The 56,239-nt window shown below is 58.9% G+C and carries 58 protein-coding genes (1 of these 58 cut by a window edge); 35 read left to right on the forward strand and 23 right to left on the reverse strand.

Going from position 1 to position 56,239, the window contains the following annotated elements; translation table 11 throughout:
- Positions 1–2: 2 nt before the first annotated feature.
- Positions 3–782, reverse strand: coding sequence for a peroxide stress protein YaaA (gene yaaA, locus KGA82_RS13925; protein WP_008025377.1), 780 nt, complete (start codon positions 780–782; stop codon positions 3–5).
- A gap of 252 nt (positions 783–1,034) precedes the next feature.
- On the opposite strand from yaaA, the gene KGA82_RS13930 reads away from it, so the two are divergent.
- The 13 genes from KGA82_RS13930 (at position 1,035) to KGA82_RS13990 (ending at position 13,816) form a co-directional block, all read left to right on the forward strand.
- Complete coding sequence (locus tag KGA82_RS13930) at positions 1,035–2,159, forward strand: polysaccharide deacetylase family protein (protein WP_223450791.1); 1,125 nt, start codon at positions 1,035–1,037, stop codon at positions 2,157–2,159.
- 336 nt (positions 2,160–2,495) lie between these two features.
- Positions 2,496–3,890: a PhoH family protein gene (locus KGA82_RS13935; RefSeq protein WP_008025381.1), complete on the forward strand. Its 1,395-nt coding sequence runs from the start codon at positions 2,496–2,498 to the stop codon at positions 3,888–3,890.
- A 269-nt stretch (positions 3,891–4,159) separates the two neighbouring features.
- A complete protein-coding gene (gene moaC, locus KGA82_RS13940; protein ID WP_008044525.1) occupies positions 4,160–4,633 on the forward strand; it encodes a cyclic pyranopterin monophosphate synthase MoaC in 474 nt (157 codons plus the stop codon).
- Positions 4,630–4,872, forward strand: a complete 243-nt coding sequence (gene moaD, locus KGA82_RS13945; RefSeq protein WP_008025385.1) for a molybdopterin converting factor subunit 1 — start codon at positions 4,630–4,632, stop codon at positions 4,870–4,872. Before moaC ends, moaD begins: the two co-directional genes overlap by 4 nt.
- 3 nt (positions 4,873–4,875) lie before the next feature.
- Complete coding sequence (gene moaE, locus KGA82_RS13950) at positions 4,876–5,328, forward strand: molybdopterin synthase catalytic subunit MoaE (RefSeq protein WP_008044526.1); 453 nt, start codon at positions 4,876–4,878, stop codon at positions 5,326–5,328.
- 309 nt (positions 5,329–5,637) lie between these two features.
- Positions 5,638–6,414 (forward strand): ABC transporter substrate-binding protein, encoded by a 777-nt coding sequence (locus tag KGA82_RS13955; RefSeq protein ID WP_008044528.1) that lies wholly within the window; start codon positions 5,638–5,640, stop codon positions 6,412–6,414.
- 235 nt (positions 6,415–6,649) lie between these two features.
- Positions 6,650–7,159, forward strand: coding sequence for a disulfide bond formation protein B (locus KGA82_RS13960; protein ID WP_032828589.1), 510 nt, complete (start codon positions 6,650–6,652; stop codon positions 7,157–7,159).
- Positions 7,160–7,987: 828 nt separating this feature from the next.
- Positions 7,988–8,932 carry a ubiquinol oxidase subunit II gene (gene cyoA / locus KGA82_RS13965; RefSeq protein WP_008025394.1) on the forward strand — a complete coding sequence of 315 codons (945 nt, stop codon included), beginning with the start codon at positions 7,988–7,990 and terminating at the stop codon, positions 8,930–8,932.
- Positions 8,933–8,935: 3 nt separating this feature from the next.
- Entirely contained in the window at positions 8,936–10,966 is a 2,031-nt protein-coding gene (cyoB, locus tag KGA82_RS13970; protein ID WP_008025397.1) for a cytochrome o ubiquinol oxidase subunit I, read from the forward strand.
- Between the two features lie 3 nt (positions 10,967–10,969).
- Positions 10,970–11,596: a cytochrome o ubiquinol oxidase subunit III gene (locus KGA82_RS13975; RefSeq protein WP_008044529.1), complete on the forward strand. Its 627-nt coding sequence runs from the start codon at positions 10,970–10,972 to the stop codon at positions 11,594–11,596.
- Positions 11,597–11,932: a cytochrome o ubiquinol oxidase subunit IV gene (cyoD, locus tag KGA82_RS13980; protein WP_008025399.1), complete on the forward strand. Its 336-nt coding sequence runs from the start codon at positions 11,597–11,599 to the stop codon at positions 11,930–11,932.
- Positions 11,933–11,943: 11 nt separating this feature from the next.
- Positions 11,944–12,831: a heme o synthase gene (gene cyoE / locus KGA82_RS13985; RefSeq protein WP_008025400.1), complete on the forward strand. Its 888-nt coding sequence runs from the start codon at positions 11,944–11,946 to the stop codon at positions 12,829–12,831.
- 346 nt (positions 12,832–13,177) lie between these two features.
- Positions 13,178–13,816, forward strand: coding sequence for a DUF6036 family nucleotidyltransferase (locus KGA82_RS13990; RefSeq protein WP_223450793.1), 639 nt, complete (start codon positions 13,178–13,180; stop codon positions 13,814–13,816).
- Positions 13,817–14,358: 542 nt separating this feature from the next.
- Here the strand turns inward: KGA82_RS13990 and KGA82_RS13995 are convergent.
- Positions 14,359–15,777 (reverse strand): PLP-dependent aminotransferase family protein, encoded by a 1,419-nt coding sequence (locus KGA82_RS13995; RefSeq protein WP_223450795.1) that lies wholly within the window; start codon positions 15,775–15,777, stop codon positions 14,359–14,361.
- A 148-nt stretch (positions 15,778–15,925) separates the two neighbouring features.
- Between KGA82_RS13995 and KGA82_RS14000 the strand changes: the two genes are divergently transcribed.
- The 10 genes from KGA82_RS14000 (at position 15,926) to KGA82_RS14045 (ending at position 25,187) form a co-directional block, all read left to right on the forward strand.
- Entirely contained in the window at positions 15,926–17,026 is a 1,101-nt protein-coding gene (locus KGA82_RS14000) for a hypothetical protein (RefSeq protein ID WP_008043746.1), read from the forward strand.
- Between the two features lie 42 nt (positions 17,027–17,068).
- Complete coding sequence (locus KGA82_RS14005) at positions 17,069–18,349, forward strand: biotin carboxylase (protein ID WP_223450797.1); 1,281 nt, start codon at positions 17,069–17,071, stop codon at positions 18,347–18,349.
- 49 nt (positions 18,350–18,398) lie between these two features.
- Positions 18,399–18,896, forward strand: a complete 498-nt coding sequence (locus KGA82_RS14010) for a RidA family protein (RefSeq protein ID WP_008025407.1) — start codon at positions 18,399–18,401, stop codon at positions 18,894–18,896.
- Positions 18,897–18,978: 82 nt separating this feature from the next.
- The gene (locus KGA82_RS14015; RefSeq protein ID WP_223450799.1) at positions 18,979–19,446 is read left to right on the forward strand and encodes a cupin domain-containing protein; all 468 of its coding nucleotides are present in this window, start codon (positions 18,979–18,981) and stop codon (positions 19,444–19,446) included.
- Between the two features lie 206 nt (positions 19,447–19,652).
- Entirely contained in the window at positions 19,653–20,297 is a 645-nt protein-coding gene (yfcF, locus tag KGA82_RS14020; RefSeq protein ID WP_223450888.1) for a glutathione transferase, read from the forward strand.
- Positions 20,298–20,328: 31 nt separating this feature from the next.
- A complete protein-coding gene (locus KGA82_RS14025; protein ID WP_223450801.1) occupies positions 20,329–21,669 on the forward strand; it encodes a KamA family radical SAM protein in 1,341 nt (446 codons plus the stop codon).
- Between the two features lie 24 nt (positions 21,670–21,693).
- Entirely contained in the window at positions 21,694–22,566 is an 873-nt protein-coding gene (locus KGA82_RS14030) for a branched-chain amino acid aminotransferase (RefSeq protein ID WP_223450803.1), read from the forward strand.
- 21 nt (positions 22,567–22,587) lie between these two features.
- The gene (locus KGA82_RS14035) at positions 22,588–23,346 is read left to right on the forward strand and encodes a TauD/TfdA family dioxygenase (RefSeq protein ID WP_223414580.1); all 759 of its coding nucleotides are present in this window, start codon (positions 22,588–22,590) and stop codon (positions 23,344–23,346) included.
- A 67-nt stretch (positions 23,347–23,413) separates the two neighbouring features.
- Complete coding sequence (locus KGA82_RS14040) at positions 23,414–24,373, forward strand: diiron oxygenase (protein WP_223450805.1); 960 nt, start codon at positions 23,414–23,416, stop codon at positions 24,371–24,373.
- A 13-nt stretch (positions 24,374–24,386) separates the two neighbouring features.
- The gene (locus KGA82_RS14045) at positions 24,387–25,187 is read left to right on the forward strand and encodes an N-acyl homoserine lactonase family protein (RefSeq protein WP_223450807.1); all 801 of its coding nucleotides are present in this window, start codon (positions 24,387–24,389) and stop codon (positions 25,185–25,187) included.
- Between the two features lie 125 nt (positions 25,188–25,312).
- On the opposite strand, the gene KGA82_RS14050 is transcribed toward KGA82_RS14045, so the two are convergent.
- Positions 25,313–26,743 carry a PLP-dependent aminotransferase family protein gene (locus KGA82_RS14050; RefSeq protein WP_223450809.1) on the reverse strand — a complete coding sequence of 477 codons (1,431 nt, stop codon included), beginning with the start codon at positions 26,741–26,743 and terminating at the stop codon, positions 25,313–25,315.
- 221 nt (positions 26,744–26,964) lie between these two features.
- On the reverse strand, positions 26,965–27,669 hold the full coding sequence (locus KGA82_RS14055; protein ID WP_008025424.1) for a hypothetical protein: 705 nt from the start codon (positions 27,667–27,669) through the stop codon (positions 26,965–26,967).
- Here KGA82_RS14055 and KGA82_RS14060 point away from each other — a divergent pair.
- A complete protein-coding gene (locus KGA82_RS14060; RefSeq protein ID WP_157214346.1) occupies positions 27,669–27,863 on the forward strand; it encodes a hypothetical protein in 195 nt (64 codons plus the stop codon). The genes KGA82_RS14055 and KGA82_RS14060 overlap by 1 nt on opposite strands.
- A gap of 28 nt (positions 27,864–27,891) precedes the next feature.
- Here the strand turns inward: KGA82_RS14060 and KGA82_RS14065 are convergent, their stop codons facing one another.
- The 3 genes from KGA82_RS14065 to KGA82_RS14075 are packed head-to-tail and all read right to left on the reverse strand — an operon-like array spanning position 27,892 to position 30,675.
- A complete protein-coding gene (locus KGA82_RS14065) occupies positions 27,892–28,392 on the reverse strand; it encodes a DUF6622 family protein (RefSeq protein WP_223450811.1) in 501 nt (166 codons plus the stop codon).
- A gap of 52 nt (positions 28,393–28,444) precedes the next feature.
- A complete protein-coding gene (locus tag KGA82_RS14070) occupies positions 28,445–29,962 on the reverse strand; it encodes a sensor histidine kinase (RefSeq protein WP_223450813.1) in 1,518 nt (505 codons plus the stop codon).
- Positions 29,959–30,675 carry a response regulator transcription factor gene (locus KGA82_RS14075; RefSeq protein ID WP_223450815.1) on the reverse strand — a complete coding sequence of 239 codons (717 nt, stop codon included), beginning with the start codon at positions 30,673–30,675 and terminating at the stop codon, positions 29,959–29,961. Before KGA82_RS14075 ends, KGA82_RS14070 begins: the two co-directional genes overlap by 4 nt.
- A 150-nt stretch (positions 30,676–30,825) precedes the next feature.
- Here KGA82_RS14075 and msrB point away from each other — a divergent pair, with 150 nt between their 5' ends.
- The 3 genes from msrB to msrA are packed head-to-tail and all read left to right on the forward strand — an operon-like array spanning position 30,826 to position 33,893.
- Entirely contained in the window at positions 30,826–31,344 is a 519-nt protein-coding gene (msrB, locus tag KGA82_RS14080; RefSeq protein WP_223450819.1) for a peptide-methionine (R)-S-oxide reductase MsrB, read from the forward strand.
- Positions 31,345–31,378: 34 nt separating this feature from the next.
- Positions 31,379–33,154: a cytochrome c biogenesis protein DipZ gene (locus KGA82_RS14085; protein WP_223450820.1), complete on the forward strand. Its 1,776-nt coding sequence runs from the start codon at positions 31,379–31,381 to the stop codon at positions 33,152–33,154.
- Positions 33,155–33,185: 31 nt separating this feature from the next.
- On the forward strand, positions 33,186–33,893 hold the full coding sequence (gene msrA, locus KGA82_RS14090) for a peptide-methionine (S)-S-oxide reductase MsrA (protein WP_223450822.1): 708 nt from the start codon (positions 33,186–33,188) through the stop codon (positions 33,891–33,893).
- Positions 33,894–33,905: 12 nt separating this feature from the next.
- On the opposite strand, the gene KGA82_RS14095 is transcribed toward msrA, so the two are convergent.
- The 4 genes from KGA82_RS14095 to KGA82_RS14110 form a co-directional block, all read right to left on the reverse strand.
- Positions 33,906–34,298: a GNAT family N-acetyltransferase gene (locus KGA82_RS14095; RefSeq protein WP_008025435.1), complete on the reverse strand. Its 393-nt coding sequence runs from the start codon at positions 34,296–34,298 to the stop codon at positions 33,906–33,908.
- A gap of 65 nt (positions 34,299–34,363) precedes the next feature.
- Positions 34,364–35,314 (reverse strand): phospholipase D family protein, encoded by a 951-nt coding sequence (locus tag KGA82_RS14100; protein WP_223450824.1) that lies wholly within the window; start codon positions 35,312–35,314, stop codon positions 34,364–34,366.
- 78 nt (positions 35,315–35,392) lie between these two features.
- Entirely contained in the window at positions 35,393–36,406 is a 1,014-nt protein-coding gene (locus tag KGA82_RS14105; RefSeq protein WP_223450829.1) for a sensor domain-containing diguanylate cyclase, read from the reverse strand.
- Between the two features lie 65 nt (positions 36,407–36,471).
- The gene (locus KGA82_RS14110; RefSeq protein ID WP_223450830.1) at positions 36,472–37,377 is read right to left on the reverse strand and encodes a LysR family transcriptional regulator; all 906 of its coding nucleotides are present in this window, start codon (positions 37,375–37,377) and stop codon (positions 36,472–36,474) included.
- Positions 37,378–37,479: 102 nt separating this feature from the next.
- Between KGA82_RS14110 and KGA82_RS14115 the strand changes: the two genes are divergently transcribed.
- Positions 37,480–38,655, forward strand: coding sequence for an aspartate aminotransferase family protein (locus KGA82_RS14115; RefSeq protein WP_223450831.1), 1,176 nt, complete (start codon positions 37,480–37,482; stop codon positions 38,653–38,655).
- Between the two features lie 87 nt (positions 38,656–38,742).
- On the opposite strand, the gene KGA82_RS14120 is transcribed toward KGA82_RS14115, so the two are convergent.
- The 4 genes from KGA82_RS14120 to KGA82_RS14135 form a co-directional block, all read right to left on the reverse strand.
- Entirely contained in the window at positions 38,743–39,258 is a 516-nt protein-coding gene (locus KGA82_RS14120; protein WP_223450832.1) for an adenylate kinase, read from the reverse strand.
- Positions 39,259–39,322: 64 nt separating this feature from the next.
- Complete coding sequence (locus KGA82_RS14125) at positions 39,323–41,245, reverse strand: alkaline phosphatase D family protein (RefSeq protein ID WP_223450833.1); 1,923 nt, start codon at positions 41,243–41,245, stop codon at positions 39,323–39,325.
- A gap of 83 nt (positions 41,246–41,328) precedes the next feature.
- Positions 41,329–41,712, reverse strand: a complete 384-nt coding sequence (locus tag KGA82_RS14130; RefSeq protein WP_223450834.1) for a hypothetical protein — start codon at positions 41,710–41,712, stop codon at positions 41,329–41,331.
- Between the two features lie 59 nt (positions 41,713–41,771).
- Positions 41,772–42,317: an NAD(P)H-dependent oxidoreductase gene (locus KGA82_RS14135; RefSeq protein WP_223450838.1), complete on the reverse strand. Its 546-nt coding sequence runs from the start codon at positions 42,315–42,317 to the stop codon at positions 41,772–41,774.
- Positions 42,318–42,409: 92 nt separating this feature from the next.
- Here KGA82_RS14135 and KGA82_RS14140 point away from each other — a divergent pair, with 92 nt between their 5' ends.
- Positions 42,410–43,309 (forward strand): LysR family transcriptional regulator, encoded by a 900-nt coding sequence (locus KGA82_RS14140; RefSeq protein WP_223450840.1) that lies wholly within the window; start codon positions 42,410–42,412, stop codon positions 43,307–43,309.
- Between the two features lie 215 nt (positions 43,310–43,524).
- Here KGA82_RS14140 and KGA82_RS14150 read toward each other — a convergent pair whose 3' ends face one another.
- Positions 43,525–44,316, reverse strand: a complete 792-nt coding sequence (locus KGA82_RS14150; protein WP_223450842.1) for a VacJ family lipoprotein — start codon at positions 44,314–44,316, stop codon at positions 43,525–43,527.
- Positions 44,317–44,482: 166 nt separating this feature from the next.
- On the opposite strand from KGA82_RS14150, the gene KGA82_RS14155 reads away from it, so the two are divergent.
- The 4 genes from KGA82_RS14155 (at position 44,483) to KGA82_RS14170 (ending at position 47,489) form a co-directional block, all read left to right on the forward strand.
- Entirely contained in the window at positions 44,483–45,193 is a 711-nt protein-coding gene (locus KGA82_RS14155) for a response regulator (RefSeq protein ID WP_008025454.1), read from the forward strand.
- Positions 45,190–46,548: an ATP-binding protein gene (locus tag KGA82_RS14160; protein WP_223450844.1), complete on the forward strand. Its 1,359-nt coding sequence runs from the start codon at positions 45,190–45,192 to the stop codon at positions 46,546–46,548. The genes KGA82_RS14155 and KGA82_RS14160 overlap by 4 nt, the downstream gene beginning before the upstream one ends.
- Positions 46,549–46,603: 55 nt before the next feature.
- Positions 46,604–47,056 (forward strand): hypothetical protein, encoded by a 453-nt coding sequence (locus KGA82_RS14165; RefSeq protein WP_192227809.1) that lies wholly within the window; start codon positions 46,604–46,606, stop codon positions 47,054–47,056.
- Positions 47,057–47,147: 91 nt separating this feature from the next.
- Positions 47,148–47,489: a potassium channel family protein gene (locus KGA82_RS14170; protein WP_008025459.1), complete on the forward strand. Its 342-nt coding sequence runs from the start codon at positions 47,148–47,150 to the stop codon at positions 47,487–47,489.
- Between the two features lie 128 nt (positions 47,490–47,617).
- Here KGA82_RS14170 and KGA82_RS14175 read toward each other — a convergent pair whose 3' ends face one another.
- Genes KGA82_RS14175 through KGA82_RS14190 form a run of 4 tightly spaced genes read right to left on the reverse strand, consistent with a single transcriptional unit; the run spans position 47,618 to position 52,747 of the window.
- Positions 47,618–47,839: a formate dehydrogenase subunit delta gene (locus tag KGA82_RS14175; RefSeq protein WP_008025460.1), complete on the reverse strand. Its 222-nt coding sequence runs from the start codon at positions 47,837–47,839 to the stop codon at positions 47,618–47,620.
- Entirely contained in the window at positions 47,836–50,718 is a 2,883-nt protein-coding gene (fdhF, locus tag KGA82_RS14180) for a formate dehydrogenase subunit alpha (RefSeq protein ID WP_223450851.1), read from the reverse strand. Before fdhF ends, KGA82_RS14175 begins: the two co-directional genes overlap by 4 nt.
- The gene (locus KGA82_RS14185) at positions 50,715–52,271 is read right to left on the reverse strand and encodes a formate dehydrogenase beta subunit (RefSeq protein WP_223450853.1); all 1,557 of its coding nucleotides are present in this window, start codon (positions 52,269–52,271) and stop codon (positions 50,715–50,717) included. The genes fdhF and KGA82_RS14185 overlap by 4 nt, the downstream gene beginning before the upstream one ends.
- Positions 52,271–52,747 carry a formate dehydrogenase subunit gamma gene (locus KGA82_RS14190; protein WP_008025466.1) on the reverse strand — a complete coding sequence of 159 codons (477 nt, stop codon included), beginning with the start codon at positions 52,745–52,747 and terminating at the stop codon, positions 52,271–52,273. Before KGA82_RS14190 ends, KGA82_RS14185 begins: the two co-directional genes overlap by 1 nt.
- Before the next feature lie 424 nt (positions 52,748–53,171).
- Between KGA82_RS14190 and KGA82_RS14195 the strand changes: the two genes are divergently transcribed.
- Positions 53,172–53,921: a hypothetical protein gene (locus tag KGA82_RS14195; protein ID WP_207285699.1), complete on the forward strand. Its 750-nt coding sequence runs from the start codon at positions 53,172–53,174 to the stop codon at positions 53,919–53,921.
- A gap of 35 nt (positions 53,922–53,956) precedes the next feature.
- Positions 53,957–54,325: a PH domain-containing protein gene (locus KGA82_RS14200; protein ID WP_008025469.1), complete on the forward strand. Its 369-nt coding sequence runs from the start codon at positions 53,957–53,959 to the stop codon at positions 54,323–54,325.
- 107 nt (positions 54,326–54,432) lie between these two features.
- Here the strand turns inward: KGA82_RS14200 and KGA82_RS14205 are convergent, their stop codons facing one another.
- The 3 genes from KGA82_RS14205 to KGA82_RS14215 all read right to left on the reverse strand — a co-directional run.
- Complete coding sequence (locus KGA82_RS14205; RefSeq protein ID WP_223414554.1) at positions 54,433–54,801, reverse strand: hypothetical protein; 369 nt, start codon at positions 54,799–54,801, stop codon at positions 54,433–54,435.
- A 186-nt stretch (positions 54,802–54,987) separates the two neighbouring features.
- Positions 54,988–55,293, reverse strand: coding sequence for a DUF3077 domain-containing protein (locus KGA82_RS14210; RefSeq protein ID WP_008036612.1), 306 nt, complete (start codon positions 55,291–55,293; stop codon positions 54,988–54,990).
- A 570-nt stretch (positions 55,294–55,863) separates the two neighbouring features.
- Positions 55,864–56,239, reverse strand: the final stretch of a protein-coding gene (locus tag KGA82_RS14215; RefSeq protein ID WP_223450854.1) for a hypothetical protein. The gene runs 1,556 nt beyond the window's last position; the window shows 376 of its 1,932 coding nt (coding positions 1,557–1,932); its start codon lies off the right edge, out of view — the gene reads right to left on this strand; it ends in the stop codon at positions 55,864–55,866.

Raw genomic sequence — 56,239 nt, forward strand, 5'->3', positions numbered from 1 at the left:
ATTTACTCGGGGGCGTGATCGCGCAGGAACACCAGGTTGTCCGGTTTAGACTGCTCGGCACTGTACCGATAGCCCTGAACGTCAAACTGCTTGAGTGCGGCGGGGTCGTTGATGCGTTCTTCGATGACGAATCGGCTCATCATGCCCCGGGCCTTTTTCGCGTAGAAGCTGATGATCTTGTACTGACCGTTTTTCAGGTCCTTGAACTCGGTATTGATGATGCGGGCATTCAGGGCGCTGCGTTTGACCGCCGAGAAATACTCGTTGGACGCCAGGTTCAGCAGCACGTCATCGCCCTGATCGGCCAGGGCTTCGTTCAACCATTCGCTGATGCGCGTGCCCCAGAAGGCATACAGGTCCTTGCCACGGGCATTGGGCAATTTGGTGCCCATTTCCAGACGGTACGGTTGCATCAGGTCCAGTGGACGCAACAGGCCATACAGGCCGGACAGCATGCGCAGATGCTGCTGGGCGTAATCGAAATCGGCTTCGCTGAAGGTTTGTGCGTTGAGACCGGTATAAACGTCACCCTTGAACGCCAGCAGGGCCTGTTTGGCGTTTTCAGGCGTGAACGCCGGCGTCCAGCTGCCGAAACGCGCGGCGTTGAGCCCGCCGATCTTGTCGGAGACATGCATCAGCTCGCTGATCTGCGCCGGCGTCAGGTCGCGCAATTGCAGGATCAGCTCCTGGGAATGGTCGAGGTATTGCGGCTGGGTGAAACGCTGGGTGGCCGGCGGTGTTTCGTAATCGAGGGTCTTGGCGGGGGAAATCACCATCAGCATGAAGTCGTCTCCTTTAATCGTGGGGCGATTCTAGGGGGTTGTCCGTGTTGACTCCAGCTATCAAGTCCATAGGTGATGATCGGTGGCCACGATCTCCTGTAGGAGCGAGGCTTGCCCGCGAAGGCGGTGTTTCAGCCACTGATGTTCAAACTGATACACCGCCTTCGCGGGCAAGCCTCGCTCCTACAGGGGAACGTGGCCAGTGCCGGATCAGCTATAGTGCCGCGCGGGTTTTGTTATGGAGACATCCCATTGCGTATCGTTTTTCTTTTTTCGGCGTGGCTGTTGAGTTTCGGTGCCCTGGCGGCGCCGGGCGATGTGGCGACGCTCGATCGCAGCACCTGGCCTGAACAGCTCAGCAACCCGACGCTGTTCGATGTCGCCTCGCGGGCAGAGATACTGATGTTCGCGCGCGTGCTGCTGGCCAGCGAATCGCTGGATGACGCGAGCCTGGCCCAGCGCCTGGGCCTGCGTACCATCAACCTGGACTCGGTCAACCGCCTGCGGCAGCGCATGTGGCAACAGTTGCTGACCAACTACAACTTCGCTCAACAGAGCTGCGATCAGGACGCTTCCTGGTGTTATCTGGTGGAGGACATGGCCACCTTGCGTGAGCAAGCCGCCAAGTTTCAGGTCAGCGCCGACAGCTACTACATCAAATGGTCCGAGCCGAGCCGACTGTTCCATGCGCAGTACCTCGACGAGCAATTGCGCAAGGCTGCGCTGTTTCCGCAAACCAGCAGCGAAATCGATCGTTTTGGCGACTACGAGCGCAACGGCGAGCAGATGCATGACCGGCTGTTCCTGTTGACCTTCGACAGCGCCGCCAATGCCGCGCCGGACAACACGGCATGGGTCACCGAGTACCTGCGCAAGGCCAACATGACGGGCACGTTTTTCGTCCTTGGCAAGGACATTCAGGCGCGTCTGACCGATCGTTCCGTCGCCAACCTGCAGGCCACTTACTCGGCGCAGTGCATCGGCGTGCAAGGCTGGGAGTTCCGCTCCCACAGCTATTGGCAGGACTGGCAGGACTCGGTGCGGCGCAGCGCCGAACTGGTCAAAAGCAAATTGCCGGAGAACTACGTGCCGTTGTTTCGTCCGCCCGATGGTCAGCGCCGTTCAGACGCGCAAGGCTTCTTCAGAGCCCAGGGTCTGCAAGTGGCGCTGTGGGACATCGATGCCCAGGACGGCGCCGGCAAACTCAAGGCCAGTCAGAGCGCGCAGCGCGTGTTGACCCTGATGCTGTTGTGGCGGCATGGGGTGATCAATTTCAACATTAAACAGGATGGCGTGAAAACGGCGATGCCCTGGCTTGTCACGCAAACGGCGCTCAGCGGGATCGGTTGGGAAGATTGTCAGGATGCGTTTCGCTGAAAGCGGGAAAGCCCGTAAATATTGGGGCTAAGGCGATTTTGGAGGGAAATTCAGTGCAGGCGGACTTCCGACTTTAACGGCACATTGCCTGCAGGCCAAGGGCTATTCGTCACTCTGAAAAATAAACTTCAAAAAAGCGTCAAAGTGCTTTTTTCTGTCACATGTTTTGGAGTATTACGAAGACAGACCGCCGAAACCTGCAACACAGGTGGCGTCTCCCAAGACCCAGCTATGGATGCAGTTCACTTGAGTCCCCGCAGGTGAATTCGGCAGTCACTTCGAGGCGCAGCACCGCCAAGGTATTGCGTCGAATGGCTCCCACAAAGGTGACCGAGTATGGATGATCACGGACGTAGTTCTTCCTCCAACCAGCCAATCCTTTATGTACTCGATACCAACGTATTGATTCACGATCCAAACGCCCTGCTGAACTTCGAAGAACACCACGTCGCGATTCCGATGACCGTGCTTGAGGAGCTGGACAAGCTCAAGAGCGGGCATCACAGCGTGGCTGCGGAATGCCGTCAGGCGATTCGCCTGATCGACAAGACCCTGGGCGAAGCCAGCCCTGAAGACGTTGAGCTGGGGGTGCCGATCCAGCGTGGCAAAAGTGGGCCCAAGGGTTTGCTGTCAATTCTGATGAGCAAACGTGCCGAACCGAACATCATTCTTCCTGAACACCTGAACGACAACATCATCATCAACCAGTTGATCGACCTGCACGCGCGCGCGCCAAAGCTGCCCGTGGTGCTGGTCACCAAAGACATCAACATGCGCCTCAAGGCCCGTGCCTGCGGGATCGCGGCCGAGGACTACAGCACTGACCAACTGGTTGACGACGTTTCGTTGCTGCCCAATGGTTATCACAACATGGACGGCTCCTTCTGGGATCGCGTGAGTAATGTCGAAACCCGCCAGGACCACGGCCGCACCTGGCACCAGGTGAAGCTGACCGACAACCTGCCGGCGGTGCACATCAACGAGTTCATCATTGACGAGCAGGGCTTTGTCGGCTGGATCAAGGAGATCGACGAAGACAAGCTGCTGATTCTCGACCTGCATCAGGAACCCCTGTTGCACCAGGAAGCCTGGGGCCTGAAACCGCGTGACATCTATCAGAGCCTGGCGCTGTACGCCTTGCTTGATCCGGATATTCACCTGGTCAACCTGTCGGGTGCGGCCGGTTCCGGCAAAACCATCCTGGCACTGGCGGCGGCAATCGAGCAGACCATGGTCAGCAAGCGCTATCGCCGGATCATCGCGACGCGCAGCGTTCAGGGCCTGGACCAGGAGATCGGTTTCCTGCCCGGCACCGAAGCGGAAAAAATGGAGCCGTGGCTGGGCGCCATCACCGACAACCTCGAAGCCTTGCACATGGATGACGAAAACACCCATGGCAGCGTCGATTACATCCTCAGCAAAGTGCCGTTGCAGTTCAAATCCCTCAACTACATCCGGGGTCGCAGCTTCCAGCAGAGCCTGATTTTGATCGACGAATGCCAGAACCTCACGCCGCACCAGATGAAAACCATCATCACCCGTGCCGGCGCCGGTTCCAAAGTGGTGTGCCTGGGTAACCTGGCGCAGATCGACACCCCTTACCTGTCCGCGACCAGCTCCGGGCTGACCTACCTGACTGAACGTTTCAAGGATTTCCCCAACGGCGTGCACATCACCCTGCAAGGGGTGCCTCGTTCGATTCTGGCCGAATACGCCGAATCGCATCTGTAACCCTTCACCCAAACCGGGCGGCCCTCGTGGGTCGCCCGGTTTTTTATGCCCCACACAAAACCCCCTGTAGGAGCGAGCGGTGCGACGATTCGACTTGCCCGCGAAGGGTACGACGAAGTCTGTCAGGCACACCGCGTTATCGTTTTTCGCGGGCAAGTCGAATCGTCGCACCGCTCGCTCCTACAAGGGATTGTCGTGATTCCATAATCAAACGTGCGGAAGATTGACCCACGGGTTTACAATCGAGGCTCTTGATCAGGAGTAACCCTGTGCTGACTCATCTCGATTCCCAAGGTCGCGCCAACATGGTCGACGTCACTGAAAAAGACGTAACGTTCCGTGAAGCCACCGCTCAAGCGCGGGTGCGCATGCTGCCCGAAACCCTGCAAATGATCGTCAGCGGCGGTCACCCCAAGGGTGATGTGTTCGCCGTGGCGCGCATCGCCGGCATTCAGGCGGCGAAGAAAACCAGCGATCTGATTCCTCTGTGCCATCCGTTGCTGCTCACCGGCGTCAAGGTCGAACTGAGTGCCGAAGGCGACGACACCGTGCGCATCGTCGCGAGCTGCAAGTTGTCCGGGCAGACCGGTGTCGAAATGGAAGCGCTGACCGCAGCCAGTGTCGCGGCGCTGACGATTTATGACATGTGCAAGGCCGTGGATCGTGGCATGACCATCGAGAGCGTGCGGTTGCTGGAGAAACTCGGGGGCAAGAGCGGTCATTACCAGGCGGATCAGTCATGAACCTCACCGTGAAGTTTTTCGCTCGTTATAGAGAAGCACTGGGCGTCGACTCAGTGAAAGTTGAAGGTGATTTCGCCACCGTCGATGACGTTCGCGCACTGCTGGCCAAGCGTGACGGCGCCGATGTGTTGAGCGAGCAGAACCTGATGTGCGCCCGCAACGAAGACCTCTGCCAACTCGACGAGCCGGTAAGTGATGGCGATGAAGTGGCGTTTTTTCCGACCGTGACCGGGGGCTGAACCATGGCGATTCGCGTGCAGTCCACGGCGTTCGATCCGGGTGCGGAAGTCAACGCCATGCACGCCGCCAATGTCGGCGTCGGTGCGGTGGTGAGTTTTGTCGGTTACGTGCGCGACTTCAATGACGGGCTCGACGTGGCCGGGATGTTCCTGGAGCACTATCCGGGCATGACCGAAAAGGCCCTCGGCAAGATCGCCATCGAGGCCGAACAACGCTGGCCGTTGCTCAAGCTGGAAGTGCTGCACCGCATCGGTGCCCTGGAGCCGGGTGAGCCGATCGTCTTCGTCGGCGCCGCCAGCGCTCACCGCCAGGCCGCGTTCGATGCCTGCGCCTTTGTCATGGACTACCTGAAAACCCGCGCACCGTTCTGGAAGAAAGAGAACACCCGTGAAGGCGCGCGTTGGGTGGAAGGGCGTGACAGTGATCATGCGGCGGCGGATCGCTGGAAGCAGTAAGTCCTGCGGCGCCTTCAAGTACGCCTTCGCGGGCAAGCCTCGCTCCTACAGGGTTTTGTGTCATACGCATATTATGTGAACGACACAAAACCCTGTAGGAGCGAGGCTTGCCCGCGAAGAGGCCATCTGCATCACCCAATACCTTCCTGACTCACCGCCCGACCACCGGACGGCACATCCGCGTTCCCCCCAATTGACGGCTCATACATAAAAGTCCAGTATGGAATTATAAGTACAAAAAAGGCGTGCCCCCGTTTCTGCTCTTTCTTCTGTCTTGCCAAACCAACAACAACCCGCGAGAGAACGAACATGAAGAAATTCCCCCTCATCACCGGTCTGGCCCTGAGCCTGTTGGCGTGCAGCACTCTGTTTGCCGCCGAGAAAACCCTGCGCATCGGCATCGAGGCGGCTTACCCACCGTTCGCGTCGAAAACCGACAAAGGTGAAATCGTCGGTTTCGACTACGACATCGGCAATGCCCTCTGCGCGCAGATGCAGGTCAAGTGCGTCTGGGTCGAAGGTGAGTTCGACGGTCTGATTCCTTCCCTGAAAGTGAAGAAAATCGACATGGCGCTGTCGTCCATGACCATCAACGAAGACCGCAAGAAGTCGGTGGACTTCACCCACAAGTACTACTTCACCTCATCGCGCCTGGTAATGAAGGAAGGCGCGGTGGTGGATGATCAGTACGCCAGCCTCAAAGGCAAGACCGTCGGCGTGCAACGTGCGACCACCACGGACCGTTATGCCACCGAGGTGTTTGAACCCAAGGGCATCACTGTCAAGCGTTACGGCAACAACGAAGAGATCTACATGGATCTGGCAGCCGGTCGCCTCGACGCCATTTTCGCCGACACCATCCCGCTGAATGACTTCCTGTCGATGCCGCGCGGCAAGGGTTACGCCTTCGTCGGGCCAGAGCTCAAGGATCCGAAATACGTGGGCGAGGGCGCCGGGATTGCCGTGCGCAAGGGTAACACCGAATTGGTCAGCCAACTGAACACGGCCATCGACGGTATTCGCGCCAGCGGCGAGTACCAGAAGATTTCCGAGAAGTACTTCAAGTCTGATATCTACGGCGACTGAGCAGCCGCATCGCCAGCAGGCTGGCTCCCACTTTGGAATGCATTCAACTGTGGGAGCCAGCCTGCTGGCGATGCGGTCGTGGGATCATGCAAATCTCTGGAAACTGATCGAATTTAATCCCTTCTTAACCACCTTATCGTTTATTCCCCGACATCTATTCCACACGCCCCGGGCTCTCCAAGGTCCGGGCCAGCGTGTAGACTTCCGGTCAATCGATATCTAGAAGGGAAACGCAATGAGCGAGGAAACGATGCGGTTGGGCCGTGAGCGGCGCTACCTGGTGTTGCTGGGCATCATCTGTCTGGCGCTGATTGGCGGCGCGCTGTACATGCAGATCGTGCTGGGCGAGGCGCCGTGCCCGCTGTGCATCCTGCAACGTTATGCCTTGTTGCTGATCGCGATCTTCGCGTTCATCGGCGCGGCAATGCGCACCCGCCGCAGCATCACGGTGTTTGAAACCCTGGTGGTGATCTGCGCCCTGGCAGGCGTCGGCGTAGCCGGGCATCACGTCTATACCCAGTTCTATCCGGCGGTCAGCTGCGGCATCGATGTGTTGCAACCGATTGTCGATGGTCTGCCGCTGGCGAAGATCTTCCCGCTGGGGTTCCAGGTCGATGGTTTCTGCTCCACGCCGTACCCGCCGATCCTCGGTCTGTCACTGGCACAGTGGGCGTTGATCGCCTTTGTCCTGGTGGTGGTGCTGGTGCCATTGCTCACTTCGCGCAACCGCAAGGCACTGCGCTGAGGTCATTCGCGGTATCGCTGTGCAACACATGAAAACGCCCCGGCCCTCGTTGAGAGAGCCGGGGCGTTTTTCCATTCAGGGCTCGGGTAAAAAGACCTTGATGCGCGACAAGAACGGGTGCGGCGCATGTGCGACATGTTGTCACAGCGCGAGTGTCGCAAGGCGTTTCAGCGTGTCGGATTGGTATGCGTAGACGCAATGAAAATGGTCTTCTGATTTCGCAGCAGGCTTTAGCGCTCTCAACCTGGAACAGGCAGTTTTAACAGGCCTTGGCAAATTGCCAGAGCCCTTGTCACATGGGGGCTTAGGCAGGGTAGAGGGCAGAGGCAGAGCTTTCGATACTGTCTGAACTGCGCGTGGTAGCCCTACTTATTTTGGTGTTTTTGTTGAGAATGAATTTCGATAAGATGCCGCACTTTTGCGAAAACCGTTAATGATTGTTGCTGGAATGGATAAAAATTATTTCGGGATGAGACATGGTTTATGAATCGTTACATATCTACAATCGCCCGCACTGAATTCCCGGCACTGCTCACCCTGCTTCAGGTGCTTGAGCAGCAATAGGACGTCGAGGGGCCGGATGGCTTCATGCGACTCCTCTGGTGTCGGTGCCTTCCAACTATCCGCACCAAATGGAATTGGTCTGTAACAAGGCCTTTGACCACGAATTCGAATAAGAACTCACCGCTTGCCCAGGAATTGTCGAGCAGCGTCTGACGCGCGACGGGCGGCCCTTATTCAATCCAAGAAAATGCCAACCCTTGGCAGGGTGAAGTGTTGGCGATCAAAACCCAACTGCATTGCGCAAGCTGCTTTAGAGGTCGTGAGATGAGTAAAAACAGGTACCCCAGACTACTAGGCTTATTGCCGCTGATCGGCACGTTGTTGCTGTCAGGCTGCAACATGACCTTGCTCGATCCCAAGGGCCAGGTTGGCCTGGACGAGCGAAACCTGATCATCACCGCAACGCTGCTGATGCTGTTGGTCGTGGTTCCGGTCATCGTCATGACCTTCCTGTTCGCCTGGAAATACCGCGCGTCCAACACCGACGCCGTGTACACGCCGAAATGGTCGCACTCCACCAAGATCGAAATCGCGGTGTGGGCTGTTCCAGTGCTGATCATCATTGCCCTGGGTTATGTCACTTACAAGTCGACCCACGCACTGGACCCTTACAAGCCGCTGGTCTCCGACGTCAAGCCAATCACCATTGAAGTGGTCGCGCTGGACTGGAAGTGGATGTTCATCTATCCGGAACAAGGCATCGCCACCGTCAACAAGATCGTGTTCCCGGCGCACACGCCGATCAACTTCAAGGTGACTTCGGACTCCGTGATGAACTCGTTCTTCATCCCGGCGCTGGGCGGCCAGATCTACGCGATGGCCGGCATGCAGACCAAACTGCACCTGATCGCCAACCAGAACGCTGAAATGGACGGTATCTCCGCCAACTACAGCGGCGCGGGTTTCACCGGCATGAAGTTCAAAGCTATCGCCACTTCCCAGGAAGATTTCGACGCCTGGGTCAGCGAAGTCAAAAAGGCACCTAAACAGCTTGAAAAAGCTGAATACGAAGCCCTTTCCAAGCCAAGCCAGAACAACCCAGTCGAGCTCTACTCCTCGGTCACGCCGAACCTGTTCCAGATCATCGTCGACAAGTACGAAGGCATGAAACCAGGCAAGCCGATGCACCACGAGAAGAAAGAGCACGAAGTGGCCGCCATGGAAGGGATGGACATGAGTTCGCATTCAGCTGCCGGGGCAGAGGAGTAAACGATGTTTGGTAAATTAAGTTGGGAAGCGGTCCCGTTCCACGAGCCGATCGTGATGGTGACCATCGCCATGATCGCGCTCGGTGGTCTGGCGCTGTTCGCTGCAATCACCTACTTCAAGAAGTGGACTTACTTGTGGACCGAGTGGCTGACGTCGGTCGACCACAAGAAAATCGGCGTGATGTACATCATCGTCGCCATGGTCATGCTGCTGCGCGGTTTTGCCGACGCCATCATGATGCGTACCCAGCTGGCCATGGCCACCGAGGGTTCGCCTGGCTACCTGCCACCTGAACACTATGACCAGATCTTCACCGCTCACGGTGTGATCATGATCATCTTCATGGCGATGCCATTCTTCACCGGCCTGATGAACCTTGCAGTGCCGCTGCAGATCGGCGCGCGTGACGTTGCCTACCCGTTCCTGAACTCCCTGAGCTTCTGGTTGCTGGTATCCGGCGTAGTGCTGATCAACCTGTCCCTGGGCGTCGGCGAATTCGCCAAGACCGGCTGGGTTGCCTATCCACCGCTGTCGGGCCTGCAATACAGCCCTGGCGTGGGGATGGATTACTACATCTGGGCGCTACAGCTATCGGGTCTGGGTACGACGCTGACCGGGGTTAACTTCCTGGCGACCGTGCTGAAAATGCGTACCCCTGGCATGAAGCTGATGGACATGCCGATCTTCACCTGGACCTGCACCTGGGCCAACGTCCTGATCGTGGCTTCGTTCCCGATCCTGACCGCTACCCTGGCACTGCTGACGCTTGACCGTTACATGGATTTCCACATTTTCACCAATGAACTTGGTGGCAATCCGATGATGTACGTCAACCTGTTCTGGGCCTGGGGTCACCCCGAGGTTTACATCCTGATTCTGCCGGCGTTCGGGATCTTCTCCGAAGTCATCTCGACCTTCTCCGGCAAGCGTCTGTTCGGCCACCACTCGATGATCTACGCCTCGGGCGCGATCTCGATCCTGGGCTTCATGGTCTGGCTGCACCACTTCTTCACCATGGGTTCGGGTGCCAGCGTCAACGCCTTCTTCGGTCTGGCGACGATGCTGATTTCGATCCCGACGGGGGTGAAGCTATTCAACTGGCTGTTCACCATCTACCAGGGCCGTCTGCGTTTCACCAGCCAGGTTCTGTGGACCCTGGGCTTCATGGTGACCTTCGCCATCGGCGGCATGACCGGCGTACTGCTGGCCATTCCGGGTGCCGACTTCGTTCTGCACAACAGCCTGTTCGTGATCGCGCACTTCCACAACGTGATCATCGGCGGCGCGGTATTCGGTTACATCGCAGGCTTCGGCTTCTACTTCCCTAAAGCGTTCGGCTTCAAGCTGCACGAAGGTTGGGGCAAGGCAGCGTTCTGGTTCTGGATCACCGGCTTCTTCGTCGCGTTCATGCCGCTCTATGTACTGGGCTTCATGGGCATGACCCGTCGTCTGAACGCCACCACCAACCCTGAGTGGGTGCCGTACCTGTACGTCGCCATGTTCGGTGCGGTGATGATCGCCGTCGGCATCGCTTGCCAGCTGATTCAGCTGTACGTCAGCGTGCGTGATCGCAACAAGCCAGAAAACATGTGCGAACACGGCGACCCGTGGAATGCACACACCCTGGAATGGTCGACCTCGTCGCCACCACCGTTCTACAACTTCGCGGTCCTGCCAAAAGCGGAAACCATCGATCCGTTCACCGAAGCCAAGGAAAACGGTACTGCGTACAAGGCTCCGGCCAAGTACGAACCGATCCACATGCCAAACAACACCGCGACCGGTGTGGTCATGGGTGCTCTGTTGACCGTGTTCGGTTTCGCGATGATCTGGCACATCTGGTGGTTGGCTGCATTCGGCCTGATCGGCACCGTGGTGTACTTCGTGATCCACGCTGCACGTGATGATCAAGGCTATATGGTGCCGGTCGACGTGATCGAGCGCATCGAAGCCGAGCAGCACAAGCGTCTGGTAGCGGCCGGGAAAGTTCCAGCCACCGCCACCCGTGTTGAAACCTCGTTGGAACAGGCTTAAACCATGTCGAACTTAGTGACCAATGCTGGACACACCCATGTCGATGGACATGGGCACGATGACCATCACCACGACTCGGGCGAGATGACCGTATTCGGTTTCTGGCTCTACCTGATGACCGACTGCATCCTGTTTGCATCGATCTTCGCGGCGTACGCGGTACTGGTTAACAACGTAGCGGGTGGCCCGTCGGGCCACGACATCTTCGAACTGCCTTACGTACTGGGCGAAACCGCTCTGCTGCTGTTCAGTTCGATCACCTACGGCTTCGCCATGCTGGCGTTGTTCAAGGGCAAGAAGAACCAGGTCCTGGGCTGGCTGGCCATGACCTTCCTGTTCGGCGCCGGCTTCATCGGCATGGAAATCAACGAGTTCCACGTGTTGATCTCCGAGGGCTTCGGTCCTAGCCGCAGCGGCTTCCTGTCCGGGTTCTTCACCCTGGTCGGCACCCACGGTCTGCACGTGACCAGCGGTCTGATCTGGATGGCGATCATGATGTACCAGGTGCAGAAAAACGGCCTGACGGCGACCAACAAGACCCGTCTGAGCTGCCTGAGCCTCTTCTGGCACTTCCTGGACGTGGTGTGGATCTGCGTATTCACCGTTGTTTATCTGATGGGGACTATGTAAATGGCTAACGCTCATTCCCACGATAGCCACGACGCCGGCCACGGCAGCGTCAAGTCCTACGCTATCGGTTTCATCCTGTCGGTCATCCTGACAGTCATTCCTTTCGGTCTGGTGATGTACCCATCGCTGCCGAAAGCCTTGACCCTGTGGATCGTACTGGCCTTCGCAGTGATCCAGGTGCTGGTGCACCTGGTGTACTTCCTCCACCTGGACCGTTCGGCCGCGCAGCGTAACAACGTGATTGCGTTTGTGTTCGCCGCGATCGTGATCGTCCTGCTGGTTGGCCTGTCGCTGTGGATCATGTTCAGCATCCACACCAACATGATGGCGCACTGAGGTAAATCCGGATGTCCTTGAAGCACTTTATCCAAATCACCAAACCGGGGATCATTTTCGGTAACGTGCTTTCAGTGGCAGGCGGATTTTTCCTGGCCTCGAAAGGGCATGTCGATCTGGCCATCTTCCTGGCCGCCATGATCGGCACGTCCCTGGTGGTGGCATCCGGTTGCGTGTTCAACAACTGCATCGACCGCGACATCGACATCAAGATGGAACGCACCAAGAACCGGGCGCTGGTTCAGGGCTTTGTCTCCCTGAAACTGGCCCTGGCCTTCGCGACCGTCCTGGGTGTTGCCGGCGTTGCGTTGCTGTACAAGGTGGCCAATCCGTTGGCTGCGCTGTTCGCCGTGATCGGCTTTGTCATCTACGTCGGCTTCTACAGCCTGTACCTCAAGCGCAAGTCGGTTCACGGCACGCTGGTGGGCAGTCTGTCGGGCGCCATGCCGCCGGTGATTGGCTATGTCGCGGTGAGCAACACCTTCGACATGGCTGCACTGACGCTGCTGGTGATGTTCAGCCTGTGGCAGATGCCGCATTCCTACGCCATCGCGATCTTCCGCTTCAACGATTACCTGGCCGCATCGATTCCGGTGCTGCCAGTGAAGCGCGGGATTCAAGTGGCCAAGAAGCACATCCTGATCTACATCCTGGCCTTCCTCGTGGCGACCTTGATGCTGACCTTCAGCGGTTACGCCGGCATGAGCTACCTCGCCGTCGCCGCGGCCATGGGCATGTACTGGTTGTACATGGCCTGGACCGGCTACAAGGCAGTGGATGACACGGTCTGGGCACGCAAGCTGTTCGTGTTCTCGATCTTCACCATTACCGCGTTGAGCGTGATGATGTCCCTGGACTTCAAAGTGCCGACCGAGCTGTTGCTGACGTACGCGCCTTAAGCGTTGGATGCTGTAAAGAAAAACCCCGCCCTTTGAGAGAAGGAGCGGGGTTTTTTATTGCCCGTATTCTGGTGGACCGAGTTGCCTGCATCGCGAGCAAGCTTGCTCCTGCAATGGATCGGCGTTGCTCCACATCTTGAGCACGACACAGACCCCTGTAGGAGCAAGCTTGCTCGCGATGGCGGTCTGACAGACGACAACGATTGATCGGTAAAACTGCAGAAACTTCCCACACAGCTTTCAGGTTGTCGGTCGGAAGTTGCCTCTCTAACTTCGGGACGTGCGCAATTAGCGGCAGAGGTATTCGCGCGCCGCGCCACGCTCCGAGAGTACTAGAGGATCGACAATGGCAGTGCAGGACGCAATTACCCCGAGCGTCAATACGAGTAAGGCATTGGGCCAAGCTCTGATTTCGATGTTCAAATCCCTCGAAGTGGAACTGGTACTTGAGGGAGCAGAATCGGGGGCAGTCAAAATTATCGTGTTTGGTGGTTGTGCAGTTCATCTGTATACAAATCATCGTTTTTCGACAGACGTCGATGCCGAGATTTACGAGGCAAATGTCCCTGAAGCTCTTCACCTTCAAACCATGCTTGCGCAGATACCCGAGCAGTTTGTGGATGAGCAGTCAGGTCGGTTAATGGAGCTGAACTATGACCTCCAGTACAACACCAGTTTCGGCCCAATTCACGAGGATTATTGGGAGCGGAGCCTTCCGCTCACGGAGTTTCCAATTGAATCGCCTCTGTACGTGCACATAGCGGCACCGGTCGATATTGCGATATCAAAACTGGGCAGAGCGACCGAGCAGGACGTCAGCGATATCAGGGCGCTTCTGCGGAGCGGCTTCATACTGAGTGCCGATTTCCATCGGCTGGCATTGCAGGCAATTGATGTATATGTTGGGAATAAAGAGCCTCCAACCTCCGTTTTAACTCAAATTCTGGAAGACTACCTGGAGAATACGGATGAAGAGTTCGTTTGATGGCCACGTCCTCTCATCGGCCTTGGACACACTGGTCAAGAGCCCATTAAATCAAGCCGATGACACTGCGCTGGTGAGTGCCGCGAAAGAGGTCTGGTACTCAAACTCGAATCTGAAAAGTGAAGTCACGGCCTTTTTGAGTTGCCACACGGATGATGTGGAAGTTCGTCGAGCAGGCTACTTGCTTGAGCGATTCACTCGCTTTGCCTGCGTTTCCGAATGCCGCGTGTCGGAAGCCCTCAGTGCCCTCGAGCTTTTTACGCATTCGACATCCAGGCAGGCGGTTATGCCGCCGGCTGTTCTACCACTTCGCCTTCGTCGGGATGAGCTAGCTGTCTCGTGGGGGTTGAGTGAAGGGCTTGGGTTGAAGGCTCAAACGCTCATGCCTTTCCAGACTCGGCATTATGAGGCCGAGCAGCGTGCGACTAGGAGTTGATCCATGAGAGCGGTCGCTGGGGATGTCATGCCGCAAGAAAATTATGCCGGACACGAGCTCGGCCACAACACATAACCGCTCGCTCCTACAGGACGGTGGTGGTCAGTTATTCACTGGGTGTGTCGAGCAACCGAAAGAACCGCTCCCGCACCTGAACGTTATCGCTGTGCGCCACGTTGAATCGCAGGAAGTGGCTGGCATCCGGCGCTTTGCTGAGCAAGGTGCCGGGCGCCAGCACCAGGTCGATGTCCAGGCCTTTCCTCGCCAGCGTTTCGGCATGATGCCCTTCGGGCAATCGCGTCCAGATAAACAACCCTTCATGGGGCAGCGATGACACCGAGCAACCGGCTTCCATCAGCCAACTGCTCACCCGACTGCTCGCCTCGTAAAGCCGATCCACCGTGCGCCGGGTGTGTTTGGCGTAGCTGCCGTCACTGAGCATCGTGCAGATAATCTGCTCCGCCAGTTCCGAGGTCATGCCACCGCAGGCCATTTTCAGGGTAACCATCCGTGCCGCCAGTTGCGGCGAAAGCACCGCATAGCTGACCCGACTGTTCGCCGTCAGGGTCTTGGAGAAACCGGAGACGTAACTGACATTGTCCAGCCCGCCCGCTGCCAGGCGCGGGGTCGTTCGTTGCTGCATGTCGCAATACAAATCGTCTTCGAGGATGTGAAACCCGTAACGGTGGCTCAACTCCAGCAAGCGATAGACCTGCGCCGGGGAGAACGAGTGTCCGGTCGGATTGTGCAGGGTGTTATTGGTCATGTAGAGCACGGGCCGATGGACAATCAGCAATTGCTCGAAGGCGTCCAGGTCCATGCCGTCCGCGCCACGGGGGATGGTGATGACCCGGGCGCCATGCAGGGCCAGGTTGGTGTGCATGGTGAAGTAGCACGGATCGTCGAGCAGCACCGTGTCGCCGGGTTTGACCAGCAGGCGCATCAGCATGTCGATGGCCTGCACGGTGTTGGCCGTGGTGATGATCTGGTCCACCGGCACTTCGATGCCCAGGGTCGCCAGTTTGACCCGCAACGCTTCGCGCAGCGGCAGGTAACCGGCGGCGACGCCGTATTCGCCCATGCGCAGGGACGTTGCGCGCAGGGTGCCGCGCACGGCTTTGAGCAGTTCGTCCGCCGGTAGCCACGATGAAGGCAGAAAACCGGCACCGGGGCGCAGCGAGCCGTTGTCCTGCAGCACCGCGCGGCGGACCACGCTGAGGGTGTCTTGAGGTTGCAGGTCCGGGCCGGCATCGGTCTTGAGCGTGGCGCTGGAGCGGTGCACGTAATGCCCCGACCCCTGGCGTGAAACCACCAGACCCTTGGCGCGCAAGCGGTCCAGCGCATCCACCACGGTGGACTTGCCCACGTTCATCAACTCGGAAAGTTCGCGAATCGGCGGCAGCCGCGAGCCGTGAGGCAGCCCGCCCTGGCTGATCGCTACCGACAATTGATCGACAATCTGCTGGACCAGCGGCACACCCGGCTGGAACTCGATGGCGGCGATCACTGCACGCTGAACCTGCATTTTACTGGTCTCTCCGGCAGTAAAGTTCGTTTGATTCTATACGAACTTGCTCTGATGAAAACAAGCGACTCTCTCTACCATCACCTTACAGACTTTCCTGATTGTTCGCGCTGAACGCCTGAACAATCGCTGGTTCCAGAGGTGTTGCATGAGTGTTCAAACAACGGTCGCCGTCGCAAAACCGGTGATCAATATTCGCCTGTTCACGATCCGGATCATCACCGCCGTGTCGCTGTTTGCCGTGCTGGGCAAGGCCAACGTCTGGCTCGACACCGCCACCAACAGCATCCTCGCCCTCGGTTATCGGGCGTTGCTGTTGCTGCTGCCGCTGACGTTATTGGTGCTGGGCCGTCGCTCCCTGAGCGTCACGTTGTTGTGCGCCGCCCTCGGGTTGGTGTTGCTGGCGGTCACCAGCAACCAGGGCATGGTGATGTTCGCCGCCGCGCTGTTCGCCTACGGTATCGCGATTGCCGGTTACCTGATCAAGAGCGAAGCCGCCCAGACCAAGGAGGGCGCGGCCTACAACCGCGTCGCCATGAACATGGGCAGTCTGGTGGCGGGGTTGATCCTGCTCTCGCCGCTGCTGACCCCGACCCTGTTTTTCCTCGGCGCAGCGGGCTTCGTCCTGCTGTGCCTGCCCATCGCCATGGGCGCGACCTTCACCTCCCAACCGGTGGTTGCCAGCCCGGTCACTCATGACGGCAGCGGCTGGCGCAACAAACTGCCATGGGTGATCGCCGGCATCATCATGGGCATCAAGCTGTTCGGCGTGTTCTCGATCCTGCCCCAGGCAATCCTGCTCGAAACCGGCGAACTGCCGGCCTGGTATGGGCTGATGCTGATCCTCAACAGCGCCGTGGTGGTCTTCGCCCAGGTGCCGGTGATGAAACTGATCGAGCGCACCGGGCGCTTCAAAGTGGTCGCTGTCATCGGGATCATCATCGGCGGCTTCGCGGTGCTCTCGTCGCCGGGCGCATTCCACGTCGAAACCCTCGTGGGCGCGTTGATCTGGGTCGCGCTGCTGTCCATCGCCGAGTGTGCGTTCAGCTACCTCGATTACTTCTCCGTCAAACAAAACAACATGTTCGTCAAGGAAGTGTCCCTGGGCGTCGGTGCCGGCCTGACGGTGCTGATCATGCGGGTCATGCCGCCGCCCTATAGCGCCCTGGTACTGGCTGCCATCGGCGCGGGAGGCATCCTCGCCTGGTACTGGCTCAACCGTAGATCCAACGCGTCGCTGCACGACTGAGTCACCGCGTTTGCGTTTTTTACTCCACAGGTCGGAGGCTTCATGAATACGACGTCATGCGTAGTGGTGGTCGGGTACAACGGCAATCGGGTTCACGACATCCAGAAACTGCGCGAACTCTGCAAAACGCTCTACAACGCCCGGTTGATCCTGCTGGTCGAGAAGATTCAGCCCGATGACGACCAGGTGGCCGATCACGTCTGCAGCACGTCGCTGGCGCCGGAAGACGTCACCGAATCCCTGGAACTGGTGGCGGGTTGCTTGAGTGCCGATCACTGGAAACTGATCGGCGTGCTGCCGTTTTCCGACCGTGGCGTGCTGCTCGGCGCGGCGCTGGCGAGTCATTACGGCTTGCCCGGCATCACCCCGGCCGAGGCGCGTGCGGGGTTGGACAAACAAATCTTTCGCAAGCTGGAAGCGGCGGCCGAGCGTTCGCCGGAAGATTATCGTCCGGTGTTTTCCGTGCGCATCGAAACCCTTGCCGAGCTGCGTCAGCGGGTCGTCGAACTGGGCGGCAAAGCCTTCATCAAACCTGCCTGCGAAGGCGCAAGCAGGGGCTGCCGGGTCATCCATCATCCGTCCGAATGCGACGAGGCGTGGCAGGCACTCAAGCCGTATCGCGAGGGTGGCATCGTCCTTGAAGAACTGATTCAGAACGCCCGGGAATACAGCTGGGATTACGTTGCGGGCAGCACGTGGGTCACGGAGAAAACCACCACGGAAGGCGCCTATCGCGCAGAAATCCAGCAAGTGGTGCCAGCACCGCTGGCGGCAGACGTGCAAGCCCGACTGGCGGCTGCCGGTCGACACATGTCCGGGTTGGTCTCGCAGGCTAACGGCGCGTACCACAACGAGGTGTTCCTGCGCAGCGACGGCCTGACGTCGGCGGTGGAAACCAACATGCGCCCCGGCGGCATGCACATCTGGGACCTGGCCCGCCTGGCGTTCGTCGATTTCGATCCGTGGGAGCGCTGGGTCAGGTGGGCGGTGGAAGGCAAGACCGACCCGCGCGATCCCGTCGCTCGGGGCTATTGCGGCATCCGTCTAGTCCGGGCACCGGCCGGCGGACTGCTGCGCTACGTGCCGGACATCGAGTCCCTGGCCCGGGACCTGAACATCGAGCTGGTAGAAGCCGTTTACACCAAACGCCTCAGTGATTCGGTCACCGCACTGGTGAAGGACAACACTTCGTTTATCGGCCACATCGTGTTGTTCAGCGAAGACTACGCACAGCTCAGCGACAACCTGCTGCGCCTGGCTGACGCGATCGAATCACGTGTCGAGGTCACAAGCCTGGCGGCCCCGGCGAGAGCCGCGGGTTGAGTCTCCCGGACCTGCGTTTTGGTATTTTTGAGTTGAGAGGATTGTTTCAATGATCGAGCAAAAAATGACCTGTGATGAGCGCTTTATAGCCCTGGCGAAAGAGCTGGACTATGACATCTACGGCGAAAACACCGCGGGTGGTCATTACGCGCCGCTGATTCGGCATCACGATGAGCTCTATCTCAGCGGCCTGGTACCGCGCATGACCGGCGAAATCCGCTACCCCGGCAGGGTAGGGCTGGAGCTCAGCCTGGCCGATGCACAAGCAGCCGCCAGTATCAGCGCCATGCGCGGGCTGGCCTTGATCGTTGATGCCATCGGCTCGCTGGACAAAATAAAGTCGCTGATACGTATCACGGTTTACGTGAAGTCCACGGCGGACTTTGTTGACCTCAGCGAAGTTGCCAACGGTGCTTCGGATGTCTTCAGCCATGTGCTGGGCGATGCGGGCAAACATACTCGAACCACTGTCGGCGTTTATCAGCTACCGAAAAATGCCGCCGTAGAAGTTGACATGATTGTGGCGCTTCGGCCTTCGGTCTTGTGAGTGTTAGTGCGCCGACTTTACAGTGATCAATTGTTCGCCTAGTGTCTGGTCACTTAAGTCGCTCATAACTCGGTGTTTACGGATGAATAACATTCAAGGTGGTTTTTTTTCATATAAGGACTTTCGCCAGAGTTTAACCCGTCCACCGGTGAGTGCACGGGTGTGGAAGGGCGATGAACTTACCGATATGCGCCAGAGCCTTGCGGCCAGCGAGGTCGATATTGTCGCGCTGGCTCACCATGACAGCAGTGAAGGTTGCAAGTTGACGCCAGGGATGGCGGTGTCGATGCAATGGTTGAACCCCGGCACCGAACTGAACAGTCATGCCCATTCGTGGTGGCACCTGTTCTTCATTCAGTCCGGCAGCGGTACCTTGACCCTTGGCGATGCCGATGCAGTGAACATCAGCCCCGGCGACGTGTTGCTGGTGCCGGCCTGGACCCGGCATGGCTTCGTCAACACCAGCATCACTGAGCCGCTGGCCATGCTGAACATGAGCAACATGCCCCAGATGGCGTTGCTCTCCAATGCTGCAGACGCCACGGTCTGACACGCTCAATCTTCCCGTTTTGCCCACAAGGGAGTCCGCATGCGCAGGCTCCCTTTTTCATTTCTGCTACCCCGGCAGGCCATGGCTGTTTTGACTTTCTGTATCCGTAGAAACAGATAATTTCTGTATCTGTTCAGCACCTGGCCAACTAACTACGATCGATTCCAATGCAACGGATTATTGTGGTTAGTGCAAGGGAGCGTTCTATGGATAGTACGAAGCTGAAACTGTATGTTGGCGCAGATTTTGTCAGTGCTTTTGCAATGTCGGCATTTGTCGCGCTGAAAGAAAAGCAACTTTCATTTGAACTTGTTAAGGTTGATTTAAAGACGCGTGATAACTACCTGGCGAGTTATCGTGATGTATCGCTGACCTGCAAGATTCCCACGCTGGTTCACGATGGTTTTGCACTGTCTGAATCTTCGGCCATCGCCGAATACCTGGAAGAGATAGCGCCGGGGCATAAAAAACTGTTCCCGCTCGACATCAAACAGCGCGCTCGCGCCCGTCAACTCCAGGCCTGGTTGCGCAGTGATTTGTTGGTGATTCGCAAAGAGCGCCCGGCGGACCTCATTTACTTCGGCAAGAAAGAAACCCCGTTGTCGGACGAAGCCCAGGCCGCTGTCGCAAGGCTGTTCTTCGTCGCGGATCGGTTGCTGGAGGAGGGGGCCGATCACCTGTTCGGTGACTGGAGCATTGCCGACACCGACCTGGCAATCATGCTCAACCGACTGCTCGCCAATGGCGACCGCGTTCCTCAGCGGCTCGCGGCCTATGTGCGTCGGCAGTGGGATCGCGACAGCGTTCGGGCATGGATGGACATAGAGCGCGCAGCGCCGGCCATCCAGTAACTAACGCCAGGCAATCACCAGGAGCGCTGCCATGCAGGGAACGTCGGAGCTGGAAAGATACAAACCCTACAACTCACGCACCATTCGCGACACGCCGTACTGGCAGAAACTGACGCCAGCGTTGCAGGAAGCCATGACCGTGGTGGCCAGGGTCATGCCGTTTCGCACCAATGAATATGTGCTGGGCACGTTGATCGACTGGAACAACATTCCGGACGATCCGATTTTTCGCATGACCTTTCCCCACAAGGACATGCTGCTGCCGGACGAATACGCGTCGCTCAAGCAACTGATCGAACGCGATGACGCCGTCGCCATCAAGCGACGGATCGAGGCGATCTGGTTGCGCATGAACCCGCATCCGGCCGGGCAGCTGACGCACAACGGCGCGACCCTCGACGGAAAAGTCCTGCCGGGCATTCAGCACAAGTACCGCGAGACCGTGCTGTTTTTCCCCGGTGCCGGTCAGACGTGTCACGCCTACTGCACGTTCTGTTTTCGCTGGGCGCAGTTCATCGGCGAAGAGGAGCTCAAGTTCAACGCGCGTGAGTCCCAGGAGCTGGTGAATTACTTGCGGGTGCACACTGAAGTGACGGATGTGCTGATCACCGGTGGCGATCCGATGATCATGAACACCCGTTCGCTGGCCGGTTACATCGAGCCGCTGCTGGCGCTGCCACACCTCAAAAGCATCCGCATCGGCACCAAGTCCGTGGCGTATTGGCCACAGCGGTTTGTCAGCGACAAGGATGCGCCGCAGCTGCTGGATCTGTTCAAGCGCATCGTTGCGGCCGGGAAAAACCTGTCGGTCATGGGGCACTACAACCACCCGGTCGAGATTCGCCAGGACATTGCCCGGCAGGCTGTCGAACGCATTCGTTCCACCGGCGCGACGTTGCGCATGCAGGCGCCGGTGATCCGCCACATCAACGAGAACCCCGGCGATTGGGCCGAATTGTGGACTGAAGGCGTGCGGCTGGGAGCGGTGCCTTATTACATGTTCGTCGAGCGCGATACCGGGCCCAGCCACTATTTTGCGATGCCGCTGGCGCGGGCGTTCGAGATCTTCCAGGCGGCCTACCGCACGGTGTCCGGGCTGGCGCGCACCGTGCGTGGGCCGTCCATGAGCACCTTCTACGGCAAGGTGTTGATCAACGGCATCGAGACCGTGGCCGGGGAAAAAGTCTTCGTGCTGCAGTTTCTCCAGGCTCGGGACCCGCAATGGGTATTGCGCACGTTCTATGCGCGCTTTGATCCGAACGCGACCTGGTTCGATGAGTTGCGGCCAGCGTTTGGCGAACGTGCGTTCTTCTTTCAGCCGGAGCCTGTGGCAGCGCCCGAATTGATACCGGTCCTGCTCGAAACGGCGTAGGACGATTCATCAGGAGATAAGGATATGAGCAGTATTCCGTTTGATCAGCGAGAAGGTTTTATCTGGCTCGACGGCGAGTTCGTCGAGTGGTCCCAGGCGCGACTGCATGTGCTGAGTCACGGCCTGCATTACGCGAGTACGGTGTACGAAGGGGAGCGCGTCTACAACGGCAAGATCTTCAAGCTGCGCGAACACAGCGAGCGGCTGTATCGCTCGGCACAGTTGATGGATTTCGCGATTCCCTATGAGCTGGCCGAACTGGAAGCGGCCAGTCATGAACTGCTGCAGCGCAACAACGTCGTGGACGGCTATCTGCGGCCGGTGGCGTGGCGCGGCAGTGAAATGATCTCGACCTCGGCTCGTTTCAACCGCGTGCACGTGGCGATCGCCTGCTGGCAATGGCCGAGTTACTTCGACCCGGCGGGGCACATGGGCGGCATTTGCTTGAAGACCGCGCAGTGGCGGCGTCCGCCACCCAGCAGCAGCCCGTTCGAAGCCAAGGCGTCCGGGCATTACCAGATCGCCACGCTCAGCAAGCACGATGCGGAAAACAACGGTTTTCACGACGCGTTGATGCTCGACTGGCGCGGTCACGTCGCCGAAGCCACCAGCGCCAACGTGTTCTTCGTCAAGGACCGGACGCTGCATACGCCGCTACCCGATTGCTTCCTCAATGGCATCACCCGCCAGACCGTTATCGAATTGGCCGGGGCGCTGGATTACCAGGTGGTCGAGCGCACCATTCTTCCTACGGAGCTTGGCGATTTCGATGAGTGTTTTCTGACGGGAACCGCCGCCGAAATCACCCCCGTGCAGAGCATCGACGAGCAGCGCTACCGACCAGGCAACGCCTGCCGCGAATTCATTGCCGCTTACACCTCAACCGTTAACGCCTGATAAACCGCCAGGAACTTCACCATGTCAGATCAAGGGATTGTTGCGTCTACACCTTACGTTTCACTGGGCCACCGCCATGACGAATTGTCGTCCCGCGGCTGGACGGTACTGACCCCGGCCGAATTTGCCTACGATGTCGTCGGCACATTGCAGGCGTTCGGTCAGATCATTCCGCAATTCAACGGGCAGACGGCCTTCGCCATTACCCGCAAACCGGGGTACGAAGCGTTGCCGTACTCCCAGAGCATGAACGGCATCGGCCCGCACACCGAAGCGCCGGTCTACGGCCCACCGCCGCGTTATCTGGCGCTGCATTGTCATCATCAGGCCACGTGCGGTGGCGGGCATACCGGGTTGGTCGACGGGATCGAGTTCCTGGCATTCCTCGAACGCACGGAGCCCGAGTTGCGCGAATGGATCGACGACACGCCCGTGGAGTTCGTGGCCACCGCCAAACCGGGTGAAGTGGCGCAAACGCGGGTCAAGGAATACATCCTGACGCCTACAGAGGACGGGGACATTTTCCGCTTCAGCTACAACCAGTTTCACTACGGCGATGTGAACCCTTCCGAGGAGGATCTGCAGCAATCGAAGGTGACGAACAGCTCATCGCCACTGGCCAGGTTCGCGATGCTCGGCGAGGACTATTTCATCCAGCACAACACACCGGTGCTGATTCCCGACGGCTGCATGCTGATTTGGGACAATTGGCGAATGATCCACGCCCGCAGTCGATACACTGACCCGGCGCGAAACCTGACTCGCTACTGGCTGGCCTGATTCATCCGTCGCCCACAATTCCATCGGCGTACCCCTCGGCGGGTACGCGTCTTACAGGTATCGCGTCATGCAAACAGCAATCGAGATCGCCAAGGTCGATCATCAACTAGTCGTGCGGCTCAATCAGGCCTGGACCAAAAGGGCCACGGTGTGCGCACCGGACAAGACCTCGGTCAGCGAAACGTTCGACCCGGCGCGCCCGGATTACCCGGAGTGCATGGTGCCGTTTTTCCATCACCCGAAATTCCAGTCCCTGAGCGACGAGCTCAAAAGCACCGTGGTGACCTGGGGCTGGATCGGCTACAACCTGCGCACGGTCACGGCTGAAGAGCACGTGGTGAACCCTGCGCTGAGCGTCATCGCCAATCAGTACCTGGGCAAAAACGACTGGCATTTTCGCGAAGCGATGCAGCAGACGTTGATCGACGAGCACTACCACACGCTCATGCACCTGCGGGCCATCGAGCGGACCAAAGAGGATCGAGCGCTTGATCAGGATCTGGACCTGCCGCCGTCGGTGACCTATCTGCGTCTTGCCGCGCTGCGTGAGGAATTGCCCGAGCAGTGGCAGCGCGATCTGGCGGCGATCACCTTCGCGGTAGTGGCCGAGATCAGCGTCAACGCTTACCTGGATCTGCTGGCCGACGATCAAACCATTCAGCCGCAAAACCGCCGCGTGGCAGAACTGCACAACCGCGACGAATATGCCCACAGCAAGATTCTCGCGGAAGTGGCGAAGGTCATGTACGCCAACATGCAGCCACCTCAACGGGCATTTTTCGCACAGACGTTGTCGGTGGCGCTGAGTGCCTTTGTCGCTCAGGACTACTCGATGTGGGAGGCGATTCTGACGCAACTCGGCGTCGAGGACGCGGCACTGATCATTGCCGACACCCGGGAGAGCAACAAGAACGCCACGATCATGCGCGACTACAGCGGCCTGCATCGTCTGGCGCAGGATCTGGGGATTAGCGACGAGATCGATTTCGACTTCCGTCCGACCCTCAAAACCGCTGCAGTGGCCTGATCGGGAGGTGAATATGTCCGTTCCTGTGTACGAAGTGTTCGCCATCCGTGTCGGTGCCAATGCACAGCGCACCGCCCGGGAGAACTTTCTTTACGACGCCTGCTGCGGTGATCCGAATGCGTCGATGCCGCTGGATTACTACTTCTGGGTCATTCGTAATGAGCAGCAGGTGATTGTGGTCGACACGTGCTTTCAACCCGCGACAGCAGATCGGCGCAACCGTCAGATGTATCGCCTGCCGGAAGAATCCCTACGTCAACTGGACATCGATCCGGCGCAGGTCGAGAACCTGATCCTCACCCATTTGCACTGGGACCACGCCGGCAACCTGGGGTTGTTTCCGAAAGCCACGGTGCATTTGCAGGAAGCGGAGCTGCGCTTCTGCACCGGTCCGAAAATGGCCCATCGCACGGTGAACAAAACCTACGAGGTCGAGGATGTGATGTCGGCGTTGCCACCGCTGTTCGAGGGACGCTTGCGTTTGCATAGCGGCACGGTCGAGGTGGTTCCCGGCGTGACGCTGCACCCGGTAGGCGGGCATACGCCTGGTAGCCAGGTGGTGCGGGTGAACACCGCACGCGGGTGGATTGTTCTGGCGTCGGATGCGGCTCATTTGTGGGCGAACATTCGCCAGCGCAGTCCGTTTCCGATCATTGATGATCTGGCGCAGACGCTGGAAGCGTTTATCGAAATCGACCGTTTGGCCGACGGCGAAGACCACGTCATTCCCGGCCATGACCCGTTGATCGCCGAGCGCTTCCCGCATTGGAACGATGACCCACACATCATCTGCCTGCACCAAACCCCGGTCTGAACGCATTCCCTGTAGGAGCGAGGCTTGCCCGCGAAGAACGATAACGCGGTCATTCAGGAGAACCGCATTATCGTTCTTCGCGGGCAAGTCGGAACGCCGCACCGCTCGCTCCTACAGGAAATACGTCAGCTCTGGTTTTTGAGGAGCTGGCCGAGGGTCGCCAGCGCTTCATCAATCTTCGGCGAATACGGCGCCCCACAACCGATCCGCACAAAGTGACTGAAGCGCTGGGCGTTGGAAAAGATATCCCCAGGCAAAATCTGGATGCCCACCTTCAACGCCGCATGAAAAAACGCCATGGACGCCTGTTCAGCCGGCAGTTCCACCCACAACAACGTACCGCCCCGTGGATGGGTGATGCGGGTGCCCGGTGGAAAATAGCGAGTGATCGCCGCACTCATCTGCTGGCGCTGCTGTGTCAGCGTTTTCCTCAAGCGGCGCAGGTAACGTTCGTAGGACGGCGTCTTCATGAACGCGCTGACCGCCAGTTGCGACAACGCTTCACAACCTCGGGACTGCGTGTGTTTGAGCATTTCCACGCGGTCGTGCCACTGCCCGGCGCTGATCCAGCCCAGGCGTATGCCCGGCGCCAGCGTTTTGTTCAGCGACGCGCAGTAGATGACGTTGTCGGTGCGGTCCCAGTGTTTGAGCGTGGATAACGGCTGCTCGGTGTCCACCAGGTCGCCGTAGGTATCGTCTTCGATCAGCACGGTGCCGTGCTCGGCACACAATTGCACCAGCCGCGCCTTGTGGGTGTCGGGCATGATGCTGCCGAGCGGATTCTGCAGATTGGGAATGACGATCAGCGCCCGAATCCGTTCGGGGCCTTGCAACAGCTGTTCGAGCGCGAACAGATTGATGCCCGAATGGGCCGTTGCCGGGACTTCGAGCACTCGCAAGTTCAAACTTTCGAGAATTTGCAGCAGGCCGTAAAAGGTCGGGGATTCCACGGCCACGGTGTCGCCGGGGTGGGTCACCGCACGCAAGGCCAGGTTGATCGCTTCGGTCGCGCCGTTGGTGATCACCATTTTCTCGGCGCTCAAGTTGGCCTTTGCCGTCAGCGCTCGTCGGGCAAGGATGTTGCGCAACTCGATGTTGCCGCAGGTCGGGCCTGTCGCACCCAGCAGTTTCTGATCCTGACGCAATGCCTTGCTCATATGGTCTTGCAGAATCTTCAACGGATAGAGTTCCGGCGCGCAGTAGGCGCTGGCGAAATTGACCTTGACCGTCGCGCGTTGGCTGGCCTTGAGCACCGATGACACTTGCTCGTGAATGCCGAGATAGACCTCGGTATCAAGGGGCGCAGGCGTTGTGGTCACGGCCGGTTTGGGCAAGGTGTCCGGCTGGCGAATGTAGTTGCCGGAACGCGGACGGGCTTCCAGGACGCCATAGTCCTCAAGCTCCCGGCACACCTGCACCGCGGTCGACAGGCTGACGGCGTGTTTTTCCATCATCAGCCGAATGGAGGGGAAGCGTTCCCCGGTTTTCAAGGTGCCGCTGCGGATCGCGTCGAGGTAGTGGTTGGCTAACTGACGGTACAAGGGGGTCGGGTGCATGATGACCTCAGCAATCGCACCACTGAGGTCTTGGGCTGGAAAGAAAGTTGACGTTCCCCGCAGGCGGACCCGTGGTGCTCAAGGGTTAAGGGAAGTTTTTTTCTGGCGTCGATACACAGAGAGTAATCGCGCTTTTGCCGGAATCGCGGGCAATAAAAAGCCCCGCTCTAGGGCGGGGCTTTTAGGTCAGTGGCGCGTGAGGCGCTGCTGAGCGGGAAGTGTTACTGCGCGGCGATGCTGTAGCCATCGAACGCGGTTTGCTGCTGAAGCGCGGTGATGATGTTTTTGCGGTTAACGGCGTGTTCGGTTCCGCTACTGTCCAGGAACGATTCGCTTTCCAGCTCTGCTTCATCGCCTTCGCCGACAAAGGTAAAGCCGAGGAACTCCAGGGCCTCACGGTCAACGTTGAGTCGCGAACGCGGAGTGCGCAGCGGCAGCGTGACGCTGATGCCGTCCTTGCTGATGGTGAACACTTCGACATCTTTCTTGGCGCGGGCCGTTTTGCTCTTGCCACTGGTTGGGTTGCTGATGGCCTGATGCGTCTGGTTCAGTACTTTCAGGGCCAGACCGTAGACGATCTCCTGAAACGCAGGATCGTCCTTGAAGCTGGAAAGGATCCGGCTGATCGAGAACTTGCTGCTCAGGTCTTCAAGGGCCGCGATATCGGCCGCTTCGGCGTCCTTGAGTTGCTTGAGTTCGCCCATCAATTCATAGGCTTTATCGTCGTCGAAGCGGTCGTGGGCCTGGCGAATCGCGGCGCGCAGCTCGCGGATCTGGTCGCTTTCCCGGGTGGACTGGAAAGCGTCCAGCACCATCTCGGCGATGGTCTTGGCCTGGGGCACGTGCTGTGAAAGATTGATGGAGTTTTCGTATTCCGCTTTGGACGACAAGGTGACTACGGATTCAGCGGTATTGGAATCGGACATTGAAATTTCACTACTTCTTTAACTTGAATTGGGGCGAAAAAGCACAGGGCTTTTTCAGGCCGCCTAATCTATTGGACCTGCGCGGCGTTGTCACGGGTGAACAGGCGAGCGGGCAAAAGAACTGGCTACCACCACCTTGTAGGAGCCGGCTTGCTGGCGATGGCGGCATGTCAGTCGATACCAATATTGACTGACCCTCCGCCTTCGCCAGCAAGCCGGCTCCTACAGGATGGCGGGCTTCAGGGAGCGGAACGTTTGATAAAACCGGAATGAGCGTCCGCAGAACAAACCGCTCGAAATGCCTGATGCACACGCCTTGAGCAACACCATCGACAGCGTGGCCGAATGCTGCGGATCAACCTCGGCCTGATAGCCAAAGTAATAGTTAACAGCGAAAAACAGCAGGTAAAGCACCAGGGTTTTTGCTGTGCCCGGCACGATCAACCCGGTTTGCGCTTGATCCAGCTCGACACCCTTGCGCGAAAAAATCACCAGTGCGACGACGCTGCCCACGAACACCGCAGCCAGCCAGCAACTGATTGAGAGTGAGAAGTTGGGTGTCAGATTCAACGAATACAGCGACCAGCCCAACAAAATCGGCGGTGTGATCAGCAGCGAAAATTTGCTTTCACGGGTCGGGGACAGGGCTTTGATGCCGTAGTAACAGAGCAGCAGAAATACTGCATAAACCCACAGCGGGGTGTTTTCCAGGGTGTTGAGCATCGAGCAGCGTCCTTGCCGAAAAGTGAAGTCGGGATCATAGCGGTTGCGGCGACTATTTCCCCGGTGAATTCAGATTCATCGACCGCACCGCCCATTGCTCTGCGGTTTGCTGATCAACCGGCAGTGTGAAGCGGAACGTTGCACCGCGGCCGGGCACATCGATCAGCTGGATATCGCGACCGTGCAGTTGCAGGATCCGATGCACGATTCGCAGCCCGAGTCCGCCATCGCGCCGTGCCCCGCCAATGTTGAAAGGGCGCAGGAACAACCCTTCGCGCAGCTCTGGCGCGATGCCGGGCCCGGTGTCGCTGACGGTGACTTCGACGAAAGACCCTTGAGGGCGCAGGCTCAGTTCGATTTCCCCACCTTGGGCGGTGTGGCGCAGAGCGTTGTCGAACAGATTGGTGAGCACGCGTTCAATCAGCCCCAGATCGGCGCAGGCGGCTGCAACGTTGGGGGCAAAGTTGGCTTTCAGTTCGACCTGACGCGCCTCGGCGGTCAATTCGAATTTCTGGAAGATGTCCTGCACCAGGTCGGTCAGGGAGAAGCGCTCCAGCACCGGTTGCACAAAACCGTGTTCCAGCCTTACCAACTCCAGCAGCGATTGCGCCAGACCGCCGACTTTGCGGCTTTGGTCCAGGGCGATGCCGAGGTAGCGGCGGCGGTCGGCGGGGGACAACGTGGCGTCCTTCATCGACAGGGTTTCCAGATAGCCGTGAAGCGAGGCCAACGGCGTGCGCAAGTCGTGGGAAATGTTCGCCACCAGTTCGCGGCGTTCCTGATCCTGGCGGGTCAACGAACGCCATTGTTCACTGAGGCGTGCCTGCATTTGTCGGAAGGTGGCGTCGAGAATGGCAATTTCATCGTGGCTGGCGGTTTTTTCCACCGGCGCTGATTCAGGAGGCGTGGCCGGGACGCCATCGATGTCGAACTGGCTGACGGTTTCGGTCAGTCGGCGCAAAGGTCGGGTGATCAGCGCAAATGCGGTAAGACCGGCAATCAGGCACAGCAGTGCGACCAACCCGATCGATAACAGGGCGGTATTGAGCGCCGCACTGGTGGCGCCGCGTTCAGCCAGGCGATCGTGGTCCTCACCGAGCAGCACCACATAGAGATAACCAGCCGGCTTGCCGTCAACTTTCAGCGGCGCGGCGCTGAACACCTTGCGCGCATCGGCGCTGCGCGGGTCGTCGCCGAGAATCGGCAGAGCATCGCCTTTGAGCAGGCGCTGGATCGGCGCGAGGTCGATCTGCTGTCGATGAATCCGGCCCTCGGGCGCGGCACTGCCGACAATCTTGCCCTCGGTGTCGAGCAGATAGACCTCGACACTGGGATTGACCAGCATCAGTTTGCTGAACAGGTCACGCACGGCATTGGGCATCAGGCCCTGGGTGTCCATCAACACCGTGTCACGAGCAATGTGTTGGGCCAGATCCCGCGACAGCCCTTGCACCACTTCCTGTTCATGCATCTGGTTGGAGCGCACCTGCATCCATGCCGAGGTGCCGCAGCACACCAGCAACAGCACGGCGAACACCAGCGACAGCCGCTGGGTGAGGGTCAGCCTCATGACTGTTCCTCCCTGGCCGCGAATTTGTAGCCACGGCCCCACACCGTGAGGATGCGCACCGGTTGTGCCGGGTCGGCCTCGATTTTCGCGCGCAGGCGGTTGATGTGGGTATTGACCGTGTGCTCGTAGCCTTCATGGCTGTAACCCCACACGGCATTGAGCAGGTCCATGCGCGAGAACACCTTGCCAGGCTGGCGGGCGAAGAAATACAACAGGTCGAACTCCCGTGGCGTGAGATCGAGGCGGCGACCGTCAAGGGACACATCGCGGGTGATCGGATCGATGGCGAGCCCGTCCGTGATCAGGCTGCCGGCGTCCATTTTCAGGTTGCGGGCCATGGCGTCGACCCGCCGCAACAGCGCTTTGACCCGGGCGACCAGCTCGAGCATGGAAAAGGGTTTGGCCAGGTAATCGTCGGCACCGAGTTCCAGCCCCAGAATCCGGTGCACTTCACTTGAGCGCGCGCTGGTGATGATGATCGGTGTGTAGCGGGCCATGGCGCGGGCGCGCCGGCAGATTTCCAGGCCATCGACGCCCGGCAGCATCAGGTCGAGGATCAGTGCATCCCAGCTTCCTTGCTGCAGCATTCGCATGCCTTCATCGCCATCGGCGCAGTGCACCACCTCGAACTGCTCATCACGAAGATGCAGGCAGATAAGGTCGGCGATATGCAGGTCGTCCTCGACCACGAGGACGCGTTTGGTCGGTTCCATCAAGCTCAATCCTTCGGCGCAATGAGCGCATTGTGCGGGTTTTCCGGGGCCAGAGTTATCACGAATTGTTTAACTTCCCGTGAGGATTTGGCGATCAACCCAAGCCTAGGCTGTGTTCCATGAAAGGCACTTTGGATTTTGGAGACGGCCATGTTTTCACGGCGACAATTTCTTGTAGCGAGCGGCGGGCTGGGGGTTGCAGCCCTGGCGATCGGTGTATTGCCAAAATTTGCTGCCAGCTCTGCGCTGGTCAGCGAGGCCAGCGCGGCGGAGGTTTTCGAGGTGACGCACACTGACAGCGAATGGCGTGCCCTGCTCAGTGACGAGCAGTACGAAATCCTGCGGGAAGAGGGCACTGAACGGGCTTACAGCAGTGCGCTGAACAATGAGCATCGTGATGGAACCTTTGCCTGTGCCGGTTGCGATCTGCCGCTGTTTTCCTCTACCACCAAGTTCGACAGCCACACCGGTTGGCCGAGTTTCTGGGCACCGCTGGACAAGGCGGTGGCGACCCGTCAGGACCGGTCCTTTGGTGTGTTGCGCGAAGAGGTTCACTGCCGGCGTTGCGGCGGTCATCTGGGCCATGTCTTCGACGATGGGCCCAAACCTACTGGTCTGCGCTACTGCATGAACGGTCTGGCGATGACCTTCAAGCCACAGGCGGCTTGATTCCTTTTTCTCTCATTTCCTGCAGGTCGACGCTATGTGGCTTCTGATCCTCGCTTATCTCGGTGGTGTGCTGACGATCGTCAGCCCGTGCATTCTGCCGGTGTTGCCGTTTGTCTTCGCTCGTACCGGTCAGCCGTTCATGAAGAGCAGCCTGCCGCTGCTGGCGGGCATGGCGCTGACCTTCGCGCTGGTCGCTTCATTGGCGGCAGTGGGCGGCGGTTGGGTGGTGCAACTCAATCAGTATGGACGCTGGCTCGCGCTGGTGTTTGTCGCCCTGTTCGGGCTGACGTTGTTGCTGCCGCAGTTGGCCGAACGTCTGACGCGCCCGTTGGTGGCGGCTGGCAGTCGGTTGTCGGAGGCGGCGGGCACCGATGCCCGGCCGCGTCCCGGCGCTTCGTTTTTGATCGGTGTTGCCACGGGGCTGCTCTGGGCGCCGTGTGCCGGGCCAATTCTGGGCCTGTTATTAACCGGCGCCGCGCTGCAAGGGGCAAGCATCGCCACCACCCTGTTGCTGCTGGCCTACGCCGCCGGTGCCGCCACTTCCCTCGCGGTTGCGTTGCTGCTGGGCGGTAAGGTTTTCGCCGCCATGAAGCGTTCCATCGGTGCTGGCGAGTGGGTCCGTCGAGGTTTGGGCGCGGCCATGCTGGCCGGTGTGGCGGCGATTGCGTTGGGGCTTGATACCGGGATTCTGGCGCGGTTTTCCACGGCATCTACCGGTGGTATCGAGCAGGCGCTGGTGGGCCGTTTGGCCGGTAAGACACCGAACGGCAGCGGGGCGATGATGGCGAGAACCCCGGCTGCTGATGGTGCGATGAGCGTGGCTGACAAAGCGCCGGGCACACTGCCCATCGAAGGCAAGCTTCCATCGCTGGATGGCGCCGTGCAATGGCTCAACTCGCCACCACTCGATGCCCAGGCGTTGAAGGGCAAGGTAGTGCTGGTGGATTTCTGGACCTATTCCTGCATCAACTGCCTGCGCAGCTTGCCCTATGTAAAAGCCTGGGCTGAAAAATACCGCGATCAGGGGTTGGTGGTGATCGGCGTCCATGCACCCGAATTCGCCTTCGAGCGCAACGTAGGCAACGTCACCAAAGCCATGAAGGACCTGGGTATCAACTACCCGGTGGCCATCGACAACGAATTCAAGATCTGGCGAGCTTTCAACAATGAGTATTGGCCGGCCCACTATTTTGCCGACGCCCAGGGGCGCATTCGTTATCACCACTTTGGCGAAGGCGAGTACGCCGAGTCGGAGCGGGTGATCCAGCAATTGCTGCGTGAAGCGGGTGCCGCCAAGGTGGATGACGGGTTGATCAATGCCAATGCCGAGGGTGTTCAACTCGCGCCGGACATGAACGAAGTGCAGTCGCCGGAAACCTATGTCGGCTACCAGCGCTCGGAGCATTTCGTCCCCGAAACCAGTCTGGTTCCCGACAAGTTGACGACCTACAGCCCACCGCCGCAACTGGCCCTGAATGACTGGAGCCTGGGTGGTCAGTGGACGGTCGGTCCGGAGCGGGCCACTTCAAGCGCGCCCGCCAGTCGCATTGTCTACCGCTTCCACGCCCGTGATTTGCATCTGGTACTGGGCCCCGGCGCAGATGGCAGACCGGTGCGTTTCAAAGTGCTGATTGACGGAAAAGCCCCCGGCGATGCCCACGGTACGGACGTGGCGCCCGATGGCAGCGGTAGCGTCACCGAACAACGTTTGTATCAACTGGTGCGCCAGTCCGGCGCAGTAACGGATCGGACGTTCAGCATCGAATTTCTCGATCCGGGTGTCTCGGCGTATGCCTTTACGTTCGGTTGATCGCCACTTCACTGATTCAGGAGTCCGCCTCATGAAAACCCTGTTCACCTTGCGTCGCACCCTGTTGGGACTGGCCGCCGCTGGCGTCATCGGCCAATGCTCTGCGTTCTCTTTCGGATCCACCGAAGACGCGGTCATCATCCCCGCACCCACCCTCGACGAAATCACCCAGGCCCACAGCGAAACCGCCGTGTTCGCCGGCGGTTGCTTCTGGGGCGTCCAAGGTGTGTTTCAGCATGTCAAAGGCGTGAAGAAAGCCGTCTCCGGTTACGCGGGCGGGGCGGCCGACACCGCTCAATACGAGCGGGTCAGCGGCGGCAATACCGGTCACGCGGAATCGGTCGAGGTGACCTTCGACCCCACTCAGGTCAGCTACGGCACCTTGTTGCAGATCTACTTCTCGGTGGCTCACAACCCGACCGAACTCAATCGTCAGGGACCTGACCACGGCACGCAATATCGCTCGGCGATTTTTCCGGAAAACAGCGAGCAGCAACGTGTTGCCCAGGCCTACATTGCCCAGCTCGACGCTGCGAAATCGTTCAACAAACCGATCGTCACCAAGCTCGAAACCTATAACGGTTTCTACCCGGCAGAAGAGGAACATCAGGACTTTCTGACTGAACACCCCACCTATCCGTACATCGTTATCAATGATCTACCGAAAGTGGCCCAGTTGAAGAAGTTGTTTCCGGAGCGGTATCAAGAGAAACCGGTGTTGGTGAAGGCGGGGATGTAACTGGCGGCTTGGTTACTTACGACGCGGACGCTCCATCGCGATGGTCGACGTTTCAAACCCCAGGCCCGAAAAGAAATCCGAAGCACCTTCGCGACCCGCTCGTAAAACCCAGGTGATCTCGTTGTTGTCACCCATGACATGCTCAACCAGAGCACGCCCGACACCTTTGAGTCGATGGTGCTCACACACGACAACCATCGACAGATAACCGTTGGACAGTCCATCGGTAATGCCTCGGGCGAACCCAATGATCCTGGAATCCTTCACCGCAATGGCTGTGCGTTGGGAGTTAGCGATCAGCAGAGCAAAATGATCAGACGAACCTGTGCGATGGGCCCATCCGTTCTTTGCGAGAAAAAGGCGAACAGATTCAACCGCTGCGGGTTTCAAGTCACAGATGTACATGGTGTCTCTCATGGTCGTTGGGGGATGCCTTGTCTGGCGCACATGACGATGGAAATAACTAATGTCTAGTCGTCACACATAAAGCTGGATATGTTGTCTCTGTTCAGCTTAGTAATACCTTGCTCGTACCAGTCTGAAAGGTGGATTTTAATTTGGCTTTTTCTATGTTTTATCGGGAAGGGGCGAAAGCGTTTTCCTTGTTTTAATGAGTAGATGTAATATGTCTTGCCGCTTTTTATGATTCGGTCAAAACTGTAAAAGTCAAGGTAGTGACCTTTGTTGCTGGTGCAGATAACGATGTCGCCCTCATTGTAGGGGCATCCGCTTGAAGCGTCATAACAGAAAAAGTCACGAATGCCCTTATGCTCAATGGTTGAAGTGTTTTCCTTTAGTACTTTCTGTGCGCGCTCTTTTGTCTTCTCGGTGTGATAGGTGTCCCATATAAAAATTGGCAGTGACTGGTTAGACTCATCCTTTAGCCAATCAGGACCGTCGGCGTATTGCATGCCTCTGGCTAAGGCCTTTTGCATCTTGTCGTGATTTGCTCTGTAAAGGTTTAAATGCCTGTTGAAGGTGTCCGTACGAGAATAAATATCGGCGGGTGATTTTTTGATTGTTGCAATTTCTTTTTTGTAGTTGTTGTGAAGCTCCTTGCTGGTAATAACTACACAAGTGTCGCGAAATAGACTGATTCCGGTGCTTGTAAAATTGGCACTTCCAATAATGACGGTCTTCGGAGCTATCAAGTACACCTTCCAATGGGTGCTTGCCTGATAACCAAAGTCTACAGAAAAGTTAAGCTTGTTATTTTTGATGTCTCTGCAGTGTTCAATGAAATCGGGGGAGGAGAATGAGTTGATTGTTCCGATAATAAGCTCAATGGAGTTTTCATTTTTTAACATTGTGTCAATCAGGTTTTCTGTTTTGCTTGCAAAGGCACTAACTATTGTTATTTGTTTGTTGTGAATTTTTTCTAAATAAGCATTTAGATTGTTTTCGTTGTTCAGAATTTCCATAACAATGCTATTGCTCCATTTTTTGACTTGCTGAGGTTGTCACTACATCTTGAGGTGATCATGGATTAACCAATACCTTCACCCTGAAATCACATTCTTGCCCGCCACTTTCGACCGATACAACGCTTGATCAGCCCTGGCCAGCAGCCCGGTCTGTTGTTCTTCTTCAAAGCGTTGTACGACGCCAAAACTCATGGTTACTTGAAAGTCTCCCACTGGCAGCAAACTGGCGACGTTATGGCGGATTGTCTCCGCGAGGCTTCTGGCGTCGGCCAACGGGGTATCGGGAAGAATGATGATGAACTCGTCACCGCCCCAGCGCGCCAGCAAATCGCCGTCGCGTACGCAATGTTTCACGCTCTGGACTACCTGCACCAACGCGGCATCCCCCAAGGCATGGCCGTAGTGATCGTTGATGTTCTTGAAGTCGTCGATGTCCATGGCAATCAGCGACAGCGGCTGGCGGAAGCGTTGGGCGCGATCACATGCCTGAGGCAGGTCCTTGCTCAGGCGATGGCGATTGGCGATTGTGGTCAGTGCGTCGGTTTCCGCCAGTTTGCGGTTTTCTTCGAGCTGAATCTGCAGTTGCTGGTTGACCCGGGATAACTCGCGGGTGCGTTCTTCGACGATGGCTTCGAGGGATTTGTTCTTTCGTTCAAGCTCTTCGAACAAGCGCTTCTTGTCTTCGATGCTGCGGTGCGCACCGACCATGCGCGCCACCGAACCGTCGGCGTTGCGGGCGAGCACGTAGCCGCGGTCTTCGACCCAGGTATAGCTACCATCCTGCATGCGGCAGCGATACTCGGCCTGATAACCGGGAGCCTGTTGGCTCAGGTAGGCGTCAAACAGGGCCATGACCCGTGGGTAATCCTCGGGATGCATCACCGATTCCCAGGTAAACACCGTGTTGTCGAGGGAATGAGGTGGGTATCCGAGCATTTTGTACCAGCCGGGGTTGCGGTAAACGAACCCGGTATTGGCGTTCCAGTCCCAGATGCCATCACTGACCAGTTCCAGGATGGTGTGCAGCATGTCTTCGTTCAAATCCGACAGATTGAACTTCAACGCTTCAATATCCGAGGCCCCATCCATCACTGCTCTCCCTGACCAAAGCGACCCGCCAGTCGAGGAGATTAGTCGATGGTGCATTCAACCGCCTAGTGCTTGCCCCACATCGCTATGGCGAAGTCGACGAAACGGCGTAATTTCGGCAAGCGGTAGCGATCCTGAGCGTACATCAGGCTCATTGGCCGGCTCGGCGGCGGGTAATTGGGCATCAAGGCCACCAGTGTTCCGTCCTTGAGGTCTTGTTCTACCAAGGCGTCGGGTAACAGCACGATGCCCATGCCGGTGCGTGCCGCCTGATGCAAACCGGCGGAGCTGTTGATCAGCATCGGTCCACTGACCGCCACCGCTACTTCGCCTTCGGCCCCGCTCAGACGCCATTCCTTTTCCACCGATTGCCAGTCATCACCGGCCGGGTAGGCGAAGGACAGGCAGTCGTGGTGTCGCAGGTCATCAGGTTTTTCCGGGTTGCCGCGACGCGCCAGGTAGATCGGCGATGCGCACATGGTCAGGGTGTAGTCCACGAGTGGACGGGCGATCAGGTTGGTCTGTTCCATGTTGCCCAGGCGAAACGCTACGTCGATGCCGTTTTCAAGCAGGTCCGGGCGGCGGTTGGTGAGGACCACATCCAGTTTGACGCGTGGGCACAGCAGGGCGAATTCGCTAAGCGCCGGTGCCAGTTTTTCCGTGCCGAAGGTCAGCGGTGCGGTAATGCGCAGGGTGCCGCTCGGCTCGTCGAGGGCCTGCTCGGCCAGGCGTTCGGATTCGGCCACCAGTCCCAGCACTTCCAGGCAGCGTTGATAGTACGCGGTGCCAAATTCCGTCAGCCGTTGGCGCCGGGTCGTACGGTTGAGCAAGCGCACACCCAGACGCTGCTCTAGTGCCCGCAGGTGATTGCCCACCATGGTGGTGGACATTTCGCACTGAAAAGCGGCGGCGGTCATGCTGCCGGATTCCACCACTCTTACGTACACGGTCATTGCCTGGAACAAATCCATTATCAAGCCCGACTTTAAAATGATTGAAGTATTGCAGCGTTTATCCAGCTCAGGTGGCTAACCATACTGCAAAAACACCGACCATTGATGGAGCTTGATGTCATGACCGCCGCCTGCCTGATGAGTACTTACCAACCGCTGGCACTGAGTTTCAGTAAAGGCCTGGGCACGCGCCTGTGGGATCAGGCCGGTCGTGAATACCTGGACGCGGTGGCGGGCGTGGCGGTGACCAACGTTGGGCACTCTCATCCTAAAATTGTCTCGGCGATCAGCGAACAGGCCGGCCTGCTGCTGCACACCTCCAACCTCTACAGCATCGACTGGCAACAGCGGCTGGCGCAGAAACTGACGCGCTTGGCGGACATGGAGCGGGCGTTCTTCAATAACTCCGGTGCCGAAGCCAACGAGACCGCGCTAAAACTGGCGCGGCTGCATGGCTGGCACAGAGGCATCGAACAACCCTTGGTGGTCGTCATGGAAAACGCGTTCCATGGCCGGACGCTCGGCACGCTGTCCGCCAGCGATGGCCCGGCCGTGCGGCTGGGGTTCAATGAACTGCCGGGTGATTTCGTCAAAGTGCCGTTCGGCGACCTCAAGGCGCTGGACAAGGTCCAGCAGGCCCACGGCGCAAGAATCGTGGCAATCCTGATGGAGCCGATCCAGGGTGAAAGCGGCGTGCAACTGGCCCCGCCCGGTTACCTCAAGGCCGTGCGCGACCTGTGCAATCGGCGTGGCTGGCTGATGATGCTCGATGAAATCCAGACCGGCATCGGTCGCACCGGCCAGTGGTTTGCGTTCCAGCACGAAGGCATCGTTCCGGATGTCATGACGTTGGCCAAAGGCCTCGGTAACGGTGTCCCCATCGGCGCCTGCCTGGCCCGGGGCAAAGCCGCCGACCTCTTCACCCCCGGCAGCCACGGCAGCACGTTCGGCGGTAATCCACTGGCCTGCCGCGTGGGTTGCACCGTGCTGGACATCATCGAAGAACAGGGCCTGCTGGCAAACGCCAAAATACAGGGCGAACGCCTGCTCGCCAGATTGCGCACCGAGTTGGCCGATGACCCGAACGTGCTGGCGATTCGCGGCCAGGGCCTGATGATCGGCATCGAACTCAAGCAACCGATTCGCGACCTGACCCTGATCGCCGCCCGGGATCACGCCTTGCTGATCAACGTGACACGGGGCAAGACCATCCGCCTGCTGCCACCGCTGACGATTGATGAGCGCGAGGTGGAGATGATTGTCAGAGGGGTTGGTCGGGCGGTGAAAACGGCCTGAGCTACTTTAATGCTGACCGCTTTTTGTAGGAGCCAGGCTTGCCGGCGAAGGCGCTCTTGAGGACGCTTTCGCCGGCAAGCCTGGCTCCTACAGGTGCGGTTCGCTCTTATACGGCCGGGAATCAGCGAAGTCGGTGATGTCCGCGCGGTTCAAGAGTCGCAGTTTTGAACCGGCGAACCCTTCGAACAGCTGCCGATGCACGGCAAACCCACTGGAACCTTCGCGAGCACGATAACTGCCGGCCCAGTCGAGCAAGGCGATCAGCCTCTCGTCCTGCTCATCCCGATTCGCTTCACGCAGACGAACATTGGCGACGCATTCCTCATCGTCAACACACAGCCAGATCAACGCCGTGGCCCTGTGGATAAGTTCGCTGACGATCCAGCCGTAGACACCTTCGATCACCCAGCGCTCTTCATCTGCTGCGATCCGCGCCATGCCCAGGGCTTCGGCGCGGGGGCGGGCGATGCTGTGTTCGTCGGACAGCCAGTGAATCGCGTCCAGATCAACCCAGGGTATTTGCAGTTGGCTGGCCAATCGCTCGGCCAGCCAGCTCTTGCCGGAGCCGGAATTGCCAATGATCAGGGTTCGGATGAGATCCATAAATCACCACGATCTACTGTAGGAGCAAGCTTGCTCGCGATGCAGACAACTCGGTCTCTCGCCTTCAGTCTTCAGCCTCAGGCGCCACCATCCGCGTCTTCGGCGAGCCATCCGAATTGTGCTGGTAAATCGCCTGCGGCTGTCCTTTTTCATTAAAGAACACCTGCCCGATCCCCGCCGAATTCCACAACCGCTCACCCGCCTCGGCATGCTCCGGAACATGCGGCACGATGCGCATGCGCCGGCGTTTGGTCAGCCAGTTCAGCGGTGAGCGCGGCGAATAGAGCCAGCGGTTGAGGCGGTCGAACCATTCCAGCAGCGTCGGCGGAAATTCGTTCTTGATACCGCTGCTGGTGATCTGCCAGATCCTCGGGCCCGCCTTGCGGTGTCGGATCAGCACTTCGTAGACGAAGGAATAATGCACATCGCCTGACAGCACCACGTAGTTACCCGGTGTACGCGAGTGTCGGAAAATGTTCAGGATCACCTGCGCCGCGCCGCGATGGGCCATCCAGTTTTCCGCGTCCACCAAAAGGGGATAACCGAACCAGCTGAACACCCGTTGCACGGTTTCGATCAGTTTCACACCGAACACCGGCGCGGGCGAAACGATGATCGCCGACGGGTGATCCAGCAGTTCCTGTTGCAGTTCGCAGAGGGCTTCCCAGTCCAATAGACCCGAGGGTTGCTTGAGTGTCATCTCGCTGCGCCAGCGCCGGGTGCGGGTGTCGAGCACCACCATCGCGGGGCTGGTGGGCAGCACGTAATGCCAGTGCTGAAACTTCAGCAGCTCATCGATCAAGGCGTCCTGCACCGGGCTGTCGAGGTAGCCGTCTTCCCCGGTCGCGCTGAAACCATCGGTCTTCGCCAGCACCGCGCCGAACGCATCCGGGTTGTTGCCCCAGCCCTGGCACAACATGTAAGCGATCAGTGCGTTGCCGATGATGCGCTTGGAGAACGGGTGGCCGTAGGCCGTTTCCTCCCATTGCGCGGAAAGATTCCAGTCATCGGTAATATCGTGGTCGTCGAAGATCATCAGGCACGGCAGATGCGCGAAGGCCCGTGCGACACCGCCCAGGCCAGCCTTGAAGGTATCGATGCGCGTCTGCTCCAGCGCATAACGCTCGCGCCGTTCGGGAATCAACTTCGGCGGTTTGGGCGCGATCAGCGTCCAGGGTGTCGGCGACCACACCAGCAGGTACATGGCCATGACCTCGGCGAAGGTCACCAGATGATTGTCGGCACTGCTGCTGGTGAAAATCGGCTTGCGCGCCCCGCCGAAAAATCGCTCGCGCAGGGTTTCATTGCTTTGCAGCGCCGGTAACAAATCCGCACGGTGGTAGTAGCTGGCCGCATGCTCATAGAGCTTGGCGCTGTCGCTGACCACGGCGCCTTCGAGGTGTTCGCCGAACAATCCCAGCCGTGCGATCAAGGCATGAATGGCCCGCAGCATCGGCCCGGCGACATCATCGGCGTACACCTGATCGCCACTCATCATCAGCAACGCCGGGCGCTCAGTGGCCTTATGTTCCGAGGCCAACAAATGATCGACGCAGAGCAAGCCGTCGGCGGCGGGGTGATGAGGTTTACGGCAAGAGCCATGCAGCAGTTGGTCTATCCGCGAGCGCAAAACAAAATTCGGGCAGCGTGCTTCGCCATACAACAGATGCGGCGCCCATTCGGCGATGCCCGTCATCGCGTCATCAATCAACAGGTCGTATTCGATCAGCGTGTCGCAGGGCAGGGCGTTGTCGAGCGGCACATCGATCAAGTGAATGAAGGCATGGGTACCGACGGGAATGATCGTGCATTGCCCGGCGTCGAGGCGGATGTCGCCAACATCTTGCAGGCGCAACGTCAGCGACAACGCCCGCGTGCCCACGAGCCACAGCACCAGCCGTGAAGGCTCCAGGCGCCGCAACAGCGGCCCGACCAGAACCGGTGGCAGTGGGGTGCAGTGGTCAGGCAGTGGCAGTGATTCGGACATCCGGGTTCAAGACTCTTGGCGCACAGGCCGGCGATGATAACGCAGACCTCTGCCTGAACTTCATCAATTGCCTGGGGTAACGTTTACTTGGGGGGGAAGGTCGTTACCCACAGCAACAGCGTGAAAAATGCCGCCACCACACTGCAGGCCCCGGCGATAAAATGACGGCCGACCGGATGTTCGCCTTCCTTGAATCGGGCGATGACGAAGAGCCACGTCCCGATGAACACCCCGATGAACGCCATCAACGAATAAAGAAAATACGCCGGGCCCCGTGTTCCAGCCTGTTCGGGGGCCATAAAGATCAGCACGACCACACCCACGAGGAAACTGGCCAGGGCACCTGCCAGGTTGGCCAGCCACAGATTGACGCTGCCACGATTCCTCACGATCCAATGCCATACCCCCGCTGATGCAGCGAGGAACACCAAAATGCCGAGGGGTACCATTGATTCTTCCTTGTTCATGGGGCGGGAGAGACGATGGCGTGCACGATATCAAATCAATGGCTTTGAGCTGAAGAGTGTCATGGGTTGTGTTGAAACTGCTCAATCCTGGCCCGGTATTCAGTGGCGATGACATTCAACTCCGACCCCGGCAGCTTGTTGGCCCGATACACCAGAAACGGCTCGCTCCACGCCCATTGGCAGCGATGCGCAGTCGCGCGCAACGGTTGCAGCAATTGCTCAAGGGGAAACAGGTTAACGCCGGTTTCACTGTAGGCCTCGGGCGTATTGCCCGCCGTCGCCACAATCATGATCGGCAACCCTTCAAGCCTGGAGCCCTGCGCTTCATATGCGATGTAGTACATCTGCGTCAGCACGCGGTCCTGCCAGTTTTTCAGCAGCGCCGGCGTCGAGTACCACTGCACCGGAAACTGCAGCACCAGCCGTTTTGCCGACAACAAGCGCTGCACCTCCACGGCGGTGTCGACTTCATCGGTCGGGTAAAGCCCATACAGATCGACGATGGAGACGCCCGGCAGATCCTTCACGGCATCGAGCAAGGCGCGGTTGGCGTGTGAACGTCCCAGATCCGGGTGAAAACTCATAATCAGCGTGGTGTCGTTCATGGGATTACCCGGTTCAAGTGAAGGGAGCCACAGCGTGCCAGCGTGCTATAAATTGCTCCAATGGATGGTTTGTCTAATTAGGTATTGATTCAATGAATCTACGTTCGGTGGACCTCAATCTGTTGACCGTGCTCGATGCGTTGCTCGACGAAGCCCACGTCTCCCGCGCCGCCGAGCGTGTCGGCCTGTCGCAACCGGCGGCCTCCAATGCGCTGGAGCGTTGTCGGCATCTGTTCCAGGATCGCCTGCTCGAACGCGTGCCGTGCGGCATGCAACTGACCCCCAAGGCGCAGGCCTTGCGCGGTCCGTTGAAGCAGATTCTGGGCTCGGTCAGCACCCTGGTCGGCGCTGCCAGTGCCGACCTGAGCACCCTGCGCCAAACCGTGCGCATCGTCATGGCCGACTTCCCGGCGATCATCGTCGCGCAACAGTTGCACCAGCGACTGGCCGAGTTGGCACCGGGCATCGACCTGGTGATTCAACCCTGGCAGGGCGGCGAAGCGGCTCAGGAGAGTTTGAGTCGCGGCCAAAGCGATCTGGCCATGTCGGTCTTCCCGCCCCTCGGACCGGACTACACCCGCCGCCTGCTGTTGCACGAGCATTTCGTGGTGGCGATGCGCGCCGGGCATCCTGCAATTGCAGACTTCAATCTCGAGCGTTGGCTGAGTTATCCACACGTGCTGGTGTCTGGCCGGGGCGCAACCTGGGGCCCGCTCGACGAGTTGTTGAAAGGTAGGGGGCTGGCGCGACGGGTCGGGATCGTCGTGCCGAGCTTCGTCATGGTTCCGGATCTGCTGCTGGGCTCGGACCTGATTGCGATGTTGCCCAGCCAGTGCCTGTCGATGCCGATGGCCAAGACGCTGCACGCCGTGCAGCCGCCGATTGAGGTTGAGGGATTTGCGGTGCATCTGGCCTGGCATAAACGCCGCGATGAGGACGCGGCGGTGCAGTGCGTAGCGCAGGTGTTGGAGGAAGTGATCGCTGCTCACTGACATCCGCCTCACCGTTGGCGACCAGCCAGCGAAACAGCTCGCTCACCGACACCGTGTGACTGCGCTCGATCCAGCGCACCAGCGCCGGGCCATAGTGTTCGGTGTAGCGGGTGAGCACCAGTTGGCGACAGTCTGCGGACAGGCGCAGGGTGATTTCCCGGCAGTGCAGATTCGCCTCATCGTCGCGGGTCACGCGGTGTTGAAGAATCAGGCCTTCAGAAACCATCGGCCGGTGCTCCTGTGCATTGTGGTTGAGTGTTCTTCGGCGAGCCTTGTTTGCCCTCGATCACGAAAGCTGCGCGATGCTCGGCGACCACGTTGCGCAACGCGCTGTAATAGTCCGGCAGTTTTTGCAGGCTGTCGGTCAGCGGCAAGACTTCGGCTCGGTCATCGACGATATCGCCGACGGTGTTGATTGTTGAGAGTGTGTCCACGGTATCGCTGTTATCGCCGAACGGATCGACCACGAAACTCAGCACACGCCCGGCCGCATCACGGCTGTTGGACGTGCCGAGCAACGGCAGTTCGACGATCGGCCCGTCGCCGATGCCCCACACGCCGAAGGTCTGGCCGAAGTCGGCTTTATGACGGGGAATGCCGGCCATGCCGGAGACGTCGATCAACCCCACCACGCCCACCGTGGTATTCAGCGCGAACCGCCCCAGCGTATTGACCGAACGCATCGGGTTGCCTTGCAGCAGGTCGTTGATAAACACCTCGGGCTCGCCGAAGTTCGCCACGAAGTTATGCACACCCGTCTGGAAAAAGTCCGGCGTGTGGCGATAGCCGCGAGCGACCGGCGCCAGGGCGTAGTCATCCACCACCCGGTTAAACGCGAAGACCCCGCGATTGAGCGGTTCCGCCGGGTCGTACACCGAATAGGCGATGTCGGCGCAGCTCACTTCGGCGCTGGACGACGGCTGGCTGCTGCAGCCCGCCAACCCGGCGGCCAGCACGGCAATCGAGGTGTTGCGGGCCAGCCAGGGAGCACATTTGAAAGGCAACATGGACGCGAGTCTCGGGAGGAATTGGCGGCGATGCTGGGCCCCGAGCCTTGCGCAAAGATGTCCGGTTTATTGCGCCGCTGTCGTTTTATTGCAGGATTGAAATATATGACGCGCTGCCGTGAATGGTTTTAGATGACGGTTCCATTCGCCCCGTAAGTGACCTTCGGTGAACAGCCTTTTAATTGTCGACGATGACCTTGAAGTCCTCGATCTGCTGAAAAAATTCTTCGTCCAGCACGGCTACAGCGTCGAGGTCGCCACCGACGGCGCGTCGCTGTGGGCGGCCATCGAGCGCCAGGCGCCAGACCTGATCATTCTCGACGTGATGTTGCCCGGCGACAGCGGGCTGATCCTGTGCCAGCAACTGCGCATCCGCCACGCGATCCCGGTGATCATGCTCACCGCCATGGGCGAACTCAGTGATCGGGTGGTCGGCCTCGAACTCGGCGCCGACGATTACCTGACCAAACCCTTCGACGCCCGCGAACTGCTGGCCCGAGTGCGTGCCGTGTTGCGCCGCGTGGAGGACCGTCGACCGCTGGCGCAGGAACGTCCACGGCCGCTGATCGACTTCGCCGACTGGCACCTCGACGTCACCCGCCGGGAACTGCGCTCGCCGGACAACGTGATGATCCCGCTGTCGGCCGGTGAGTTCGATTTGCTGCTGGTCTTCGTCGAACACCCGCAACGCATCCTCACCCGCGAGCAATTGCTGGACCTGGCGCGCGGGCATTGTCACGACGCGTTCGACCGCAGCATCGACGTGCAAGTCAGCCGCTTGCGACGCAAACTCGAATCCGACACCAAGCGCCCGGCGATGATTCGCACCGTGCGCAACGGCGGTTACCTGTTCACTCCAAGTGTGACGCGGCGATGAACTGGCTGAAGCGGATTCGCCGGGACACGGTGGCGCGCTGGATCGCCTTGACCATCATCCTCGCCATGCTCATTTCGCTGGCGCTCAACGGGCTGTTCATTCAACTCGCCGGCGTCTGGGCGCGGCCGCCGCTGACTGAAACCGGGCTGCTGGAAAAAATGGCCGCCATCACCCGCGTCATCAAGGCTGCCCCGGTGCCCCTGCGCAGCCAGTTGGCACAAGCTGTCAGTGATGAAGGCTTTACCGTCAGTTGGCACCTTGATCGACGTGAGCTCAACCTGCCGACGGTGGAGGATCTGGATTCCGAAATTGGCTCGACCCTCTTGCAGCCGTTGCTTAAATTCGCAGGTCGAATCCAGACCTACGAGCCGGCTGACTGGACGGAACCCTCGGCGGACGCGCATTACGCGTTGCTGATCGAGCTGCCCGACTCGTCCTGGCTGATGTTTTCCGCGCCCTCACGCAGTTGGGGCCTCGACGAAACGCCGCGTTACCTGATCGTCATCCTGCTGGTGCTGATCTCCACCGCGCTGGTCGCACTGATCGCCACCCGTCGCCTCGCCACACCCTTGCAACGCTTCGCCGAAGGTGCCCGACGCTTCGGCATCGATTTCCGTGCTCCGCCCATCGAACCCCTCGGCCCGCAGGAAATCCGCCAGGCGATCCTCGCCTTCAACGCCATGCAGGCCCAGTTGCAACACTTCATCCGCGACCGCACGCAAATGCTCGCGGCCATCTCCCACGACCTGCGCGCACCGTTGACGCGCATGCGTTTGCGCGGCGAATTCATCGAGGATGCCGAGCAACAGCAGCGGCTGTTTCGTGACGTGGATGAAATGCAGGCGATGATCAATTCGGCGCTGGAGTTCTTTCGGGATGACGCGCGGCTTGAACCGGCGACCCAGTTTGATCTGGCGGAACTGCTGCAAACCTTGCGGGATGATTACCGGGATCAGGGTGTCGAGATCGCCTTCAGCGGGCCGCAACGGCTGGTGTATTTCGGGCGGCCGTTGGGGCTTAAGCGGGTGATGACCAATCTGCTGGATAACGCGATCAAGTACGGTAGCGAGCCCGCGATTGAGCTGATGCCTGATGCGGGGGAAGTGCGGATCAACGTGCTGGACCGTGGCCCGGGAATTCCGCAGACCAGTCTTGAACAAGTGTTTGTGCCGTTCTTTCGTCTGGAAGGCTCGCGGAATAAAAGCACGGGCGGGGTAGGGTTGGGGTTATCGGCTGCACGGGCGATTGTGTTGGAGCACGGCGGCGAGCTGAAGCTGCGCAATCGGTCGAAGGGCGGGTTGGAAGCGTTAGTGGTTTTGCCGGTGCATCCGGGGACAGGATTCGGACTACAGTGAATGATCCATGCAGTTCGCGGGCGCTGGGGAAGGCGCTGATCAGAGGAGAGGACTTATGAAACGGATCATCTTGCCGGCACTGGCCGCCATGATGTTGGTGCAACTCCCGGCCTATGCCATCAACGACAAGTACCGCAAACAACTTGAGCAATCCGGTTGCACCCAGGTCAGCGAGACTCAGGGCTGCGATATCCACAAGAGCAAAGCGGAAAACGCCAAGGCCGGATTCACCAACCCCGCGGCGGACAGCACAAATACCCAGACGCCTTACGCCGGGCAATGGGTCGCCAAGAGCGATGCCGGCGCGACCGTTGCCACGATTCGTATCGATGCCAAGGAGCAAGTCTGGGTCAACGGCAAGCGGGTAAACGCCAAGCGCACCGATGGCACGCTGCAGTTTCACCAGGGCAAACTCACCTTCACGATTCAGGGCGATCGGCGGTTGCAGAATGAGGATTACTGGACCGACAGCGATGCCGGGACCAAGGGGCCGATTCAGATCGAGTAGCCCTTACATCCTGGGACGCGGCATCGATTTCCAATACTTGTGCCAAGCTGATGAGTGTCAATCCGCCTGCCGCCCTCAGGAAACCCACGACATGAAGCCTGCAAATACGTCGAACATCCGCCGAGAGTTCTACAAAGCTGTCGGCTATTACCTTCGAGTTGTCTGGCCCATCCTTTCCACCATGCTGATCGTCATCGTCACGTGCGGCCTGATCATCAGCTACCTGGAAGGTTGGGATCCTTTCGATGGCATCTATTTCGGCTTCGTGACCGGCTTGACCATTGGCTATGGCGAGCTGGTGCCGAAGTTGCCGGTTTCGCGGATATTGGCAATATTGCTCGGGTTCAACGGCGTGCTGCTCACGGCGATCTTTGCGGCGATCAGCGTGCGGGCGATCGAGATCGCGGTGCGGGTGACCGATGGCGATAAATAAGGCGGAACACCACACACAACCCCTGTAGGAGCGAGCCTGCTCGCGATGCAAGTCCATACAACGCGGGCATCCAGACAGCCCGCGTTATCGTTGACGACCATCGCGAGCAGGCTCGCTCCCACAGGGTTTCAGGCCTCCCAACCCGCCCCGCTGACCGCCTCTTGCGCCAACGGATGCAAATCCGCCCCCTGATGCTCTGTCTGCCAGGCCAGCAACTCCTTGCGCATGCCCGGCGTCCAGTACATCTGTAGATGATTACGCACACCGAGCACGGCCTGTTTCCGGTCCGGTTCGGTGGCGAAGTACTGGGCGATCTGGTTGACCATCTTGATCAGATTGGCAGTGCTCATCGGCGCACCTCCGCTTTATCACCACGGGCCTGACGGCGTTCCTTGAGCAAACGGTGCTGTTCGTCAGTGAACTCCTGGAAGCGTTTTTGCCACTCGGACGGGTGGTACACGCGGCTGACTTCCACGGCGGTGACCTTGTACTCCGGACAGTTGGTGGCCCAGTCGGAGTTGTCGGTGGTGATCACGTTGGCCCCCGATTCAGGGAAGTGGAACGTGGTGTACACCACGCCCGGCGCGACTCGTTCGGTCACCCGCGCACGCAGCACGGTCTGCCCGGCGCGGCTGCCGATGCCGACCCAATCGCCTTCATTGATGCCACGGCTTTCGGCGTCGGTCGGGTGGATTTCCAGACGGTCTTCGTCGTGCCACGCGACGTTCTCGGTACGCCGGGTTTGAGCGCCGACGTTGTACTGGCTGAGGATGCGCCCGGTGGTCAGCAGCAGCGGATAGCGGTTGTTGACCTTCTCCTCGGTAGGCACATAACCGGTGAGCATGAACCGCCCTTTGCCGCGCACGAATTGATCGATGTGCATGGTCGGCGTGCCGTCCGGTGCGGCGGCGTTGCACGGCCATTGCAGGCTGCCGTGGCGGTCCAGTTCGGCGTAGCTGACATTGGTGAACGTCGGCGTCAGGCTGGCGATTTCATCCATGATTTCCGATGGGTGTTTGTAGTTCATCGGGTAGCCCAAGGCGTTGGCCAGCGCCACGGTGCCTTCCCAGTCGGCCTTGCCGCCCAACGGGTCCATGACCTTGCGCACCCGCGAGATACGGCGCTCGGCGTTGGTGAAGGTGCCGTCTTTTTCCAGGAACGAAGCGCCCGGCAAGAACACATGGGCGAACTTGGCGGTTTCGTTGAGGAAGATGTCCTGCACCACCACGCATTCCATGGCCGACAAGGCCGCGGTGACGTGCTGGGTGTTCGGATCGCTCTGGGCAATGTCTTCGCCCTGGCAATACAGGCCCTTGAAGCTGCCGGCCAGCGCAGACTCGAACATATTCGGAATCCGCAGCCCCGGATCGGGTTGCAGGGTGACGTTCCACGCCTGTTCGAACTGCGTACGGACCGTTTCGTTGGAAATGTGCCGGTAGCCGGGCAACTCGTGGGGGAAGGAACCCATGTCGCAGGAACCTTGAACGTTGTTCTGCCCACGCAACGGGTTCACGCCCACGCCTTCGCGGCCGATGTTGCCGGTGGCCATGGCCAGGTTGGCGATGCCCATGACGGCGGTGCTGCCCTGGCTGTGCTCGGTGACGCCCAGGCCGTAATAGATCGCGGCGTTGCCGCCGGTTGCATACAGGCGAGCGGCGGCGCGGATGTCGGCAGCGTCGACGCCGCAGACAGGGGCAAGGGCTTCCGGCGAATTCTCCGCACGGCTGACGAATTCGCTCCAGCGGGCGAAGTCATTGCCCTCGCAACGAGCGTCGATGAAGGGCTGGTCTTGCAAGCCTTCGGTGATGATCGTGTGGGCCAACGCGTTGAGCATGGCGACGTTGGTGCCGGGGCGCAGGGCCAAGTGATATTCGGCGCGGGCGTGTACCGAGTCCACCAGATCGATGCGACGCGGATCGATAACGATCAACCGCGCACCTTCACGCAGACGGCGTTTGAGTTGCGAAGCGAACACAGGGTGCGCATCGCTGGGGTTGGCGCCCATCACCAGGATCACGTCAGCCTGCATCACCGAGTCGAAACTCTGGGTGCCGGCGGACTCGCCCAAGGTTTGTTTCAAGCCATAACCGGTCGGCGAGTGGCAAACCCGCGCACAGGTGTCGACGTTGTTGTTGCCGAACGCGGCGCGCACCAGTTTTTGCACCAGATAGGTTTCTTCGTTGGTGCAACGGCTGGAGGTGATGCCACCAATGGAATCGCGGCCATATTTCTGCTGCAACCGACGAAATTCGCTGGCGGCATAGGACACCGCTTCATCCCAGCTGACTTCCTGCCATGGGTCGCTGATGTTCTTGCGAATCATCGGTTTGGTGATGCGATCCGGGTGGGTCGCATAACCCCAGGCAAAGCGCCCTTTGACGCAAGAGTGGCCGTGGTTGGCCTGACCGTTTTTGTCCGGAACCATGCGCACCAGTTGGTCGCCTTTCATCTCGGCGCGGAACGAGCAGCCCACACCGCAGTAGGCGCAGGTGGTGATCACGCTGCGTTCCGGCTGGCCCAATTCGACCACGCTTTTTTCCATCAGCGTCGCGGTAGGGCAGGCCTGCACACAGGCGCCGCAAGACACGCATTCCGAATCGAGGAAGTTATCACCGCCAGCAGCGGCTACGCGGGATTCAAAACCACGCCCGGTGATGGTCAGGGCAAAGGTCCCTTGGGTTTCTTCGCAGGCGCGCACGCAGCGGTTGCAGACGATGCACTTGCTCGGGTCGTAGTCGAAATAAGGGTTGGAGGTGTCTTTCACATCCTCCAGATGGTTCTCGCCTTCATAACCGTAACGCACTTCCCGCAGGCCGACCTGACCGGCCACGGTTTGCAGCTCGCAGTTGCCGTTGGCCGAGCAGGTCAGGCAGTCCAGCGGGTGATCGGAGATGTACAGCTCCATGACGTTGCGGCGCAGCGTTGCGAGCTTCGGCGTCTGCGTATGCACGGTCATGCCTTCAGTGACCGGCGTGGTGCAGGACGCGGGATAACCGCGCATGCCGTCGATCTCCACCAGGCACATGCGGCAGGAGCCGAAGGCTTCCAGGCTGTCGGTGGCACACAGTTTGGGAATGGTGGTGCCCATCAGCGCAGCGGCGCGCATCACCGAGGTGCCTTCGGGCACGCTGATGCTGCGACCGTCGATGTTCAGGGTGACTTGCACCTGGCTTTCGCGAGCGGGAGTGCCAAGGTCGATATCGGTTTTCGGGTCGAAGAGAGTAATCATTGCTCGGCCTCCGAAGGCTGCAGACCGAAGTCGGCGGGGAAATACTTGAGGGCGCTGGTGACCGGGAAGGGGGCCATGCCGCCCAAGGCGCACAGCGAACCGTATTGCATCGTGTCGCACAGGTCCTTGAGGATGATCACCTGCGCATCGCGTTCGCTCTGGTCCGGCGCGGCCAGCATCCGGTCGATAACCTCAACGCCCCGGGTCGAGCCGATGCGGCAAGGCGTGCATTTGCCACAGGATTCTTCGGCGCAGAACTGCATGGCGAAACGGGCCATTTGCGCCATGTCCAAGGTGTCGTCAGCCACGACCACACCGCCGTGACCGACCATCGCGCCGATGCCGGCGAAGGCCTCGTAATCCAGCGGTGTATCGAATTGCGACGGCGGTACCCAGGTGCCGAGCGGGCCGCCAACCTGTGCGGCTTTCAGCGGCCGGCCACTGGCAGTCCCGCCGCCGTAGTCTTCCACCAGTTCCCGCAGGGTCAGGCCAAAGGCCCGTTCAACCAGACCGCCGTGACGAATATTGCCCGCGAGTTGGAAAGGCATCGTGCCCATTGAACGGCCAATCCCATAGTCGCGATAAAACTGCGCACCTTTCGCCAGAATCAGCGGCACCGAGGCCAACGTCAGCACGTTGTGTACCAGCGTCGGCAGGCCGAACAGTCCTTGTAGAGCAGGGATCGGCGGCTTGGCGCGGACGATCCCGCGCTTGCCTTCCAGCGAATCCAGCAGCGCCGTTTCTTCACCGCAGATATAAGCGCCGGCACCGACGCGCACTTCCATATCGAAGGCCAGACCGCTGCCGCCGACATTGGCGCCGAGGTAACCCGCTTCACGAGCAATGTTCAACGCTGCACGCAGAGTGGCCACGGCATCCGGATATTCCGAACGGACATAGATGTAGCCGAAGGTGGCGCCGACGGTAATGCCGGCAATGGCCATGCCTTCGATCAGCAGGAAGGGGTCGCCTTCCATCAACATGCGGTCGGCGAAGGTGCCGGAATCGCCTTCGTCGGCGTTGCACACAATGTATTTCTGCGCCGCCTGAGTGCCGCGTACCGTGCGCCATTTGATCCCGGCGGGGAAGGCCGCGCCGCCACGGCCACGCAGGCCTGAATCGAACACTGCGGTTGCGGTCTCTTCGCCGCCAATGGCGACGGCCCTTGTTAAGCCTTCGAAACCGCCGTGGGCCCGGTAATCGTCAAGCGACAGTGGCCGGGTAATACCGGCGCGGGCGAACAGCAGGCGTTGTTGAGATTTGAGATAAGGCAGCTCTTCCACCAGACCCAGGGCCAGAGGATGGCTGGCGTCTTTTTGCAGCGCATCGAGCACGGACGGCACATCGTCTGCGGTCAGCGGACCGAAGCCGATCCGGCCTTGCGGGCTGTCCACTTCCAGCAGCGGTTCCAGCCAATACAAACCGCGCGAACTGGTGCGCTGCAGCTCCAGCGGCAGATTACGTTCCTTGGCCTGAGTGATCAGCGCTGTGGAGACTTCATCGGCTCCCACAGCACGGGCAAGGGAATCACAGGGCAAATAAAGAGTCGGCATCACGCGTCCTCCCGGCAAGCGTCGAGCAAGGCATCGAGACGCTCAGCACTGAGCCGCGCATGCACCCGGCCATCCAGCTCAAGAGCCGGCGAACAGGCGCAGGCGCCGAGGCAATAAACGGGGCGCAAACTGATGTTGCCGTCGGCGCTGCTGCCGTGATCGTCCAGTTGCAGGCGGTCGCGCAACTGCGCGGCCAGCTCCTCGGCGCCACGGCTCTTGCAGGACTCGGCGCGGCACAGACGCAGAATATGGCGGGCCGGTGGCGAGGTACGGAAGTCATGGTAAAAACTGATCACCCCGCGAACCTCGGCCTGACTCAGGTTGAGGGCATGAGCAATCTCGGGGACGGCCACATCGGGGATGTAACCGATGCGTTCCTGAATATCATGAAGAATGGGCAACAGAGCGCCGGGGGAGCCTTTGTGGCGCTCCAGCAGGCTGTTGACCAAAGGCAGGTGCAAACTCTCATCAGGCATTCAGCAATCCTCACGGTCACGGACAAACCAGAAGGTCGTCGTTCGTCCGAAAGTGTCGGCTGCGGCACTCACACCACGTCACGGTATCGTGGCAATTTCAGGCCGGTGGCCAGGGCACCCTGAATGGGCATCTTGTTGTGCCCGGCACGGTCTTCGCCGCACCTCAATAAGGGCATAAAAGTCAGATTGCCACGCGGCCCTTTATTAATCCGCACCAAAGCGACGTGCTCGGTTCTGTCTACGACCACCCATTAAGTCTAGACGAGAGGCAGCCGAAGGCGTCAGATGCACCTGGCACTCGGGATTCAATTCAATAAACAGGGGCTAGCAGTAAATAGAGTCTGTCCCCTTTGCTGCCAGTGGACGGCAAGGCGGCAAAACAGTAGCGTTGCGCCACTTTCATCAACTTTGTAACGGACTACACATGGCCACTGTCACTCGAGTCTCGCGCCTGTTCTGCGCAATCACTTTCGCCGTCGTGATGACCCCGGCGCTCGCCGGCCTGTCGAGTGAAACCCCGACATACGCCTGGGACGGCTACCTCTCCGATTGCCAGAAATTTCTGCAGGTGGTGGCCGAGGTGCAGGCCGGGCGCCAGACACCCAAAGAAGCTAATCCCGCTATCAAGATGCATCTGAGTACCCTTGAGTTCCATCGCTACTACCTATCCCCGTCAAGCCTTGGCTCCCCCGAATACGCTCGTTGTGAGAGCGGCGTTCCCATAGCGGAAGAGATCGCGCACAAGGGCGAAATTGAACTCAGCAAAGACGTGGACGAGTATCTCGCGCAAGCCCAGATCAAACACCTGGCCTCCCCGGCATACAAGCGCGCTCGCTCTCTGGGCTTCACCGACGTCGGCGAAATCGGGGAACTCGACCAGCACGCCGAGCTGGATGGTGAAGCAAATCTGAAGACCTTGATGATCAGAGTCGATTCTGGTTGCGGCGAACATTTCCGCGCCGCGAAATACGTCAAACCTTATGTGATCTACACCGTCGGTCCTGACGATGGCACCTGCGCCATTAACCGGAACGTCGCAGTGTTGGGCGGCAAAGTCGCGGAGTGGGGCGAGTACATTGATGAAGAAGCGATTTTTCAGTATGTGGGATGGAAGAAACTGCCCGGACAGGATGGATTCCCCGTCAACATTCGAGTCGTGAAAGTGGTGAAGTAATCCGCAGGATTTTTCTTCGAACGGAGGATGGGCAGATGATCGACTTCAACAACAAAGGCTTCTTCAAACTCAAGCAAAACGAAGAATACGCAGAACGGGTCAGTGCACTGCTGCTGGAAGGCGAGCACGTCATCGACTCGTACAAATCCATGCGCGACGGCGTCGTCTTCACCAACAAACGCATCATCGCCGTCAACGTCCAGGGCATCACCGGCAGCAAAAAAGACTTCACCTCACTGCCCTACAAAAACATCGTCGCCTACTCGGTAGAAACCTCCGGCACGTTCGACCTGGACTCGGAACTGGAGATCTACTTCTCGTCGCTGGGAAAAGTGAAATTCGAATTCACCGGCAGAACATCGATGGTAGAAATCTCCAAACTGATCTCCCAACACCTCCTCTAACCCGAGCCCCCAAAAGCCCCGAAAACCCCGGGGCTAACGCCCACCCCCTGTAGGAGCCGGCTTGCCGGCGATAGCGCCAAACCAGCCACCACCAACCCCAAAGCCACTCACCCAGAAACCAAATACGACCAAGCCTGCCCAAGCACAACCGCGCCAACAAAAACACTCACCGTCCCGGCAAACAAATGGCGCAGAAACAGATTCTCGGGCTGCTCAAGCCTCGCAATAAGCCACATCCACGTCCCAACCAACGTGCCTAGCCCAGCCATAATCGAATACAACATAAATGGCTCTTCCGGCGACGGAGTCCCGCGGGCAGCTTGGGTCAATAGCTCCACCACTATCGCGACAATAAGGCCGCTCACAACCCCCGCCAGATTCGCCAACCACACATTCAGTGTGCCACGACAGCGCACCACCCAAACCCACATCCCAAAGAATGTACCGTTAATAGCCAGCCAGTCGAACAACATCATTCACTCCACTCCTTGGTTCAAAAAAATCAGGGCCAACATCACCCCACAAACAACCCCAACCCCCTGTAGGAGCCAGCTTGCTGGCGATAGCGCCAAACCAGCCAACATCACCACCGAACGACTGCCACCATCGCAAGCAACCCGCCCCCACAGACTTCCTACCTTATCGACTGACGGCTACAACCCTTAAGCCTTCGCCCCCGCCCGCTTGGACCCCGACAAAGAATCCCGATCCCGCGTCAGCACCTTCACCGCATCATCCACCAACGCCTTACTCATCGACGTCAAATAATGCGCAGCCCAGGCGTGGCGATCGGTGTCTTTGGCGTAGGCAGCATCTTCGGTGAGCGTTTTGGCCAGGAACAGGAAATCGGAAGCCATAGATAACGCATCGCCGAGGGGGACGTCGCGGGTGACGTGGAAGAGTGGTTGATCGCCGCAGTAGATGGCGGGGGTTAGGCCGATGGTTTTGAGTTCGGGTTGGTTGGTCATTGGGCACCTCCAGTAGCGGAGAGGCGATGGGGGAGGGGTGAAGCGTTACGCGATTGGGAATTGCGTAGAGGGGAAAGCCAAATTTTGTACGGATTTATTCTAGTCATGGTCAACGTCCTTGATTTGAGGAGCTGCCACGAGCCTTCTCACGGGCTTGGGTGACAGCCGTGCGCGGGGTGAGAAACCGGCAATCAAGGCAACCGGTAGACCCGAAGGTCTCCCACGCACAGCCGCCATAAAGCCATATCGCAGACGAAAAAAAACGCCGCGATTGGTTTTGGGGCGCTTTGCGCCTTGATTGTTTCGGGCTCTCACACCCGGTCGCTGAATTGGCAGCGACGGTGGGAGGGTAGCGTGCAGCCCTCTTTCCTGCAACCTCAAAAGCTTCGTCCTGATATCTCGAGGGATGAGGCAGTTACTACTGTTTTTTTACGCGACATACTTGTTTGAAGTAAGAAAGGGAGGGCTAAAATCTCAATTTCGATTTTGAAAATGTAGTCTTCCCATCATTAACCTTTGATGGGAAGGAATAGCTATCTAGGTTTTGATAGCTATTCAAACGTAGCAAAATCAGTAATCGTTTATTAATCCTTTCTCAAACTTTTCGCTATGCTTACTGAATCGTTTGACTAGATGAAAATTTTTCCCTTCTGTAAGAAACTTTGGTAGATCATTATCGACCACAATAATCTGACATTTTCTATTGGATTTTTTTGCGTATTTGCAGATAGAGCTGAATCGCTTAAATATTTTGTCGTAGACTACTGGGTCCGAGAACTCAGAGTCCTCATCATCGCGAACATTTCGACCTATATTTTGACCGGGAGTATCCACCATTAAAAATGTTGGAAGATTTCCTGGCTGCTTGAGCAAGAACTTTAGCCTTGCCGCAAAGCTTAGTATCGACGTGATCGTTCTAACGCCACCCGACGAGTGGTTGTAATAA

The organism is Pseudomonas sp. BF-RE-22 (genome assembly GCF_019956155.1).
GTDB lineage: Bacteria > Pseudomonadota > Gammaproteobacteria > Pseudomonadales > Pseudomonadaceae > Aquipseudomonas > Aquipseudomonas migulae.

Coding starts and splice junctions, on each gene's coding strand:
- KGA82_RS14065 (WP_223450811.1), bottom strand. CDS start 28,392: ATGCTCAACACCCTGGAAAACACCCCGCTGTGGGTTTATGCAGTATTT.
- KGA82_RS14130 (WP_223450834.1), bottom strand. CDS start 41,712: ATGAACAAGGAAGAATCAATGGTACCCCTCGGCATTTTGGTGTTCCTC.
- KGA82_RS14105 (WP_223450829.1), bottom strand. CDS start 36,406: ATGGATGGGGCCTCGGATATTGAAGCGTTGAAGTTCAATCTGTCGGAT.
- KGA82_RS14015 (WP_223450799.1), top strand. CDS start 18,979: ATGAATAACATTCAAGGTGGTTTTTTTTCATATAAGGACTTTCGCCAG.
- KGA82_RS14025 (WP_223450801.1), top strand. CDS start 20,329: ATGCAGGGAACGTCGGAGCTGGAAAGATACAAACCCTACAACTCACGC.
- cyoD (WP_008025399.1), top strand. CDS start 11,597: ATGGCTAACGCTCATTCCCACGATAGCCACGACGCCGGCCACGGCAGC.
- KGA82_RS13960 (WP_032828589.1), top strand. CDS start 6,650: ATGAGCGAGGAAACGATGCGGTTGGGCCGTGAGCGGCGCTACCTGGTG.
- KGA82_RS14085 (WP_223450820.1), top strand. CDS start 31,379: ATGTGGCTTCTGATCCTCGCTTATCTCGGTGGTGTGCTGACGATCGTC.
- KGA82_RS14095 (WP_008025435.1), bottom strand. CDS start 34,298: ATGTACATCTGTGACTTGAAACCCGCAGCGGTTGAATCTGTTCGCCTT.
- KGA82_RS14115 (WP_223450831.1), top strand. CDS start 37,480: ATGACCGCCGCCTGCCTGATGAGTACTTACCAACCGCTGGCACTGAGT.
- KGA82_RS14150 (WP_223450842.1), bottom strand. CDS start 44,316: ATGTTGCCTTTCAAATGTGCTCCCTGGCTGGCCCGCAACACCTCGATT.
- KGA82_RS14045 (WP_223450807.1), top strand. CDS start 24,387: ATGTCCGTTCCTGTGTACGAAGTGTTCGCCATCCGTGTCGGTGCCAAT.
- KGA82_RS14200 (WP_008025469.1), top strand. CDS start 53,957: ATGATCGACTTCAACAACAAAGGCTTCTTCAAACTCAAGCAAAACGAA.
- KGA82_RS14000 (WP_008043746.1), top strand. CDS start 15,926: ATGAGTGTTCAAACAACGGTCGCCGTCGCAAAACCGGTGATCAATATT.
- KGA82_RS14075 (WP_223450815.1), bottom strand. CDS start 30,675: ATGGAACCGACCAAACGCGTCCTCGTGGTCGAGGACGACCTGCATATC.
- KGA82_RS14030 (WP_223450803.1), top strand. CDS start 21,694: ATGAGCAGTATTCCGTTTGATCAGCGAGAAGGTTTTATCTGGCTCGAC.
- KGA82_RS14100 (WP_223450824.1), bottom strand. CDS start 35,314: ATGGAAATTCTGAACAACGAAAACAATCTAAATGCTTATTTAGAAAAA.
- KGA82_RS14055 (WP_008025424.1), bottom strand. CDS start 27,669: ATGTCCGATTCCAATACCGCTGAATCCGTAGTCACCTTGTCGTCCAAA.
- KGA82_RS14140 (WP_223450840.1), top strand. CDS start 42,410: ATGAATCTACGTTCGGTGGACCTCAATCTGTTGACCGTGCTCGATGCG.
- KGA82_RS13935 (WP_008025381.1), top strand. CDS start 2,496: ATGGATGATCACGGACGTAGTTCTTCCTCCAACCAGCCAATCCTTTAT.
- KGA82_RS13955 (WP_008044528.1), top strand. CDS start 5,638: ATGAAGAAATTCCCCCTCATCACCGGTCTGGCCCTGAGCCTGTTGGCG.
- KGA82_RS14135 (WP_223450838.1), bottom strand. CDS start 42,317: ATGAACGACACCACGCTGATTATGAGTTTTCACCCGGATCTGGGACGT.
- KGA82_RS14110 (WP_223450830.1), bottom strand. CDS start 37,377: ATGGATTTGTTCCAGGCAATGACCGTGTACGTAAGAGTGGTGGAATCC.
- KGA82_RS14005 (WP_223450797.1), top strand. CDS start 17,069: ATGAATACGACGTCATGCGTAGTGGTGGTCGGGTACAACGGCAATCGG.
- KGA82_RS14125 (WP_223450833.1), bottom strand. CDS start 41,245: ATGTCCGAATCACTGCCACTGCCTGACCACTGCACCCCACTGCCACCG.
- msrA (WP_223450822.1), top strand. CDS start 33,186: ATGAAAACCCTGTTCACCTTGCGTCGCACCCTGTTGGGACTGGCCGCC.
- KGA82_RS14210 (WP_008036612.1), bottom strand. CDS start 55,293: ATGACCAACCAACCCGAACTCAAAACCATCGGCCTAACCCCCGCCATC.
- KGA82_RS14010 (WP_008025407.1), top strand. CDS start 18,399: ATGATCGAGCAAAAAATGACCTGTGATGAGCGCTTTATAGCCCTGGCG.
- KGA82_RS14190 (WP_008025466.1), bottom strand. CDS start 52,747: ATGCCTGATGAGAGTTTGCACCTGCCTTTGGTCAACAGCCTGCTGGAG.
- msrB (WP_223450819.1), top strand. CDS start 30,826: ATGTTTTCACGGCGACAATTTCTTGTAGCGAGCGGCGGGCTGGGGGTT.
- moaE (WP_008044526.1), top strand. CDS start 4,876: ATGGCGATTCGCGTGCAGTCCACGGCGTTCGATCCGGGTGCGGAAGTC.
- moaD (WP_008025385.1), top strand. CDS start 4,630: ATGAACCTCACCGTGAAGTTTTTCGCTCGTTATAGAGAAGCACTGGGC.
- KGA82_RS14160 (WP_223450844.1), top strand. CDS start 45,190: ATGAACTGGCTGAAGCGGATTCGCCGGGACACGGTGGCGCGCTGGATC.
- KGA82_RS14175 (WP_008025460.1), bottom strand. CDS start 47,839: ATGAGCACTGCCAATCTGATCAAGATGGTCAACCAGATCGCCCAGTAC.
- KGA82_RS14050 (WP_223450809.1), bottom strand. CDS start 26,743: ATGCACCCGACCCCCTTGTACCGTCAGTTAGCCAACCACTACCTCGAC.
- KGA82_RS13975 (WP_008044529.1), top strand. CDS start 10,970: ATGTCGAACTTAGTGACCAATGCTGGACACACCCATGTCGATGGACAT.
- KGA82_RS14070 (WP_223450813.1), bottom strand. CDS start 29,962: ATGAGGCTGACCCTCACCCAGCGGCTGTCGCTGGTGTTCGCCGTGCTG.
- KGA82_RS13995 (WP_223450795.1), bottom strand. CDS start 15,777: ATGCAGGTTCAGCGTGCAGTGATCGCCGCCATCGAGTTCCAGCCGGGT.
- KGA82_RS14040 (WP_223450805.1), top strand. CDS start 23,414: ATGCAAACAGCAATCGAGATCGCCAAGGTCGATCATCAACTAGTCGTG.
- KGA82_RS14185 (WP_223450853.1), bottom strand. CDS start 52,271: ATGCCGACTCTTTATTTGCCCTGTGATTCCCTTGCCCGTGCTGTGGGA.
- cyoB (WP_008025397.1), top strand. CDS start 8,936: ATGTTTGGTAAATTAAGTTGGGAAGCGGTCCCGTTCCACGAGCCGATC.
- cyoA (WP_008025394.1), top strand. CDS start 7,988: ATGAGTAAAAACAGGTACCCCAGACTACTAGGCTTATTGCCGCTGATC.
- yfcF (WP_223450888.1), top strand. CDS start 19,653: ATGGATAGTACGAAGCTGAAACTGTATGTTGGCGCAGATTTTGTCAGT.
- fdhF (WP_223450851.1), bottom strand. CDS start 50,718: ATGATTACTCTCTTCGACCCGAAAACCGATATCGACCTTGGCACTCCC.
- KGA82_RS14195 (WP_207285699.1), top strand. CDS start 53,172: ATGGCCACTGTCACTCGAGTCTCGCGCCTGTTCTGCGCAATCACTTTC.
- KGA82_RS14205 (WP_223414554.1), bottom strand. CDS start 54,801: ATGATGTTGTTCGACTGGCTGGCTATTAACGGTACATTCTTTGGGATG.
- KGA82_RS14120 (WP_223450832.1), bottom strand. CDS start 39,258: ATGGATCTCATCCGAACCCTGATCATTGGCAATTCCGGCTCCGGCAAG.
- KGA82_RS14165 (WP_192227809.1), top strand. CDS start 46,604: ATGAAACGGATCATCTTGCCGGCACTGGCCGCCATGATGTTGGTGCAA.
- yaaA (WP_008025377.1), bottom strand. CDS start 782: ATGCTGATGGTGATTTCCCCCGCCAAGACCCTCGATTACGAAACACCG.
- KGA82_RS14035 (WP_223414580.1), top strand. CDS start 22,588: ATGTCAGATCAAGGGATTGTTGCGTCTACACCTTACGTTTCACTGGGC.
- cyoE (WP_008025400.1), top strand. CDS start 11,944: ATGTCCTTGAAGCACTTTATCCAAATCACCAAACCGGGGATCATTTTC.
- KGA82_RS13990 (WP_223450793.1), top strand. CDS start 13,178: ATGGCAGTGCAGGACGCAATTACCCCGAGCGTCAATACGAGTAAGGCA.
- KGA82_RS14170 (WP_008025459.1), top strand. CDS start 47,148: ATGAAGCCTGCAAATACGTCGAACATCCGCCGAGAGTTCTACAAAGCT.